At 46.3% G+C, this 51,566-nt stretch carries 39 protein-coding genes (1 of these 39 running past the window's edge); 29 read left to right on the forward strand and 10 right to left on the reverse strand.

From position 1 onward, the window contains the following. The 3 genes from EDM21_RS16925 to bshB2 all read left to right on the forward strand — a co-directional run. Window positions 1-1,297, forward strand: the final stretch of a protein-coding gene (locus EDM21_RS16925; RefSeq protein ID WP_338044004.1) for a PAS domain S-box protein. It extends 1,829 nt beyond the left edge of the window; 1,297 of the gene's 3,126 nt are visible here — the last part of the coding sequence; its start codon lies off the left edge, out of view; the stop codon is at window positions 1,295-1,297. A gap of 222 nt (window positions 1,298-1,519) precedes the next feature. Further along, window positions 1,520-1,867 carry a YojF family protein gene (locus EDM21_RS16930; RefSeq protein ID WP_157337347.1) on the forward strand — a complete coding sequence of 116 codons (348 nt, stop codon included), beginning with the start codon at window positions 1,520-1,522 and terminating at the stop codon, window positions 1,865-1,867. A gap of 21 nt (window positions 1,868-1,888) precedes the next feature. Further along, the gene (gene bshB2, locus EDM21_RS16935; protein WP_157337349.1) at window positions 1,889-2,539 is read left to right on the forward strand and encodes a bacillithiol biosynthesis deacetylase BshB2; all 651 of its coding nucleotides are present in this window, start codon (window positions 1,889-1,891) and stop codon (window positions 2,537-2,539) included. Window positions 2,540-2,786: 247 nt separating this feature from the next. On the opposite strand, the gene EDM21_RS16940 is transcribed toward bshB2, so the two are convergent. Then, entirely contained in the window at window positions 2,787-3,203 is a 417-nt protein-coding gene (locus EDM21_RS16940; RefSeq protein ID WP_157337351.1) for a GNAT family N-acetyltransferase, read from the reverse strand. Window positions 3,204-3,382: 179 nt separating this feature from the next. Between EDM21_RS16940 and EDM21_RS16945 the strand changes: the two genes are divergently transcribed. The 5 genes from EDM21_RS16945 to EDM21_RS16965 all read left to right on the forward strand — a co-directional run bounded on the left by EDM21_RS16945 (window position 3,383) and on the right by EDM21_RS16965 (window position 8,481). Then, window positions 3,383-3,898 (forward strand): SF0329 family protein, encoded by a 516-nt coding sequence (locus tag EDM21_RS16945; RefSeq protein ID WP_157337353.1) that lies wholly within the window; start codon window positions 3,383-3,385, stop codon window positions 3,896-3,898. A gap of 241 nt (window positions 3,899-4,139) precedes the next feature. Next, entirely contained in the window at window positions 4,140-5,093 is a 954-nt protein-coding gene (locus tag EDM21_RS16950; RefSeq protein ID WP_157337355.1) for a sugar-binding transcriptional regulator, read from the forward strand. Window positions 5,094-5,123: 30 nt separating this feature from the next. Further along, window positions 5,124-6,416, forward strand: a complete 1,293-nt coding sequence (gene trpB, locus EDM21_RS16955) for a tryptophan synthase subunit beta (RefSeq protein ID WP_235918241.1) — start codon at window positions 5,124-5,126, stop codon at window positions 6,414-6,416. Continuing rightward, complete coding sequence (gene trpA / locus EDM21_RS16960; protein WP_235918242.1) at window positions 6,352-7,182, forward strand: tryptophan synthase subunit alpha; 831 nt, start codon at window positions 6,352-6,354, stop codon at window positions 7,180-7,182. Before trpB ends, trpA begins: the two co-directional genes overlap by 65 nt. Before the next feature lie 369 nt (window positions 7,183-7,551). Further along, window positions 7,552-8,481: a macrolide 2'-phosphotransferase gene (locus EDM21_RS16965; RefSeq protein ID WP_157337357.1), complete on the forward strand. Its 930-nt coding sequence runs from the start codon at window positions 7,552-7,554 to the stop codon at window positions 8,479-8,481. 165 nt (window positions 8,482-8,646) lie between these two features. Here EDM21_RS16965 and EDM21_RS16970 read toward each other — a convergent pair whose 3' ends face one another. Further along, window positions 8,647-9,411 carry an MBL fold metallo-hydrolase gene (locus tag EDM21_RS16970; protein WP_157337359.1) on the reverse strand — a complete coding sequence of 255 codons (765 nt, stop codon included), beginning with the start codon at window positions 9,409-9,411 and terminating at the stop codon, window positions 8,647-8,649. A 298-nt stretch (window positions 9,412-9,709) separates the two neighbouring features. On the opposite strand from EDM21_RS16970, the gene EDM21_RS16975 reads away from it, so the two are divergent. From EDM21_RS16975 to EDM21_RS17005, 7 genes are all read left to right on the forward strand, one after another. After that, window positions 9,710-10,141 carry a GNAT family N-acetyltransferase gene (locus tag EDM21_RS16975; protein ID WP_157337361.1) on the forward strand — a complete coding sequence of 144 codons (432 nt, stop codon included), beginning with the start codon at window positions 9,710-9,712 and terminating at the stop codon, window positions 10,139-10,141. Between the two features lie 23 nt (window positions 10,142-10,164). Further along, complete coding sequence (locus tag EDM21_RS16980; protein WP_157337363.1) at window positions 10,165-10,770, forward strand: DUF4241 domain-containing protein; 606 nt, start codon at window positions 10,165-10,167, stop codon at window positions 10,768-10,770. A 37-nt stretch (window positions 10,771-10,807) separates the two neighbouring features. Then, window positions 10,808-11,335, forward strand: a complete 528-nt coding sequence (locus tag EDM21_RS16985) for a GNAT family N-acetyltransferase (RefSeq protein ID WP_157337364.1) — start codon at window positions 10,808-10,810, stop codon at window positions 11,333-11,335. 17 nt (window positions 11,336-11,352) lie between these two features. Beyond that, the gene (locus tag EDM21_RS16990) at window positions 11,353-11,775 is read left to right on the forward strand and encodes a GNAT family N-acetyltransferase (protein ID WP_157337366.1); all 423 of its coding nucleotides are present in this window, start codon (window positions 11,353-11,355) and stop codon (window positions 11,773-11,775) included. Window positions 11,776-11,933: 158 nt separating this feature from the next. Further along, window positions 11,934-13,289 (forward strand): dihydrolipoyl dehydrogenase family protein, encoded by a 1,356-nt coding sequence (locus EDM21_RS16995; RefSeq protein WP_157337368.1) that lies wholly within the window; start codon window positions 11,934-11,936, stop codon window positions 13,287-13,289. A gap of 262 nt (window positions 13,290-13,551) precedes the next feature. Beyond that, the gene (locus EDM21_RS17000) at window positions 13,552-13,845 is read left to right on the forward strand and encodes a hypothetical protein (protein ID WP_068774879.1); all 294 of its coding nucleotides are present in this window, start codon (window positions 13,552-13,554) and stop codon (window positions 13,843-13,845) included. Between the two features lie 217 nt (window positions 13,846-14,062). Continuing rightward, on the forward strand, window positions 14,063-15,619 hold the full coding sequence (locus tag EDM21_RS17005) for an ABC-F family ATP-binding cassette domain-containing protein (RefSeq protein WP_157337369.1): 1,557 nt from the start codon (window positions 14,063-14,065) through the stop codon (window positions 15,617-15,619). Between the two features lie 111 nt (window positions 15,620-15,730). Here the strand turns inward: EDM21_RS17005 and EDM21_RS17010 are convergent, their stop codons facing one another. Both EDM21_RS17010 and EDM21_RS17015 read right to left on the reverse strand, forming a co-directional pair. After that, entirely contained in the window at window positions 15,731-16,123 is a 393-nt protein-coding gene (locus EDM21_RS17010) for an SET domain-containing protein (protein ID WP_068774881.1), read from the reverse strand. A gap of 126 nt (window positions 16,124-16,249) precedes the next feature. Further along, complete coding sequence (locus EDM21_RS17015; RefSeq protein WP_157337371.1) at window positions 16,250-17,233, reverse strand: glycine-rich domain-containing protein; 984 nt, start codon at window positions 17,231-17,233, stop codon at window positions 16,250-16,252. Window positions 17,234-17,532: 299 nt separating this feature from the next. On the opposite strand from EDM21_RS17015, the gene EDM21_RS17020 reads away from it, so the two are divergent. The 14 genes from EDM21_RS17020 (at window position 17,533) to EDM21_RS17085 (ending at window position 46,064) form a co-directional block, all read left to right on the forward strand. Continuing rightward, window positions 17,533-18,318 (forward strand): helix-turn-helix domain-containing protein, encoded by a 786-nt coding sequence (locus EDM21_RS17020; protein ID WP_157337373.1) that lies wholly within the window; start codon window positions 17,533-17,535, stop codon window positions 18,316-18,318. A 107-nt stretch (window positions 18,319-18,425) separates the two neighbouring features. Beyond that, window positions 18,426-18,836 carry a VOC family protein gene (locus EDM21_RS17025; RefSeq protein WP_157337375.1) on the forward strand — a complete coding sequence of 137 codons (411 nt, stop codon included), beginning with the start codon at window positions 18,426-18,428 and terminating at the stop codon, window positions 18,834-18,836. 249 nt (window positions 18,837-19,085) lie between these two features. After that, window positions 19,086-19,838 carry a delta-lactam-biosynthetic de-N-acetylase gene (gene pdaA / locus EDM21_RS17030; RefSeq protein WP_157337446.1) on the forward strand — a complete coding sequence of 251 codons (753 nt, stop codon included), beginning with the start codon at window positions 19,086-19,088 and terminating at the stop codon, window positions 19,836-19,838. 221 nt (window positions 19,839-20,059) lie between these two features. Next, window positions 20,060-24,583, forward strand: a complete 4,524-nt coding sequence (locus EDM21_RS17035; protein ID WP_157337378.1) for a non-ribosomal peptide synthetase — start codon at window positions 20,060-20,062, stop codon at window positions 24,581-24,583. A 28-nt stretch (window positions 24,584-24,611) separates the two neighbouring features. Beyond that, window positions 24,612-25,862: a macrolide family glycosyltransferase gene (locus EDM21_RS17040; protein ID WP_157337380.1), complete on the forward strand. Its 1,251-nt coding sequence runs from the start codon at window positions 24,612-24,614 to the stop codon at window positions 25,860-25,862. Continuing rightward, window positions 25,849-28,959 (forward strand): cyclic peptide export ABC transporter, encoded by a 3,111-nt coding sequence (locus tag EDM21_RS17045; RefSeq protein WP_157337382.1) that lies wholly within the window; start codon window positions 25,849-25,851, stop codon window positions 28,957-28,959. Before EDM21_RS17040 ends, EDM21_RS17045 begins: the two co-directional genes overlap by 14 nt. 53 nt (window positions 28,960-29,012) lie before the next feature. Then, complete coding sequence (locus EDM21_RS17050; protein ID WP_157337384.1) at window positions 29,013-32,762, forward strand: non-ribosomal peptide synthetase; 3,750 nt, start codon at window positions 29,013-29,015, stop codon at window positions 32,760-32,762. A 13-nt stretch (window positions 32,763-32,775) separates the two neighbouring features. Next, complete coding sequence (gene fabD / locus EDM21_RS17055) at window positions 32,776-34,059, forward strand: ACP S-malonyltransferase (protein ID WP_157337386.1); 1,284 nt, start codon at window positions 32,776-32,778, stop codon at window positions 34,057-34,059. A gap of 37 nt (window positions 34,060-34,096) precedes the next feature. Continuing rightward, window positions 34,097-38,002, forward strand: a complete 3,906-nt coding sequence (locus tag EDM21_RS17060; RefSeq protein WP_157337388.1) for a type I polyketide synthase — start codon at window positions 34,097-34,099, stop codon at window positions 38,000-38,002. After that, window positions 37,995-41,432 (forward strand): beta-ketoacyl synthase N-terminal-like domain-containing protein, encoded by a 3,438-nt coding sequence (locus EDM21_RS17065; protein WP_166542066.1) that lies wholly within the window; start codon window positions 37,995-37,997, stop codon window positions 41,430-41,432. The genes EDM21_RS17060 and EDM21_RS17065 overlap by 8 nt, the downstream gene beginning before the upstream one ends. A gap of 11 nt (window positions 41,433-41,443) precedes the next feature. Next, window positions 41,444-41,707: an acyl carrier protein gene (locus tag EDM21_RS17070; protein ID WP_157337392.1), complete on the forward strand. Its 264-nt coding sequence runs from the start codon at window positions 41,444-41,446 to the stop codon at window positions 41,705-41,707. Between the two features lie 30 nt (window positions 41,708-41,737). Continuing rightward, window positions 41,738-42,880 (forward strand): radical SAM/SPASM domain-containing protein, encoded by a 1,143-nt coding sequence (locus EDM21_RS17075; protein WP_157337393.1) that lies wholly within the window; start codon window positions 41,738-41,740, stop codon window positions 42,878-42,880. A gap of 30 nt (window positions 42,881-42,910) precedes the next feature. Next, window positions 42,911-44,020: a hypothetical protein gene (locus tag EDM21_RS17080; protein WP_157337395.1), complete on the forward strand. Its 1,110-nt coding sequence runs from the start codon at window positions 42,911-42,913 to the stop codon at window positions 44,018-44,020. Between the two features lie 325 nt (window positions 44,021-44,345). Next, window positions 44,346-46,064 carry a proline--tRNA ligase gene (locus EDM21_RS17085; RefSeq protein ID WP_157337397.1) on the forward strand — a complete coding sequence of 573 codons (1,719 nt, stop codon included), beginning with the start codon at window positions 44,346-44,348 and terminating at the stop codon, window positions 46,062-46,064. Window positions 46,065-46,192: 128 nt separating this feature from the next. On the opposite strand, the gene EDM21_RS17090 is transcribed toward EDM21_RS17085, so the two are convergent. From EDM21_RS17090 to EDM21_RS17115, 6 genes are all read right to left on the reverse strand, one after another. Further along, window positions 46,193-46,507: a DMT family transporter gene (locus tag EDM21_RS17090; RefSeq protein ID WP_157337399.1), complete on the reverse strand. Its 315-nt coding sequence runs from the start codon at window positions 46,505-46,507 to the stop codon at window positions 46,193-46,195. Then, the gene (locus tag EDM21_RS17095) at window positions 46,507-47,226 is read right to left on the reverse strand and encodes a DMT family transporter (RefSeq protein ID WP_235918243.1); all 720 of its coding nucleotides are present in this window, start codon (window positions 47,224-47,226) and stop codon (window positions 46,507-46,509) included. Before EDM21_RS17095 ends, EDM21_RS17090 begins: the two co-directional genes overlap by 1 nt. Next, window positions 47,226-48,002, reverse strand: a complete 777-nt coding sequence (locus EDM21_RS17100) for a MerR family transcriptional regulator (RefSeq protein ID WP_157337401.1) — start codon at window positions 48,000-48,002, stop codon at window positions 47,226-47,228. The genes EDM21_RS17095 and EDM21_RS17100 overlap by 1 nt, the downstream gene beginning before the upstream one ends. A gap of 248 nt (window positions 48,003-48,250) precedes the next feature. Beyond that, window positions 48,251-49,702, reverse strand: coding sequence for an esterase-like activity of phytase family protein (locus EDM21_RS17105; protein ID WP_157337403.1), 1,452 nt, complete (start codon window positions 49,700-49,702; stop codon window positions 48,251-48,253). Between the two features lie 213 nt (window positions 49,703-49,915). Continuing rightward, window positions 49,916-50,236, reverse strand: a complete 321-nt coding sequence (locus tag EDM21_RS17110; protein ID WP_157337405.1) for a hypothetical protein — start codon at window positions 50,234-50,236, stop codon at window positions 49,916-49,918. 340 nt (window positions 50,237-50,576) lie between these two features. Further along, a complete protein-coding gene (locus EDM21_RS17115; protein WP_157337407.1) occupies window positions 50,577-51,134 on the reverse strand; it encodes a hypothetical protein in 558 nt (185 codons plus the stop codon). Window positions 51,135-51,566: the final 432 nt, after the last annotated feature.

Raw genomic sequence — 51,566 nt, forward strand, 5'->3', positions numbered from 1 at the left:
GGCAACGCCTCTTTTCGACAAAGGGGATAGAAAAGGGGTCGTGGTCGTCTTCCACGATGTGACCAACGAGAAAGAAATTATACGGGCCAAGGAAGCCGCAGAACAGGCTGACCGGGCCAAATCTGAATTTCTAGCAATTATGAGCCATGAGCTGAGGACACCTATGAATGGAATCATGGGTATGACCGGTCTGCTGATGGAAACGGATTTGACGGAGGAGCAGCATAGCTATGCCGATATCATTCGGATCAGCAGTGATGCCCTGCTGCATATTTTGAATGAAATTTTAGATTTCAGCAAAATCGAGGCAGGCAAAATGGATCTCACCCTGAAACCGGTCGATGTCCGGTCTACTATAGAACATGTGCTGGATTTATTCACAACCAAAGCCAAGGAAAAAAATATCAGTCTGTCTGCAGAAGTATCCGCGGATCTTCCTGTATATGTAGTAACAGATGAATCGAGGCTGCGCCAGATTCTGATCAATCTGATAAGCAATGCGGTAAAATTTACGGAGAAGGGGAGCATAACCGTAGTTGTAGAGCGAGTGGGGGACCGGAAGCAGGATATGCTTCTGCAGTTTGCGGTCAAGGATACGGGAATAGGTGTCCCTGACAATAAGAAGGCGTTGTTATTTCAGTCTTTCTCGCAGCTGCACCCTGCCATTAACCGTAAATATGGAGGAACGGGTCTGGGGCTGTCTATCAGCAAAAAAATCGTCGAATTAATGGGCGGTGAAATCGGGATGGAGAGTCAGGAGGGAATTGGATCGAATTTTCATTTCTTTTTACCCGTACAATCTCCTGGAAGTACTTCTAATCTTAGCTTGGATGAAACTCTGCCCCCTGTATATGCAGAGCAGAGCGATAGTGCGATTACTTTTCTTAACCAAGCACCGCTGAACGTTCTGATCGTCGATGATAACCAGGTGAACCGCCAGCTTCTGCATACGATTCTAGCCAAAATGGGGCTGGATGCAGATAGTGCTTGCAATGGACTTGAGGCGGTGGAGGCGGTTACTACCGGTTCCTATGATTTGGTATTCATGGATGTCCAAATGCCGGTTATGGACGGTTTTGAAGCGGCGGAAGCTATCAATCAGCGGTTAGACGAGGCGAAGCGGCCCGTTATTGTAGCTGTAACCGCTTTTGCCAGAGAAGAAGACAGAGCGGCTTGTCTAAACAGAGGGATGCAGGACTTTATCAGCAAACCCGTGCATGTCGCGGAAGTGGAACGTGTGCTGCGGACATGGGTGAATCCTGCACAGCAGGTAACCAAAGAAAGCGGGCCGGAATAAAATAGCAGCGAGCTGGAAACCTAAAGACGGGTTTCTAAGCGAATGGGAACGGGCCTCGGTTAGTGGAGGCTCGTTTTCATTTGCAGGAAAGCCGAAAGTCGGAGAGAGCAGAACTTTTGTCGCGGGATTATTCTGGAGTTTGTGAACTGAACGAGGATCGACTATAATAAAATAGATTAGACGCTTACGTTTAGTAATTGTGATACAATTGGAGGAGAGCTTATGCAGCTTATAGATCAGGCCGGAGTTCAGCACATTCTTGATCGGCTCAAGGGCCAGGACTTATATATTCACCTGGAAATGACGAATGGTGCGTATGCTGCGCATATGGATAAATCGAGGCATACGGCATCTACTTTTATAAAGAATGCAGAGATCCGATACAACGAAGGGTCCATTGCGGGAAAAGGCCCTTACCGGGTCGGATTGAAGCTGGAACAGGGCGGCTGGGTCTACTCGGAAGGACTTACACACTGGGAAGATTCGGAGACGGAGAGACTCGTTATGGCAGGGCATGACAAAGAAGGCAGACTTGTCGTTGCACTCCAGCTGAGCCGGGAACCATTTTAATAGAAAAGAAGGTGTACGCACATGGAACGACATATACTTGTAATACTGCCCCACCCCGATGATGAGGCATTCAGCAGCTCGGGTACTTTGGCATCTCATATCCACAAGGGGACGCCCGTAACATACGCTTGCCTGACTCTTGGAGAGATGGGGCGTAATATGGGCAGCCCATTGTTTGCCAACCGGGTTACTCTGCCGACGATCCGCCGGGTAGAGCTCGAGGAATCCTGCCGTGCTATAGGCATTGAGGATCTTCGCATGCTGGGCTTTCATGACAAAACCATTGAGTTCGATCAGACGCGGTTGACGCAGAAAGTCGAAGAGCTCCTGGAGGAACTAAAACCTTCACTTGTCATCACCTTCTATCCGGGTTACAGCGTACATCCGGACCATGATGCGACTGGAGCAGCTGTAATTAGGGCTATCGGGAAGCTGCCCGCGGCGGATCGCCCCGTTATTCACTGCATTGCTTTCTCCAAAGGCTGCGAGAATGAGATCGGCAAGCCGGATATTATTAATGATGTTAAAGAGTATACGGAGCACAAAATCCGCTCGGTGCAGGCTCATAAATCCCAATTCTCACTCGGTCAGATGGTAACCGGCAAATCGGTCGATGATCCTGCAGTGCGTCAGCGGCTGGGGACGGAACAGTTCTGGACTTACCGGATGTAAAAGGTTGCCGTATAAAGAATATTTGCAAAGAAACAGTTCTGGCATAGCCCGAGCTGTTTTTTTGTATTTTAATATGTCGAGGGAGATGCCTAAATAAAGGAATTGGAAAAAGATCAGCGAATAGTGGGAGAGGGTCGATTGGCTAAATTACTTTTTCCTGAACTGAAGGGAGAACCTGTGAGAAAATATGTAGAAATAGGGTATAGAAATACCTTGAAATCCATTTTAGGATTCTCGGTCGTATAAGTCAGCCCAAATCTCGGTTCAACCAGTACATTCCAGGAGCAACGGAACTACGCTGCATAAACCCGAATTTTTTGTAAAATTCAGCCTTTCCTTGTGCACAACACAGTTGTACGGAGACTATATGATGATTTTTACATTGGAGCAGCAGAGCTTTGAGTACGGAGCTTCCTATTCCTTGCTTCTGATAACCGGGGTGAACAATGAGATCACAGATAAAGGATTGAAAAACGCCATCTGAAAGAACTCGGCCGAAACCGACTAAATCTTGATGATGATAAGCTGACACGGTAAACCAACTAGTTGATACCGCTTCATAAATTTTACTCTCACTTAGTTGAATAATTCCGTCCCAACCCGTCGTTTGAAACAATTGATAGAGCTCGGTTTTATGGGGAAGATGAGGAACGAATGTAATCATAACCAACACCTGCTTCTAAGAAATTTTAATTAGTTAATAATACATATTTGTGTATAAATATTCAATATCTTCAGAAGGGGGGATTAGTAATCTCAAGTACTAAACCTGTATTTTATTAAAAGTGATTGTATGTCGATATGATTACTAAACGCTGTTCGTGAAGGTTGGGTGCATATTCTATGCAGTGGAGTAAAATGAAAATGCGGATGGAGTCCCGATTATGTGACTCATTAAAAGGGAGAATTCAGTATAACAGCACTCGTTATCGGGGTAGTCATGATCAAGTAGGGAGAGCCTGGATAACTTTTGATCATGTAATTCTGCATGATTTTTGTACGACGAAAAGAAGTTATAAGTATAATTCTTCAGCTAATTCCATACAGAAGGAAAATCATTGTCTTGACTGGAACGATCCTCTTCAACAAAAAGGGTATTATCAAGCTTATAAACTTGCAGATGAAGAGTTGCGCAGTCAGGGTTATTATAATCAGTATCAATTTTACGATGCTATTGAGGAATTTCTGAATTTGCCAATAAACAGAGCCGTAACTTCTGAGAATGCTCTGATAAGATCGTTTGCTTATGTAGATAAACGGGTTGGAAAAAGAACTTTGTTAAGCATAAAAGAAGATAAAGATAGGAGGGTCATGAAGTTTCTTACAATAAGAAAGAAGGCGGAGGGCATTCATTTTTAAAGCAAAAATTTCGGGGGATCCTTCGCTTGGAACTTTTTCCGATTAGGATAGCGATTGGATTATCATCATATTGCTTAAGCTTCTCCTCTTCTATAAGAATAGGTGGAAGCTTATTTTATTTTTCATTGAAAAGCTAAGAAGATAGTTGAAACGCACAGGTAAATGTTGTATATTCAATTCAAGAACATAAGTGTAACTAATGTACATATGTACATATCTAAATAGGAGGATCGTGAACTGTATGCCAGAAAAGAATCGGGATCGCCTCCGTTTGTTGGTCAAACTCTGCCAGCTTTATTATGAAGACGGGCTGAATCAATTGGACATTGCCAAGCGTCTGGGGATTTCCAGGCCGCATGTTAGCCGGATGTTAACTGCAGCCAAGAATGAAGGCATTGTGCGCATTTCGATTCAAAATCCGTTTTCTGCAGAGCAGGAACTTGAGAAATTAATTATTAAGAAATTCGGCATCCAGGATGCACTGGTCGTCGATTCATCCGACACTCATGCTTCCCGGCTGCATACTTTACTAGGTCGTGCGAGCGCTCCCTTGTTAGAATCCGTGTTGAAAGACGGCGATATCGTAGGGGTTATGGCAGGACGGACGATAAGGCATGTTGCCGAGGAATTGGATTATTTCCCAGTGGACGGACTACATTTTGTTCCCCTGGTAGGGGGTTGGGGGTCCGATGGTGAATCGTGTCATGCGAACTCCAACGCTACAGCGTTCGCCAACAAATTAAAAGCAAAATATTCGATTATTCACGCACCCGCAGTGGTAGCCAGTGAGGAAACAGGGCTGCTTTTACGTGAAGAACCGGAGATTGCCAAGGTTCTAAAGCTGGCCCGGAACTGCCGTGTAGCGATTGTCAGTATTGGTGAAATGAGTGAACAAGCAACCATGGTGACCTCCGGAAGTTTCAGGCCGGATGAAGTCATGGATTTGCAAGAACGAGGCGCGGTTGCCAATTTATGCGCTTCCTTTTTGGATCGGGATGGACAGGAAATTTCTTTTCCCGGGAGCAACAGGATGATCGGCATGACAACACGGGAACTTCGCGGTATACCGGCGGTTATAGGGATCGCAGGCGGTACCGGGAAAATCGAGGCCGTGACAGCAGCTTTACGCGGCAAATGGGTCGATATTCTGGTAACCGATACGGTTGTGGCGCGCGAGATCGTTTCATCCTCATAGATCAAACAATGGAGAAGGAGAGGCGTTTATATGTCAGACAAGAATGAGGCAGTGCAGTCTATCCCTGCCGCAGCCCGTACGATGGCAACGGAGAATGGCTACTACGGGGATTACGGCGGTATGTTTATACCCGAAATATTAGTTCCTGCTTTTGAAGAGATCAAGGAGCAGTTCCAAGCGATTCAGCAGGATGATTCATTCTGGCAGCAATATTGTACGCTGCTGGCAGGTTATTCCGGGCGGCCTACGCCGCTCACTTATGCGGATAGGCTGACCGAGTATTTTGGCCGTGCGCAAATTTATATTAAGCGTGAAGATCTCAATCATACGGGAGCCCACAAATTGAATAATGCGCTGGGCCAAGCCCTGCTTGCCAAGAAGATGGGCAAAACGAGGGTTATTGCAGAGACCGGAGCAGGACAGCACGGGGTGGCTACCGCTACGGCTGCGGCCAAGTTGGGGCTATCGGCGACGATTTATATGGGACGCGAGGATATGGAGCGGCAATATGCGAACGTCTTTTGGATGAAAAGATTAGGGGCTGAGGTCGTAGCGGTCGATTACGGTTCTCAGACCTTAAAAGATGCGATAAATGAAACGCTGAGAGATTGGGTGTCCAGCTTTGAAACCACTCACTACATTCTGGGAACGGCTTCGGGCGCGCATCCCTTTCCTGCGATTGTGTCGTATTTTCAGTCCGTGATCGGGATTGAAGCCAGGGAGCAGATCTTGCGTGCGGCTGACCGGCTGCCGGCTCGTGTTTATGCTTGTGTGGGCGGTGGCTCCAATGCACTAGGCGTCTTCCAGGCCTTCTATACGGATGAAGATGTGACACTAATTGGTGTCGAGGCCGGCGGACAGGGAAAAGAATCCGGCAGGCACGCTTCACGCATTGCGTATGGAGAAGGAAAGCCGGGCGTAGCTCAAGGCTATAAAACTCTTTTCCTGCAAAATAACGACGGGCAGATGAACGATACATTCAGCATCGCGGCCGGTTTGGATTACGTGGGTGTGTCGCCGATATTGGCTGATTTGGCCCAGCGCGGCAGGGTTCAGTTCTCAGCTGCGACTGATACTGAGGTGATTGAAGCGCTGAAGATCGTTATGAAAACCGAAGGACTCATTCCTGCGTTGGAATCCACACATGCATTTGCGGGAGCTTTTCAAGACATTGCCGAATCCTCCAAAACGGATATTATCATGATTAATATGTCTGGACGCGGCGACAAAGATATCTTTAATATAGCGGAGGGATTGAATGATGAGGAATGGAAAGCCTTTATCCATCGAAAAAACAGACAATTTGAAACTCAGTCTCGCTGACCGGGTTATTAAAAAACGGTCCCAGAATCCGTTGCAGATGATGACGCATCAGATTCTTGGTTATCCCGACTTTGATACTAATTACGAGATGATTCGTTTGTTTCATGAAAATGGCGTTGAACTTGTGGAGCTTCAGCTGCCTTTCTCTGAGCCTATCGCCGATGGCCCGGTATTCTTACAAGCTAATCAAGCTTCTCTCATAAACGGAACCACAACCCAGCAGTGCATGAATTTTGCCAGGCGAGTGGCTTCGGAATTTCCCGATATGATCTTCTTGTTTATGACCTACTACAATGTTATCTTTCAATACGGAATAGACCGATTTGTCAAAGAATGTGCGGATATCGGCATTGAAGGCCTGATTGTACCGGATGCTTATCCGGAGGAGAGCAGTCCGTTCATGGAGGCTTGCAGCAAGTACAAGGTAGCCCCGATTCAGATCGCGACACCGTATACGACTGACAGCCGGCTTGCTTATTTATCAGAACAAACGCAAGGCTTTATATACTGTGCTGCACGCAAAGGAGTAACCGGGGCGAAAACTTCATTCGGTACGGAGACGGAGGGATTTCTGAACCGCGTTCGTAATGCCTCTACAATACCGATTGCAGTCGGATTTGGCATCCAGAGCGGCGAGGATTTACAATTCCTGCAAGGAAAATGCGATATTGCTATCATCGGAACACAACTGCTCAAAGTGCTGGAGCAAGAGGGGCTGAGCGGCGTCAGCCAGTATTTAAAATTTATGTCTGCTTTCAAGGGATAAGCGTAACGTATGCGGGAGCCGTTTTGAGGTTGCAGGCCTAAACCGGCCATGCTAGAATAGTAGTACTTGAAGAGAACGGAGGGTTACGTGTGATAGATTATTCCCGATTGAGAAAGTCATGCAGCTAATTGCCGCTTGCTTAAGCTCTGTCTGTGCAGAGTAATCGGGTTTGGTATGTCTATCCACGGATACCCCTAATGATTCATAGGCTTATAAGTAAAGAGCTTGCCCGGATAATACGGAAGCTTTCGTTTACTTTTATTCGCTTATGATACGATTTATGGGACGGTCCTTTTCCGATTACGAGAACACAGGCAGCAGCATGTCTGTGTTTTTTAATTTGTTTTTAGAAGAGGAGTGTGTGGGTCAATGACAAATTTTCCCTCGAACGGACATCAAACGACGATACAAGCCATGTTAGCCTCAGCTAATGTGCATGGACTGAAACTAAGCCCCGAGAATGTAGAACTGAACGAATCGGGGATGGATTTCCTCGTCGTATTCGCTGCGGATGCCGCTGGTACCGTTTGGGTGCTGCGCAAGCCAAGACGCGCCGATGTATGGGAACGTGCAGAAAACGAGCACAAGGTCCTGAAGTTAGTGAGGCAGTATGTGCCGATTGAGGTGCCGGACTGGCGTATTTTCACTCCGGAGCTTATCGCTTATCTGCTTGTAAAAGGGAATCCTGTAGCGACTGTCGATCCGGCGGGCGGCGGTTATTCCTGGTTGTACGAACAGCATTCGCTGAACCATATTTTCTTCGATTCGCTTGCGGAAGCTTTATCGGGTCTGCATGGCGTTGATCATAAAACTGCTGTTGAAGCGGGCATTCGTATCAAGACTCCTCAGGAAGCCCGACAGGCTTTTGCCGACAATATTGCAGAGGTCAAGAGCGAGTTTACAATTCCGGCTAAGCTGTATGAGCGGTGGACGGCATGGTTGTCAACAGATTCCTATTGGCCCGGGCACTCGGTGCTGAACCACGGTGATCTGCATCCTCCCCATATCCTTGTGGATGAGACCCATCGTGTAACGGGATTTCTGGATTGGACGGAGGCGGAAATCGCCGATCCGGGTAAAGACTTTGTCATTTACTTTGCTTTGTTTGGCGAGGAAGGGCTGCGCGACTTGTTAGAACGCTACGAGAAAGCAGGGGGGAAAGTATGGCCGCGTATGCACGAGCATATTGCGGAGCAGTGGGCTGCTTATCCGGCGATTGTAGCTAAGTTTGCTCTTGTTACCGGAACAGAAAGCAATATGGAGATGGCAAGAGGTATGCTGGCTAACTGGAATGTATAAGGCTGTTTTGCTGATGCTCAGCGGAATGGTAAGCGTTAGTGGTTAATTCATAAGTAACATGCAAACAGGCTCAATGTGGCCTGCACCCTCTTACTAGAGTTAACTGGCAATGAAGGTGCGGGTCATTTAAGCCTGTTTATGATTATGAAGGACGATAGAAGACAACTAGGTGCCTGAGTCAGCTGATTTTTCTGCTAATTCCGCTATACGTTTATTGCAATCCCGATCATACAGGCCTCCATGGAAACAAATCACCTGACGGATATCGTAGTTCAAGAATTGCTGTATGGATGTGTTAGCTAATTCGAAGTCATGACAATATAGAGGGTCCGGGGCAGCTAATTCACCCTGATCCACGATTAGAGCGTCAGCGGCAATAAGAGTTCTGCTCGGCTTGTGATACAGACTAAGATGCCCGGGAGTGTGTCCGGGTGTGTGGATGATAATAATCCCGCCGCAGACCGGAAGCTCCTCCTCGTTAGCGACGGTTGTATGTACATGAGCTTTGGGGGGATTCTCAAGGGTATGTTTGAATGCTGACTTCCACTCATCCGGAACTCCTTCCGGCAAAGAGTTTACGGCTTCGGCTATCGCATCGGGAGTTAGTTTTAACAGCCTTTGGTCCCCTTGTATATAAGGTTGATCCATTGCGCTTGCGATGACTTCGACGTCTGGAAATTGTTCTGTAATAGCAGGTAAACTGCCGATATGGTCCAAATCCTGATGCGAAATGATGACTTTGCTCAGTCTCTCCATGGATAAACCCGTGCTTGCTATTGCATGAGAGAGTAGAGGAAATTGTCCGGGGTAGGCCGTATCTACTAATACCAGCTCGTTGCGGTCCCACATAATCGTGGGGTGAATCGTTTCGGTTCTACCCATGACTTCCGCAGTAATGCTAAGCATTCTAATTCCTTGCTCCTGGGGCATGACAGGTCCTCCTCTAGGTAACTTACATCTCGTGATAAGGTTTCTTGAATTCACAAGATTATAGTACCAAATAACCGGAGGATATCAATATGGGAAAACCTATATTATAACATAAAAATAAATTTTTGTAAATAGAGTATTCGTGAACATTATATGTATTTTTCAAAAGAATGATAAGGGAATTAAGAATAATTCCCAAAAATATAGTGCTATAATAATGAATTAGAAGTAAAGTCTTAACTCAACGAAAGGGCTAGTACGGCTGATACATAAATTATTTCATCTATGGGGACTTGGTATGATTCGAATTCGTCCGTATGACCGAAAAGATCTGAATGAAATGACCGCTTTGATGACCGATCTGGGCTCGCCTACATCAGTAGAAGACATGCAGAAGCGAATGGAATTAATAGAATTGAATCCGTATTTTTATACATTTGTAGCGGTCCTGGACGATAAAGTAGTCGGAATGATCGGAGTGCGCCTTAATCTTACCTATACGAGTAATCTGCTTAAAACTCAAATCGCCTCTCTCGTAACGAAAAAGGAATACCAGGGGCAGGGCATTGGGCGAGCGCTCCTTGATTTTATTGAGGATTGGGCGCAACAACAAGGGTCGAAATTTATATATCTGATAAGTGGAACATCGGAAGAGCGACATAACGCCCATACATTTTATAAAAAAAGAGGTTTTGATATCACGGGATATAGATTCGTCAAGAAATTCTGAGACTAAGGGAGGGCGTAACAGATATGACAAAATTATTAGATCAATTATCCGATTCTGCTGATGGAGTGCTCCGTTCTGAAATAATTGATCACTTAAAAATTACTTCGGGTAAAGTGGTTGCCTGCGACCCGCTGCTTGCTCAAGCCAGCCCGTTTGGAAAGACGATTCAGCCGGGCACCTATCCGGTTGCTATATGGCGGCATACCGCAGAAGAACGGATCGCCGTTGCCGAACTGAAGTTATCCGATTCGAAGCCGGTTCGCTGGGAAATGGCTGTAAAGCCAGGTCAGAACTTAAGCGAGTTGGAGGAAGGAAGCCTATACGGTTATCCTGTGGATACGGGGCTGGGCTGCTTCGCGGATGAGGAAGCGATTCTTAAGCTGGACGAACTAGAAGCTACATTAATGCGGGAGCTCGGGGAAGAATTTATCAGCCTCTACGATAACCTGATTGATGATGTGTTGACTGAGCATGACGACGACTGGGGTTCCCTTATCGTTGATGAGGACTCTGCGCTCAATGTAATTATGTTTAGATCCGGATACGGTGACGGGTATTATGCTTCTTACTGGGGAATCGATGGCGATGGGCAAATTGTATCGCTGGTGACTGATTTTAATATATTGTAAGAATTCCGTATGGCGCGGACTAGTAAGGAGAAAACAGATGATTACCTATCAATTCATGACGGTAGATCAAGCCTGCAAACTTAAAGAAATTGATCGCTCGGAAGCGATTGATCTTATTTACGAAATGCGTGATGGCAAGCTCAGCACCATAGAAGCTAACCACGAGTGCCCAAGCTGGACTCATGATATGTTGATCGAGCTTGAAAATAGATTTCGCTTTGAGCTGGAACATGGCGGTATGGCTGTAGGAGCATTTGACGGAGACACGCTGGTAGGGTTTGGTGTACTCGCTCATAAATTCCGGGGCGCTAAACAAGATCAGCTTCAAGTGGATTTAATGTATGTATCAAGGAAATATAGAAGACAGGGAATCGGGACCCGAATTATGAAGGAGATCAGTACGGAAGCGCAGAAAAAAGGTGCGAAGTATCTTTATATCTCTTCTACAGAAACCCGATCAGCTGTTTCATTTTATAGAAGTAATGGAAGTGAAATCACAGATACGGTGGATGAGGAGCTTTTTGTCAAAGAACCACTTGATATTCATATGATTAAGAAGCTATAGCTACTGCGAGGGATTAGATGAAGCTGATGGTTAGATCCGGTAGGATCGAAGAGGTAGAGATCATAGCAAGTAGAGATCCGGGTGTTCAGAGAAGAATACTGGAATGGAAGCTGAATAACGGGGAAATTATAGTGGCCGAGAATCATACAGGAGTAGTCGGTTACTTGAGATTAGAGTATCTATGGTCCAAATATCCCTATATAGGTCTTATTAAGGTTGACAATGAGCTGCGCAATCAAGGAATTGGGAGAGCTCTGTTAGGTTTTGCAGAAGAAGAATTTCGCGGTAAAGGAATTGACGTTCTCTATAGCTCGTCTCAAGTAAATGAAGCAGAGCCTCAGGAGTGGCACCGGAGAATGGGGTTTCAGGAGTGCGGGATTATTAACGGGATTAATGAAGGGGGAATCGGAGAAGTATTTTTTGCTAAGCGTCTCCTTTAGAAGGTCTGAGACCCTATTAGAGTCATCCGGAACCACTGGGAAACCAGTGGTTTTTCTTATGGGCGGAGCAAATGGAAATTCGTCCAAGTTTGGCAGTCTGCTCTGCAGGTTAATTTATATAGATATTCATGAAAGATTTCATGTAAGGAGTGGACACGATGACAACTGAACACAATTATGATCTTATTGTAATCGGTACAGGTTCCGGAGCATCCTCCGCGGCCTCTATGTGTAATAAAGCAGGCTGGAAAGTAGCTATGGTCGACTCCCGTCCCTTTGGAGGGACTTGTGCACTTAGAGGATGTGATCCCAAAAAAGTATTAGTCGGAGCAGCCGAAATTATAGAACGGGCCCAGCGGATGAAAGGAAAAGGGATCAGCGGAGAATTTTCGATTAATTGGCCGGATTTGATGGCATTTAAACGGACTTTTACGGAGCAAATGCCTGAAAGCAGTGAAAAGAGGTTTAAGGAACAAGGGATCCATACGTTTCACGGCAAAGCTTCTTTTGTCAGTGAAGACCGGATTCAAGTTGGTGAGAATATCCTCCATGGCCGCAAGTTCTTAATTGCAGCCGGGGCCAAGCCCGCTCCTCTTCCGATCGATGGCGCCGAACATTTGACCTATAGTGACGGCTTCATGGAACTGGATGACCTGCCGAAGAAGCTCGTATTTATCGGCGGCGGTTATATTTCATTTGAATTCGCGCACATTGCAGCAAGAGCGGGCGCTGAAGTGCATATCATTCATAGAAGCGAGAGACCTCTTGCCGGCTTTGATCCCGAACTGGTTGATGTACTCCTTCAAAAATCGGAGGAAATCGCTATCCGTCTCCATTTGAATACGGATGTGAAATCGGTCGAGAAGAAAGGCTCCGGCTATCTTGTCAAAGGGATTCGTAACGGGCAGACGGAGCAATGGGAATGCGGCTTAGTTGTTCATGGAGCCGGGAGGATTCCGGATCTGGACGGTTTGGATCTCGATAAGGGGAAGGTCGAGCGGGATAAAAAAGGAGTTGTGGTCAACGAGTACCTTCAAAGTACCTCTAATCCCAACGTTTATGCTGCCGGAGATGCCGCATCGACGGACGGTCTTCCTCTAACCCCTGTGGCGAGTATGGAATCACAGGCCGCAGGGAAGAACCTGTTGAACGGCAATGAGGAGGTACCGGATTATAAGGTAATGCCTACTGTTGTGTTCACCATTCCCAAGCTGGCTTCTGTCGGACTATCCGAGCACCAAGCTAAAGAACTCGGGCGTCCGGTTACCATTAACAAAATGGACACTTCCGAATGGTACACATATAGACGGACGAATGAGAAGCATACGATGGCAAAAGTGATTATCGATAAAGAGAGCGGGAAGATACTAGGTGCACATTTAATCAGTGATGAAGCGGATGAGCTGATTAACCATTTTGCCGCGGCTATTCAGTTTAATTTAACGGTTCAAGATCTTAAGAAAATGAAAACCGCTTACCCTACTCCGGTTTCCGATTTGGGCTACATGCTGTAACCAGGAAACTAAGGAATAACGGCTCTGCCCGCATAGAATGCGGACAGAGCTTTTTTTACAGGCAGAACGGCAAAAAGGAGTCATGACAAATTTCCTTCATTTTATGAATGAAGCGATTTCACAGAACAAGCCTCTGTATTTAGAGTTGAATTTCGAATTGGGTTGTGAGTAGAATAAGGGTATTAAATACAGATCCAATTATCCGCAGCATGTCTCCATCCTTTGCAAGTCAAGTTCATCACGATGAGAGGGGCACTTTGAAATGGAATGGAACTTTTTATTTCGTGTAGATCATCTGAATCAGAAGGGGGAAGAAAGAAACTTAAAGGGATTGGTATTCACAGAAGGTAAAAATCCCCCGTCCGTTAACGATATTCAGTCTTTCCTGAAGGAATGCGGCTTCAACGTTAAAGTGAAGGATATGAACCAACTGATTTTTATTGACGACAACCCGCAAGACCCTGTACAAATCCGTATCGTGAAAATGGGCAATGAGCAAGCGGAGCACCATGATGCGGAACTGCGCTATTTATTGGAGCAATTCCGGCGCACCTAGCGAAATTTTGCAATCGTGCCAGATACACATCTATTCAGGATAAGCCAGTATTTTCCCGAGCGGATAAATACTGGCTTTTATTAGGATGAGAACAGCGCCGCATACCGCCGAACATTTTGATTGATTTGTGTTATAATTTTGTTTCTCACGTTGAGTTGTTCCCCCTGTAACGCTTATAATAAAACGAGTAAAAAGTATAAAAGAAAAGGTGTCATTCATGAGCATATTAAATGTAGAAAGACTGAGCCACGGCTTTGGAGACCGCGCTATCTTCAATGACGTATCCTTCCGCCTGCTCAAAGGCGAGCATATCGGACTGATTGGCGCTAACGGAGAAGGCAAGTCCACCTTCATGAACATCATTACGGGCAAACTTCAGCCGGATGACGGCAAGATCGAGTGGTCCAAACGTATGCGCGTCGGGTATCTGGACCAGCATGCGGTGCTGAGCAAAGGCATGACCATCCGCGATGTCCTCAGAGGAGCCTTCCAATACTTGTTCGATATGGAACAAGAGATGAACGATATGTACGCCAAAATGGGCGATGTAACTCCGGAGGAGCTTGAGCAGCTGCTGGAGGATGTCGGCACGATTCAAGATACGTTAACGAATCAAGACTTCTATATGATCGATGCCAAGATCGAAGAAACCGCACGCGGCCTCGGTCTCACCGATATCGGTCTGGATAAGGATGTTAACGATCTTAGCGGCGGACAGCGGACAAAGGTGCTGCTGGCGAAGCTGCTGCTTGAGAAGCCCGACATTCTGCTCCTCGATGAGCCGACGAACTACCTGGATGAACAGCATATCGAGTGGCTGAGACGCTACCTCCAGGAGTACGAGAATGCGTTCATTCTCATCTCACACGATATTCCTTTCCTTAATAGCGTGATCAACCTGATTTATCATATGGAAAATCAGGAGCTGAACCGCTATGTCGGCGATTATGACTATTTCCAGCAGGTTCATGAAATGAAGAAACAGCAGCTGGAATCGGCTTTTAAGCGCCAGCAGCAGGAAATTGCGGATCTGAAAGACTTCGTAGCAAGGAACAAAGCAAGTGTTGCCACGCGCAACATGGCCATGTCCAGACAGAAGAAGCTCGACAAGATGGATGTGATTGAGCTTGCTAAGGAAAAGCCGAAGCCTCAGTTCAATTTCAAAGATGCCAGAACTTCCGGCAAGATGATTTTTGAGGCAAAGGATCTCGTGATCGGTTATGAAGAGCCGTTATCCAGAGCCCTTAACCTGCGCATGGAGCGGGGGCAGAAAATCGCGCTTGTGGGTGCTAACGGCATTGGTAAGACGACTTTGCTCAAGAGTATCCTGGGTGAGATCAAGGCTTTGTCCGGTTCCGTACAGCTCGGGGAGAATTTGAGCATCGGTTATTTTGAACAGGAAATGAAAGAGGCCAATTATAATACATGCATCGAAGAAGTGTGGAAAGAGTTCCCGTCCTATTCACAGTTTGAAGTGCGCGCGGCATTAGCCAAATGCGGGTTGACGACTAAGCATATCGAGAGCAAAATCGCTGTACTCAGCGGCGGTGAGAAGGCGAAAGTCCGTCTGTGCAAACTGATCAACAACGAAACGAATCTGCTCGTGCTTGATGAGCCGACCAACCACTTGGATGTAGATGCCAAAGACGAGCTCAAACGTGCTCTTAAAGCATACAAGGGCAGTATCCTACTGATTTCTCACGAACCCGATTTTTATCGCGATGTCGTTACAGAAACATGGAACTGCGAATCCTGGACAACGAAAGTATTCTAATGAAGTTCTGCAAGCCTGTCTGGCCTAACCGGCTGGATGGGCTTTTTGTTAACGAAAAAAGCACGACTACCTTGTCCTTGCGGGACATTGGCAGTCATGCTTACCAAGTTCTTATTTGGTTTCTTCATAATCTTCGTAGAACCATAAGGGATCGTCGCAATCCTCTTCGCCATTGTAGTTGATAAGAATCTCATCACCTGCGGCTATATCCGTGTATGCAAAAAAGTCTACGGTATGGTTGTCGAAATTAAGATCATAAGTGGCGTTAGGGGTGTAGGAGTGATTAAACAACATCCCGTAACCTAACAACAGGGCCGTATGGTTAGCTCCATATTCGAACATGTAATCTGCGAGCAAAGTCTTTTCTATATGAACATGCTGTTCATTCGGGTAGGGAATGACAGGCGCTTCATGAATCAGCTCCCCTTTGGCAATATCCCGTGTTGCAAAAACCCCTCGGTTGAACTCGCCATCGCTAAGCTTGGATGCCTTTATTTCAATCATGTTTGTCTCCTATGCGTTCATTAGTTTTATAAGTCTGTGTTCCATTAAAGGATACCGGTCAAAATAATTATTATATCTTACCGTTATTATTTTGGCAAGAAGAGGTCCGATTATACAACTGCTGGTCTAGTCTCCGCCGCCGCATCCACTTCCGCAGCTGCTGCTGCACGAAGACCCGCTGCAACTGTTCGACGAACAGCTTGACTTGTCGTAATCGTCACCACCTGAACTGCAGGATGAAGCTGCTGTACAATTTGAAGCGCCGTCTTTGCGATTCGGACTTTCGGCGGGGGCCATTTGTTCCGCAAAGTTTGTAGGATTATGAATGGAGAAAAACACGGCGGAAGCAAGCAGTATTTCCGTATGGTTGTCATTCATTTTTGTTTTTTTATCGGAAAATTGTTGAACGGATAAGTTTGTCCTATACTTTAAAGAACTTCTTAGGAAATCAATCAGTTTACGTGCCTCAGGTAAATGCTCGTAAGTCCGGGCATTAAATCTGCTTTGCGGCTGGAGCATTAGGTTGTCATTTCGATATAAATGCAATTCTTCCCGGGGAAGGGGGTTCCTGAAGAAGACTCCCCAGATCGCCTCACTGTAGGGATTCCATCCAAACATTTCGACATAGACAAGATCGAACCAGGCCCGTTCATCGGGCTGTGGTTTGGATGGTTCACCGCTGGGTGAATGATGCAGCATTTGTCCGAGAAACTTAGTCGAAAACCGCTGGTACTCCTGCGTGTACATCAACATCTCATGCCAGATTTCATCGACGGCGCTGCTGAACATGGGGACCTGCTTCAGGACTGCGCACATCATAAAAAAACGCTTCAGTTCCAGCCAGCGCCATTCGTGCTCGCGTTCCGAAATGCCAGAGTGTTCACTCAGTACCCGATTTTTGATAGCATTGGCCCAGTCCATAGGAATAGCGTCTTCGAGCTTGATGGCTAATTCGTAAGAAGCATTCCCGGGTTCGGCAAGAGCCGGGACAGGAGGAGCATTGCGCAAACGATGGGGTAATAATTTACGTTTTTTACGCTTGAAGATGTTCTTAAGGACTATAATTCCGGCAATACCAATCAGGATGAAGAAAATAACTCCGAAACTCATTTAGGATTCCCCTTTTACGAAAAGATGCAAAATTAAGCGGTGTACCGTGATCTGTAAGAATATTATATGTTAACATTATATGGAACGCCCCGCAAGAAAGGAATAGTCAGTTCTTTAATGAAGGAGCCGATTAAATCGGGATTCAAACGGGTGACTTTGTACGATTTTAAAGATGTTATGGTTTTCACTTCATGAAAATTATGGTAATATAAATGGGAACGTTTGATCTGGTTTTGAGGACGCCGTATGGAATGCCAATGTTTGATTCGTGAGGTGCTCACTTGAAAGGTGAAGGGATAATGACCGATCTGCATACAGAAATAGACGAGGTGATCGCCTATATTCATCGGCATATAGATGAACCGCTTCCACTCAACAGATTAGCCCGTTTCGCCGCTTACAGCCCATACCACTTTGCCCGTATTTTCAAAGAGAAGATCGGGCTAACCCCACACTATTACATATCGTCACTCCGCCTGCAAAAAGCAAAAGACTTATTGCTACGCACAAATTTAACTATACGTGATATCGGACTTGAAATCGGTCAGCAAAGCCTGGGGACATTCACGACCCGATTTACGGAAAGGGTAGGCGTAACGCCTTCACTTTTCCGGAACTCCGTACAACAAGCGGACAGTCATTTACGCTGCCTGCAAAGTCTTTCGGATTGGACAACATCTGACTGTCAGATAAATCCGAATGCTAGAATTGAAGGTACCGTACAGGCGACCGTCCCGTTTGAAGGCTTTATTCTAATCGGCTTATTCGCCAAACCCATTCCAGAGGGAGTTCCGCTTCATGGAACCTTGCTCTCGTCTTTAGGTGAATTCAGTTTTACCGACGTTAAACCCGGAACTTATTATTTGATGGCTACATCGGTCTCCTGGGAGATGGAAGCCGTTGATTTTCTTCTTCCCTACCGGACACTGCGTACCCGTTCCAAAGAGCCCATCACGGTGACTGCGCATGCTCCGGTTGCCCATCAGGAAGTGACGCTTCACGTTCCGCGATTAGACGATCCTCCTATCCTGATCTCGCTGCCTCTGCTGATGAATAATTTTCTTAATAAAATTAAACAAAAATAAGCAGGGGCGTGGATCGCATTCATTTCAATCAGCAATCGAAGCGAACCGCTCTTTCATGAGCAAGTTAGGATCAAAGTGTAATAAGGATACGAGAGGATGGATAAAACATGGCTAAGTTTTTTAATTATATTTTTTCGGAGAATGCTGTGGTTCAAGCGGAATTTTATACACGAGCACTCGGGGGCGAGATCTTATCGGTCATGACTCACGGACAGCTTCCGGGGGCGAAAGAAGAACTGAAAGACAAAGTGCTTAACTTAAGTTTTGTGGCGGCGGGAGTTAACTTTTTAATATGCGATAGCATAGGGGAACCGGTAGTTCAAGGGAACGCGATAAACCTGTGCCTGGAGTATAGGACGGAAAGCGAAGCCCATGAAGCTTTTGACAAGTTATCGGAAGACGGGAACGTCCAGCATCCGCTGCAGCCGGCATTCTGGGGATCTTTATTCGGTCAGGTTGAGGATAAATTTGGTGTAAAATGGATGGTTACCACTGAGGCAGCCGAGAACTCTCAATAGACATAACGGTTGACGGATCCCCGACATCGACCAGCAGTTATGCAGATTTCTGGGCCATAGCCTACTAAGCCGTTTACGACCGGTATGTAATACACCCTGGACGGATGAGCCATCACAGATTTTCTGTGATGGTTTTTTGGTGAGGAGTAGAATGTTATCACGTCTTTGGAGGCATATTACCAGTAAAATCAATACTTGTTGATTGAAGGAGGAATTTGTGTGAAACGCTTGGTGACGTTTTTGGCTGTAATGATGTTGACCGTATCCCTGTTTTCTATGACGGCTGGGGCATCACAAAGAGATCAGCCTCATCATTTCGGATTCAAGAAGAGTAAAAAGGGGGAGCTGCCTTCTATTAATGAAGAAGGATTTAAGGAGCTCCTCCAGAAACACGAAGCGATCTTCCTAGGCGATACCAGGCAAAAAGAACTCTATCTTACCTTTGACAACGGTTATGAGAATGGTTATACGGTCAAAGTATTGGATATTCTTAAGGAAAAAAAGGTTCCAGCCGCTTTTTTTATCACGGGGCATTACGTCGAAGACCAGCCGGAGCTAGTGAAGCGGATGGTGAATGAAGGGCACATTATAGGGAATCATTCCTGGAGTCATCCGGATATGACCCGGATTTCTGACGAGAAAATAAAAACGGAGTTAGAGAAATTGAAGGAACAGGTGACAAGTTTAACGGGTCAGAAAACCATGAATTATATGAGACCACCTAGAGGGATATTTAGTGAACGGATGTTGTCGGTCAGCAAAGACCTCGGCTATATCAATGTCTATTGGTCAGTTGCGTATAAAGATTGGGATGTTAAAGATCAAAAAGGCGGGGACTACGCCTATGAGAAAGTGACCGCTCAACTTCATCCCGGTGCTGTCATTCTGCTCCATTCCGTATCGAAGGATAACACGGAAGCTCTGGGTAAAATTATTGATTATGCACACAAGCATGGATATGAATTCAAAAGTCTGGATAAATTATCCTTCAAAAGTTATTAAATTAAAAGTAATAAATTCCCTCTATTTTAACGGCCATTTGCGGCAGCAAGTGGCTATTTTTTATTGAATAATAGGGGGATGATACAAATAATATCTTAATATAATTTTGTTGACTCTTTAATGTAACATTTGGTATCTTTATATTACAATTGCACAATTCTACTAAATATTACATTTTGTCGATAATAATGGATGCTGAATCACGATGGAGGTCATAAGAAATGCTAGTCTCGGCAGCGTCTTTATCTAATTCTTCAGTTAAACATCCTTTAAGCCATCCCCAGAAACGAATTTGGTATATTGAGAATATTTACCCGAATTCCTCCTTATACAACATCGGTGGACCTGTACGAATCAAGGATACAGTCGATTTCGGTTTGCTGGAGGAAGCTATCCAGAGTTTCATCCGAAGACACGACAGCATAAGAATCCAGGTTACCGGAGATCATGGTGAAGCTCATCAATATGTAGTCCCATACGAGGACAAGAGATTAGATTTTCACGATTTTTCCAATTGTGAGGATCCTGTTGGAGCGTTTCAGAATTGGGTAAATCTTGAAGCCTCCAAGCCGATCCGTTTGGGTATTGATCCTTTGTATTATTTTGGAATGTTTCGAATATCCGAGCGTGACAACGGTTATTTGGTCAAATGTCATCATATCATTGCCGATGGTTGGTCCAATCACATCTTGACGGATCAAATAGCCGAAGAATATTGGAAGCTTCTGGCGGGAGATACGGCAACGATTGCTGAATCTGCCCCTTCTTATTTTGATTATCTAGTTCTTGAACAGAAATATTTACAATCAGACAGGTTTGTTAAGAACAAACTATTCTGGAATGACAAGTTCAACGTTCTGCCGGAAGGATTAATGTACAGCACTTCGGATCGTACAGACGGCAGAAGGAAAACCTTCGAATTAGATCCACTTCTTTCTTCAAGAATCCGTACTTTTGCGAGTTCATTCAATATCTCGTTGAATACCTTTTTTGTTTTCATTTACTTCCTTTATATCCAAAAAACCACGCAGCAAAGTGATTTAGTTATAGGAACACCCGTATTAAACCGGTCGGGCAGAAAAGAAAAAAGCATTTTCGGCATGTTCACAAGTACGATGCCATTTCGGTTCAAGCTTGATGATTGTGCAACGGTTGCAGATACATTAACCCGGATTCAAAAAGAACTGATGGAATGTTATTTTCATCAACGTTATCCCTATGATCTTCTCATTAAGGATCTTGAGCTGAAAAAACTAGGCTACAACAATTTGTTTGAAACTTGTGTCAATTACTACAATACCAAGCTGTCATCGAATATGAACGGTACATCCATTGAAAATGTAGAGTTTTATAACGGGCATCAATTATTCTCACTTCAGCTGGTCATCAAAGATTGGTCGGAGTCTGGCGGCCTGACACTGGATTTAGATTACAAGATCAATGACTACACGGAAGAGCAGATTGAAGATATGGGTTCACGGCTGCAAATTCTGATCGATCAGATCCTAGAAGATTCGGAAGCTCGCTTGAGTACAATCGGCATTGTGTCTGCGGCAGAGATGAGCCAGCAGATTGTTACGTTTAACGCGACGCAAACGAATTATCCCAAAGATAAAACAATTTATCGGTTGTTTGAGGAACAAGTCGAACGTACACCGGATCGAGTTGCGATCCGTTTCGAACAAGATCAATTGACTTACGCAGAGCTTAATGAGAAGGCCAATCAGCTTGCGCGTCACTTGATAAGCAGAGCTGTTACAAAGGAAACGATAGTTGGTTTATGGACACATCATTCTATAGAAACCGTCGCAGCCATCCTAGGCATACTAAAGGCGGGTGCAGCCTATCTGCCTATTGATCCCTCTTATCCGAAGGAACGAATTCAGTATATGCTGGAGAACTCGGGTGCCGGTCTGGTACTCACCAACGTGGATATGGGCGGCGATTTGGACGTTGCCTTGGAAATCGTCCATTTGAATGATCCGGCTCTCTACATGGCAGAGGCTTCTAACCTGGCGGTTACAAATAATCAGAACGATCTTGTTTATGTGATTTATACATCGGGTTCGACAGGCAAACCCAAAGGAACGATGATCGAGCATCAAGGTCTAACGAATTATATTTGGTGGGCGAAGCTTACGTACGTGTCCGAGGACACGGAAATATTCCCGCTCTACACATCTTTAGCTTTTGATCTCACCGTTACGTCCGTCTTTACGCCGTTGATTAGCGGGGGAACGATACTCGTTTACCGGGATTACGGGGATGAATTTGTCCTGCATCGTATTATGAGGGAGAACGAGGCAACCATAATCAAGCTTACTCCTGCACATTTGACTTTACTGAAAGAGATGGATAATCGCAGCTCATCCGTTCAGCGCTTTATCGTGGGCGGTGAAGACCTCAAAGTCAGTTTGGCCCAAAGTATAACGGATAGTTTTGACGGAAAAATTGAGATCTATAACGAATACGGTCCTACTGAAACTGTGGTCGGCTGCATGATTCATAAATATGAGAGTGAACAGGATCATAGAGCTTCCGTGCCTATCGGCATACCTGCGGATAATGTCATGATCTATATTCTTGATCCCGGACTTAATCCCGTACCTGTCGGTACAATAGGCGAGATGTACATATCAGGGGACGGAGTTGCAAGAGGATATTTGAATCGTGACGATCTGACAGCAGAGAGATTCATAGACAATCCTTTTGAAGCAGGCAGAAGAATGTACCGGACGGGAGATCTGGCGAAACGGCTTCCAACAGGCAGAATAGAATACTGTGGGCGGGTCGATCATCAAGTCAAGATACGGGGATACCGGATCGAACTTGCTGAGATTGAGAAGCATCTGCTGCAGCACGAAGCCGTACAAGATGCGGTAGTCATTGACCGCGAGCATGAGAATCAAACCAAATATCTTTGTGCCTACATGGTACTGAATTTCGATATTCCAATTGAAAATTTAAGAAATCATTTAATGCGTGCAATGCCCGAATACATGGTGCCGTCTTTTTTCGTAGAAATGGACGAGATTCCGTTGAATGTGAACGGCAAAGTGAATCGGAGCCAGCTTCCCGAACCCGATATAATCAGCGGGGCTGCTGCTGAATTTATTTCCAGCCGCACTGAACAGGAAGAACTTTTGGTGCGCGCACTTGAAGAAATTCTTCAGATAGACCGAATTGGGATGACGAACAATTTTTATCATCTTGGTGGAGATTCCATCAAAGCGATCCAGGTTGCTTCAAAGCTGAATAGTGCAGGCTGCACAATCAAAGTGAAGGATATCCTCTCTAATCCGATTATCGAGAACATGGCGAGATTCCTGGAAACCCGGGTCAAGGATCGTACACTGCAGCAGCAGAAATGTGAGGGTATCGTAGAGAATACGCCCATTTCATCCTGGTTTTTTAAGCAAAATTTTAATTCGCCTGAACATTATCATCAATCGGTGCTTCTGAATCTGAAACAAGAGATTGATGCCTCTGAGTTAGAACATATTCTTCGGGCACTTATTCAGCACCATGATGCGTTAAGAATGAATGTTGATGCAGAGAAGGGGCAAATGTTTTACAACAATCAATTGGATGACCTTGCCCTGATTAAGGTCAATGTATTCCGTCTCTCAGGTTACCCGGTTCAAGAGCAGGCTGAACGTATAGCTCAATTGGGACAATCGCTTAAGGCAGATATGCGTTTAGAAGACGACAGGTTAATCAAAGCCTGCATCTTCGATCTTGGAAGCAGCGGCCAAAAGCTGCTGATAGCCGCTCATCATTTGGTAGTTGACGGCATATCTTGGCGTATTCTTCTTGAAGATCTGGCGAATATGTTGACTAGCACGCGTAATGGAGCAGAAGCTTCTCTGCCTTTAAAAACAGATTCCATACAAAGCTGGGCCCGGTTCTTACAAACCTATCAGCAAGAAGCCTTTAAGGAGCAGAGCTACTGGCAGACGGTCGTCTGTGATTTGGCAACGATTCCCGTGGATGCTGATTGTGACGAAGATACGCTGGCAAGCGCCCATACGCTGACGCACCATTTCTCAGTCGCAGAAACCAGTCAACTGCTCCTTCAGGCACATCACGCATACGGAACAGAACCCAAAGATTTAATGATTGCGGCGCTTGCGGGAACAATTTATGACTATTTTAAGCTGGATCAAGCGGTGATTGAACTTGAAGGTCACGGGCGTGAGGAATTAGACGAATTAATTGATATCTCTAGAACCGTTGGCTGGTTTACGAGCATGTATCCCGTTAAATTGAGCAGAAATTGTGATGAACTGCCCGCCTTAATCAAATCTGTTAAAGAGCAGCTTCGCAGGATACCGAATAATGGCATCGGTTTCGGCATACTCCGGCACATATCCGGTGTTTTCACTGATTACGGCAAGCATAAACTTGTCCGCTTTAATTACTTAGGAGACTTTGACGCTGTAATGAACAACAGTTGGTTTTCGTACTCGAACGAGGATAGCGGAGCAGATTCATCTCCCGATAACCAGATGACTTCTCTTCTCGATCTGAATGCGCTCGTAGTAAATCGCCAGCTGAGCTTGACTGTAGCCTATAGCCGCAATCGCTTCAAAGATGAAACAGTAGAGGGGTTCTTGTTAGCCTATGTTAAGAGGTTACAAGCGATCCTTCAGCACTGCTGTGAGAAAGAAGATACCGAATATACACCATCAGATTTTGAAACCATAGAACTTTCTCAAGATGAATTGGACAGCCTTTTGTTTTAAATGACGAAATGAATGCTGGGGGGACCTGATGGCTAAAGTCATATTTTTCGGTGTTGACTTGCATGGACATGTTAATCCGACACTCGGATTAATTCATAAGTTGATCGAACGCGGAGAAGAAGTTGTCTACTACTGCAGCGATGCGTTTCAAGACAAAATTGAACAAACCGGCGCGACTTTTCGAAGTTACAAAGGACTGCTTGGATTTGGAACAAATGATGGATCGGGTATCGATACCTTTATGGTCTTTGCTGATTTTATCGTGAACAAAAGTCATATCATTGTAGAAGCTCTTCAAGAAGAAGTTAAACAGTGGCAGCCGGACTATATCATTCATGATGCCTTTTCCCTGTGGGGGAAGCAATTTGCCGAAAGAATGGACATTCCGGGCATTTCGGTCTTTGCGAATTTTCCATTTATCGATGAAATGGCAGATCTTGATCCGGATTTTTTTATGGAATATGTACTTAGAGCTGCGGACGATCCTATTTATAAAAAATACAAAGGGCAGCATGACATGTACAGGAAGCTGCTCGATAAGTTATCTAGAATGATTTCTATCAAGCACGGACTGCAGAATGTTAATGTCATTAACGATATATTTTGCAGTAAGGAAGCTTTGAATATTCTATTTACTTCCCGGGAATTTCAGATCTATGCCGATGCTTTCGATGAAAGTCATTTGTTTGCCGGGTATTCTTTATATTCACGCAAAGAATCAGTTGAATTTCCTTACGAACAGCTGGATGGCAGGCCGTTAATTTATATCGCTTTCGGTACGATATACAACGAACTGGAAGAAATTTATAAAACCTGTTTAGAAGCATTCGCAAGCAAGGAGCATCAGGTTATCTTGTCTGCGGGCAATAAAATCAATCTGAAGGAATTAGGCGAAATTCCCGATAATTTTATCGTTCGGCCGTATGTCCCGCAGCTCGAAATTCTGAAACGTACGGATGTATTCATTAGCCACGGCGGTGCCAACAGCATTTACGAAGGGTTATGCAATCATGTTCCTTTGGTTGTTATGCCTCAAGTATTTGATGAATATATGGGAGCGTTAATGGTTGAGAAGGCGGGAGCGGGAATCTATCTCCGTCAGGCAGAAGTAAGCGCAGCCGACCTTAAAGAAGCAGTCGAACAGGTGCTGACGACACCGTCCTATCGTGATAATTGCTGCAGGATTCAGCAATCGTTTGAAGCGACGGGCGGTTTGGACTATGCGGTTGATGGAATTTTAAAATTTGTTAAGCAGAGGGTTGCTCATGAGACGTTATAGTTGGTATTTCTTGTTATTTGCCATGGTCATTAATCTTCTACTACCGCTGAGCCCGGCGATTGCTGCTGGTGAAGAGATTACAGCGAAAGAAAAAGAAATTGAGAGTTATATCGAGAAAAATTGGAAGAAGTCAGATATACCCGGCTTATCTGTTGTCATTGTAGACGGCAGTGAAACGGTTTATCAGAAAAGTTTCGGTTATGCGGATGTAAAGAACGATGTGCCGGTCACACCGGAGACATTGTTTGAGCTCGGGTCGACAAGTAAAGCATTTACGGCTCTGGCCGTGCTGCAGCTTGAAGAGAAAGGGCTTCTGAATTTGAATGATCCTGTAACTAAATATCTTCCTTGGTTCACGATGAATTTTGAGAAACAGCCTGCTGAGATTACATTAAACCAGTTTCTTCATCATACCAGCGGGGTTCCTTTCAAAACCATCGGCGATATTCCAATCGCTGAAGGTGAAGAGGCACTCGAAGATACGGTTAGAGTCTTGACCGGGCAGGAACTGGATCATAAACCCGGTGAAAAATACTTGTATGCAACGATTAACTACGATGTGCTCGGTCTGATCATTCAGAAAGTTTCGGGCCAGACATACGAACAATATGTAAAAGAAAACGTACTGAAGCCCTTGGGTCTGAATCAGACCTTCGTCTTCAGGGAAGAAGCTCCTCAAGAGCTTATGTCCAAAGGCTACAAGTTCAATCTGTTAAGGCCTGCTGTCTATGATGCACCTATGTATAGAGGCAATACGCCTGCAGGCTATTACATTACAAATGCGGTAGATATGGCCAAATGGCTGAAAATTCAGCTGGGGCCAAGTTCGGCGGCACCTTCAATGGCTTCTTTAATAGGGAAATCCCATGAACCTGATCGATCAGTAGCTCCGGATTTTGACGGAGGCTCTTATGCGGCAGGCTGGAGTATTTATCAGAGTGGAACAGGCCAGGTCTCGCATGCAGGGGCTAACCCTAACTTTTCTTCCCATATTGTGCTTCGTCCACAGGACAACATGGGTGTCGCTGTCTTGACCAATCTTAACTCCCCATACACGCAAACGATTGCGCAGGGGATTATGAATCTCATCCATGACAAGAAATTGCCTGAGCCAATTAGTGACATGTATAAGAGCATCGACAATACCGCTTCGGCTGTTCTTTTTATTACAATACCTGTCATGCTGCTTATTCTATGGTTTACCGGGAATGTGGTTAGACAGATGATCAGGAAAGAACGTGTTTTCCAAGGCAGTGTCTTCTCGGTAGGTTTAAGCCTGTTCATCTTCAGCTGTTTTATGGCAGCTTTCATTTACTGCCTCTACCGGATACCAGACGTTATTTATTGGGAACTGAACTGGGATTTCGTTAAAGTCTGGGCACCGCAAACCCTGATCTTAGCCGTTCTTTCCTTGATCGTGACCGTATTTTGTTTCAGTCTTTACTTCATTCTTACCAATTTGTTCCCAAGGTCCGACGACAGATCGTTATTTGTTCTTACGCTGCTGAGCATAGCGAGCGGTTTCGGAAATGCTGTCGTCATTTTTATCGTAAACGAGACGTTAAACCGGGATATCGAGACATTCCAAAGCGGGCTGCTGCTCTATTTTGTACTCGGGATTGCCGTGTATGTATTTGGTCAGAGGCTGGTAAGGACGAAGCTTGTCCGGGTTGCCAACAATATGGTGTACGATAAGAGAACCGAATTGCTGGAGAAGATTCTTGACACCTCTTACGAGAAAATAGAGGGATTAGAAGACGGGACCATTCAAGCCTCACTGAACAATGATACGGAAACGATAAGTGATTTTTCTAATATTGTGATTACGGGTGCTACCAGCTTCGTTACGCTCATTTGCTGCTTTGTCTATATGGGAATTATTAGTTTTTACGGTATGCTGATCGCGATTCTCGTAATTGCCCTGGCGGCCGGCCTTCACTATGTTATCGGTCTTCAAGCCAACAAGCTCTGGGAGCAGACGCGGGATATTCAAAATATCTTTTTTAAATTTATTAATGATCTCCTGAAAGGGTTTAAAGAACTCAGCATGCACCGCGGCAAACGGCAAGATTTTCAGGAAGATATGCAAGACAGCTGCAATACTTACCGGGATAAACGGATTCAAGGCGATTTGAAATTTGCCAATGTCAACGTTTTCGGTGAGTTATTGTTTACTTTCGTTATTGGAGCCGTTGCATTTCTGTTTCCGCTTCTCTTTAGTGAATTAAAGGTCGATGCACTTCGGAGCTATGTGTTTATCTTGCTGTATATGACCGGTCCCGTTCACGGGATTCTAGGTACGATTCCGAATATATTCAGAGTTCGGATCAGTTGGAACCGGCTCCAGACCCTTTCCAAAGAGCTTGATTCGTTGAGAGACCAGCAGCAGGCGGCGGCAGAGATACGGCCGATTGCTTCCAAATCTATAGAGCTCGAGCTGAAGTCCGTTCAGTATCATTACAGCACCAAAGATGGAGAGAGTTTTGCGGTAGGGCCTTTCAACTATGCTTTCCGTACCGGAGAAATCATCTTCATTACAGGCGGTAACGGCAGCGGTAAATCCACCCTGGCTAAACTGATTACCGGACTCTATGTTCCGGCTCAGGGAGAAATTCTCATCAATGGTGAGAAGATTAGCGCCGCACAGTTAGGCCAGCAGTATTCCGCCATATTCAGTGATTTTCATTTATTCGAGAAAATGTATGGAATCGACTACAAGTCTAAACAGAACGATATTGAGCATTTTCTGAAGGTGCTGCACTTAGAGGATAAGGTTCAAATCCAAGACGGTGTTTTCCAGTCCATCAAGCTTTCGACAGGACAGCGAAAGAGACTTGCACTTCTTGTCAGTTATCTGGAGGACCGTCCGGTCTATCTCTTTGATGAGTGGGCTGCGGATCAGGACCCGGAATATCGTGCATTCTTCTATTATACGCTGCTGCCTGAATTGAAAAATCGGGGAAAATGTGTCATTGCCATTACGCATGATGATCGCTTCTTCCATTTGGCGGATCGTGTGATCAAGATGGAGATGGGAAAAATGGTACAAAGTGATTCACAGCCTCCGGCGCAAGACATGCACTATGCAACCATTTAGCCGCTAACCTGCCGACTGCTGCAATCAGAAACGGATAAAAGGACGGGAGAAGCATGAGGCAAGAACAATCACATAAAATTGACAAATCAAATGTCGAGGATATCTTGGCTTTAACCCCAACGCAGGAAGGAATGCTGTTTCACCACGTGAGCAGTCAAGACAAAGGGTATTACGTCCAGCAGCTTTCGGTGACAATTGCCGGCGACTTGTGTTCGCGTACATTTCAAAAAGCATGGGATACCGTGATTCACAATAATGAAATGCTGAGAACGGTGTATCGCTGGGTCAAACTTGAACGTCCCGTTCAAATTGTGTTGAAAAGCCATGAAATTATGGTCGTCGAGCATGATTTTTCGCACTGCACTCCGGAAGAGAGCAAGAAACTTGCACAAGCGATCAAAGACAAAGGTAGGCAGCTGTTACCCGATCTGGAAAGGGAGCCTTTCCGAATTACCTTGTGTAAGCTGGGTTCTTCGACTTGTGACATGATTTTAACCTGGCATCATATTTTGTTCGATGGATGGAGCAACGGGATTCTGCTGAAAGAATTCTTAGATGCTTATCGGGCGTTGGCATCCGGCAATGATCCCATTGTTCCTGAGAAGTCCAAATTCAAACAGTTTATTAAATGGCAAAGTACGCAAGATAAAGCCCCGCAGGAGTTATTCTGGAAAGAATACCTGCACGGTCTGGAAGAACGGACATCATTGCCTGAGTCCCAAGAAAACAGGAACTTATCGGACCCGTCAGCTGCGGGCAAATTTATTTCCGTTTTAACGGAGTCTGAGACCGAAGATATATCCCGTTTTGTAAGCCGTCACGAGCTTACACTAGCATCCTTGATCTACACGACGTGGGGAGTCCTGCTCAGTAAATACAACCAATCGGATGATGTAATGTTCGGCACTACTGTTTCGGGTAGAGTTCCCCATATCCAAGCTATTGAGAATATGGTCGGAATGTTCATTAATACGATCCCTCTGCGATTTCAATCCGAACCGGATGGGAGGGTCCAAGATGTTCTAAGGAATGTCAACGGGCAGCTGCAAAAGCGGGAGGAATTCGAGAACACGCCGCTGCAGGATATAGGAAGTTATAGCGGTCTCGGTAATCACGAACCTCTGTTTAATTCGATTGTGGTGCTGGAGAATTATCCGCTTGACAGCAGCATCCAAGGTGATGAAGCTCTGAAGCTGATGCATTACCAAATGCATGAAACAACGCATTACGGGTTGACATTAGGCGTTCAGACGTCCGGGCCGCTGGAATTGGATTTCTCCTATGACCCGGCACTGTTCTCTAGCTGTACGGTGGAGAGGATGGCGGGACATTTCAAGAGAATCTTGAAACAAATGATCAGTCAGTCCGACATGCGGCTGCGTGATATTGTGGTCCTGACACCTGAGGAGCAGAATCAGATCTTAACTGAATTTAATTCATCCCCCGCATCTGCACCTTCCGAATTGATGCACAGATTGTTTGAAAGACAGGCCGAACTAACGCCTGATCAAACGGCTGTTACCTTTAACGGAGCAAGCTGCACTTACCGGGAGATTAACGAGCGGTCCAACCGGCTTGCAAGATATTTAAGACATCAAGGCGTACAGCCTGATCAACTTGTAGCCATTGTTATGGAACGATCCGACGCCTTTATAGTTGCTGTGCTGGCCGTTATGAAAGCAGGCGGCGCCTATGTTCCTATTGATCATGAATACTCGCAAGGAAGAATCGAGTATATCCTGCAGGATAGTCAAGCCGAAGTCTTGCTTATTCAGGCAGGTTTGGCCGATGCTGTCTCGTTTGAAGGCCGGATTATACTTGCAGATAGTGAAGAAATCAATACCTGTAATCCCGCTAATCTGGAAAACCTGAATTCGCCGGAGCATGCGGCCTATATTATTTACACATCCGGCTCAACCGGCAATCCCAAAGGAGTTGTCGTTGAGCACCGCAACCTGCTGGCTTACGTACAAGCGTTTCAACGAGAATTCCGGTTGAGCAGTCGTGATGTGTTTTTGCAGCAGGCGTCCTGTTCGTTTGATGTATTCATTGAAGAGGTATACCCGGTTCTGGCTGCCGGAGGCGGCATAGTCATTGCCACTAGAATGGATGTCATGGACATTCGCAGACTGAATCAATTGATGCAGGCTCATCAAGTCACGATGGTCTCTTGTTCTCCGCTTTTGCTGAATGAGCTGAACAAACAACCGGGTATGAATAGCGTCCATACCTATATCAGTGGCGGCGATATTCTGAAACCTGAATATACATCGGAGCTTATCAAGCGGGCAAAGATCTACAATACGTATGGCCCAACCGAAGCAACCGTCTGCGCTACTTATTATAGATGCACCAGCTCGCTAGCCAAGAATATACCCATCGGCAGGCCGATTTTCAATTATCAGGTTTATATTCTGGACGTGAACGATAATCTGCTGCCGATTGGAATACCCGGGGAAATCTGCATAGGCGGTAACGGAGTGGCTCGCGGATATTTGAACCAGCCGGATCTGACCGCTCGGAAATTTGCAGCGAGTCCCTACCTTCCAGGCGGCCGGATGTACCGGACGGGCGATGTCGGGAAATGGCTGCCCGATGGTAATATCCAGTTTGCCGGAAGAAATGACGAACAAATCAAAATCCGCGGATTTCGGATCGAACCGGGTGAAGTCGAGCATGGTCTTCAGACACATGCTGAGATAGAAGAGGCCGTCGTACTGCCGGTGGATGATGCCAATGGGTCGAAATGTCTTGCGGCTTATATGAAAACGAGCAGAGAGCTAGCCGCCAGTGAAGTGCGAAACTACCTGTCTGAGCGTCTGCCGCATTACATGATTCCTTCCTTGTTCTACCGGATCGATGCTATTCCGAAGACGATGAATGGAAAAGTAGATAAAAAGGTATTGATGCAGTGCAATCATCCATTAGACAACGGGTGGGAAGAAGAGAGCACTGCAAACGATACAGAAGATAAAATTCGCAGCGTCTGGAAGGACGTTCTAAAAGTGAACAACGTCGGGCTTCACGACAACTTTTTTGATATCGGCGGCAACTCGATTCTTCTTATGCAAATGCATGCCAAACTGGAAAAGGAATACAGTTGGGGGACTCAAATTGTAGATCTTTTCTCCCATACATCGATACACAAGCTTGCCCAGTGGATTGATCAGAAAGATCGGAAGCTGAATGAGTCAGTATTCGTCCAGTACCAGGCGCTGCCTGAGAGTTACTTTGAGCGGAACATGCAGGCAAGCGGAGCAGGCGTCATGCGTTTTCATCTGCCGCTGGCTATCCGGGAGAAGCTCCGCCTAATCGCCCGAGATAACCGGGTAGAAGAATTCGATTTGCTTTTGGCGATGATGATCTATCTTTTGTCTGAATTAAACGGGGAGAAGACAGCCATTGTCCAATGTCTTCAAACTAACGGGGAAAAGGTGGTACCTCTCCAGATAGATTTAGCTGAAATGAACAATTTTGAGCAATTGTTTACGGTTGTTCATAAGAAAAGAATTCATGAGATTGAACAGACATACGCCCTGAAAGATACGGGTATGATCCATTTGTCCAAAGAGAAACATGCGATTTTACCGTTTGTATCTAATAATTCAGACGTATCCGTGGATGCCGCCTTCCTTGAGATTTACGATATAGCGCTAAGCTTTGATGAAGACCCCAATGAGCAGCCGCTAGCCGTTACCTGCAAATTCAATGACAAGAGGATCAAAAAGGAAGCCATGAATATGTTCATCAAAGGTTATCTTGATCTGATTCAGCAACTGACCAAAAGTCATGTAATGTCATGAGAGGAGAAGGGTCATGAGAAAGCTGGTACATGTTTTTCCAGGGCAAGGTTCCCAGTATGTTGGTATGGGCAAAGAATGGTACAACAGCTTCCCCGAGGCAAGAGCTGTTTTCGAAGAGGCCAATGACATTCTTACATTTGATTTAAAGAAGCTTATTTTTGAAGGAAATCAGGATAATCTTACTTTAACCGAGAATGCACAGCCTGCTTTATTAACGGTTAGTGTTGCGGCTTACCGGGTGTATATGCAGGAAGTAGGAGTAGAGCCTGCTTATTCTGCGGGCCACAGTCTGGGTGAATTCTCGGCGTTAACTTGTGCGGGCGTAATTACGTTCCCGGATGCTCTTCGCATTGTACGGCAAAGAGGGCTGTATATGCAGGAAGCTGCTGCTGAAGGTACGGGATCGATGTGCGCTGTCATTGGCATCAGCAAAGAAAGGATTGAAGAAGAATGCAGTTCGGCATCTGCATGGAATCGGGATCAAATGGTTGTAGTATCCAACTATAATTCTCCTGAGCAAATTGTTATCTCCGGACATCGGGAGGCCGTGGCAAGAGCGGCTGCACGCTTGGAAGAACAAGGGGCACGGGTATCCTTTCTTAAAGTCAGCGCTCCATTTCACAGTCCATTAATGAAAACGGCAGCTGTCAAATTCGGAGAAGAGTTACAGAACTATTCATATCATGCGTTCAAGTGGCCTGTTATCTCCAATGTCACCGGCATGCCATACGATAGCCCGGAACAGGTTATCGCTAACTTAACCGCTCAGATGACTGCCCCCGTTAAATGGGATCGATCCATGCATTATGTGCATCAGAAAGGCGTATCGGTCGCGATCGAACTCGGAGCGAGGAACATTCTCACTAATTTAATGAAGCTGAACGTCCAATCGGTGGCTTGTTATCCGCTCGACAAACCCGGACAGCTGGATATAATCCGCGAAGATATGGCTGCGGAAATCGTTGAACAGCGGCGCAAGGACAAAGTGAATAATGTCGTGACTAAGTGTCTTACGACTGCCGTCTGCACCCGCAATCGCAACTGGGATCAAACTGAATACGAACGTGGAGTTCTTGAGCCGTACCGTAAAATTCAACTTCTCCAAGAACAATTGGATGTCCAGGCTGAGACAGGAAGTCCTACGCTCAGTCAAATGAAAGAAGCTCTCGATCTATTGAAGCTTATTCTGGACACCAAGAAGGTTCCGGCAACCGAGCAAAAGGAAAGATTTCAAGTCATTCTGAAAGATACCCGTACGATCTCCTTATTCCCTGAATTTGCTCATATTGGCGCTTAAAACGAAGGTTAAGCTATTACATCGGGAGGTGGACTGAATGGACTTTCGCTCGATTAAGTTAGGCGATATGACTTTGGGAGATTCGAATGACTTCAGTGAGATAGCTATAGAAGAAATCTCCGAGCAAGATATTGCGATTATCGGTATTTCACTTAAGCTGCCTCTAGCCGAGACTCCAGAGGAATTCTGGCATAATTTGAGAACGGGCCTTGATTGCGTAAGAGACATTCCGTCTGTACGGAAGCAGGATGCAGACCGTTATTTGGAGTTCGTCGGGCTGGACCCTGATCAGATCACTTATGGTGAAGCGGCTTATCTCGATGAGATCGACAAGTTTGATTACACATTCTTTAAGTTGTCTCCCAAAGAGGCCAGCTTGCTGGATCCGAACCAGAGATTGTTCCTGCAGACGGCTTGGAACGCGATTGAGGATGCGGGATATGGCGGTTCTAAGCTCGAAGGAAGCCGAACGGGAGTTTACTTGGGATATGGCTCCGATTCGGATTATAAGAAGATGATTCATGAAGTGGAACCCGAATCCGTTTCACTCTCTATGCCCGGGAATGTGCGGCCGATCATCGCCAGCCGGTTGTCTTATTTGATGGACCTGAATGGTCCGAGTATGGTGGTGGATACGACTTGTTCTTCTTCGCTTGTGGCGGTGCATTTGGCCTGCCAGGCCATACGCAACGGAGAGTGCGATTTGGCTTTGGCCGGCGGGATACAAGTCCACCTCATACCGGTCCGGGAATTTGAGGTAGGAATCGAGTCGTCAACCTCCCGTGCAAGGACGTTCGACGATGACTCCGATGGTACAGGAACAGGCGAAGGTGTCGTTGCGATGCTGCTGAAGCCTCTGTCAAAGGCACAGGAGGACCGTGATCACGTCTATGCTGTTATCAAATCCAGCGCAGTCAATCAGGATGGCAGTTCCGTTGGCATTACGGCTCCGAATGCGAAAGCGCAGGAGGCTGTCATTGTAGAAGCGTGGAAAAGAGCGGGCATTGATCCCAGAACGATATCTTATATAGAAGCACACGGAACGGGGACCAAGCTGGGAGATCCGATTGAAATCGAGGGAATTCAGAGAGCTTTCCGCAGATACACGGACGACAAGCAATTTTGTGCTGTCGGTTCCGTTAAAAGCAATATCGGCCATTTAGATAATACAGCCGGTATAGCCGGGATGCTGAAGGCCGTCTTGTCTCTTAAGCACAAGGAACTCGTCCCTACGCTGCATTTTGAGAAGCCGAACAGTAAAATCGCATTCGAAGAGTCGCCTATTTATGTGAACAACCGGCTGGAGAAATGGGAGAGCGAAGCGGATCCGAGAAGGTGCGGAGTCAGTTCCTTTGGATTAAGCGGCACGAATTGTCATCTTGTGCTGGAGGAAGCGCCTGCAGGGAATCCCGCGCAATTTGCCGGAGTGGCTGCAAGACCTGAGCTGTTCGTACTCTCCGCCAAAACGGAATCCGCACTGCAAAGCCTCATCCACAGCTATATAACGTTTCTGAAAAATCATCCGTCTCTTGCTCTCGGCGATCTCTGTTATACCGTCTGCACAGGACGAGGTCACTATCCTTACCGGTTAGCTTTTGCTGTGGAAGACGTCCAGGAATTGATTCGTTTGCTGGAAGAAAGCCCACACGCCGGACTGCAGGAACAAGCGGAATTTTTACCAGGGAATCGCTTTGTCGATGCAGACCGGGTGAATGATAATGTCAGACGTGTATCGGACGCAAACCGGCAAAAGGAAATGAATATAACAGCAGAAGCCGAACTGTTTAAGTTTTTGGATTCAGGAAAACAGAACGCAGCTGTCCTGCGCGAACTTTGCAGCCTTTACATTCAAGGAGCGGCCATAGAGTGGGACCGGTTGTACAGGCAGGAGAAGAGAAAACGGATCAGTCTTCCGACGTATCCTTTTGATAAACACCGGTGCTGGCTGGATCTTCCTGAACTTATGAGTGAAGACAACGAGGCGGATGCCGATAATTTGTATCACCAAACGATCTGGATGAAGCAGCCGCTCCAGGATCTTATCCCTGCGCACAAGCCAGGGCGCTATCTGATCTTCAACGACCATAACGGAATCAGCTCCGGGCTGGTGCAGAAACTAAGAGCAGCGGGCTCGCAAGTCTTTGAAGTCGGGCTGGGTGACGGTTATGAGAAGCGCAGCGATTCCTCCTTCGTCATCGGTGGGAAACAGGCGGATTACGAACGATTGCTCGAGGACCTTAGCGGCAAACCGATTGACCGGATTGTTCATCTTCTTTCCTTATCTTCACCGGATGGCGGAAATTCGCGGAATGATTTGGAGCATCGTTTGAATCACAGTGTGTACAGCATGTTTTTCCTCGTGCAAGCCTTAATTCAAATTCGGGCTTCAGAGCAAGTCGACATAGTGATCGTCACAGAAAGGGCAGATGAAGTTATTTCGGAGCAGGATAAAGTGATTCCTGAGCATTCCGCTTTAATCGGCTTAGGTAAGGTCGTCCGGTGGGAATCTCCCAATCTTAAAGTCCGCAGTATAGATGTCGATCCTACTGAAGATGTTGCAGAGACGATCTGGACAGAACTGCACTGCGGTACCAAGGAATACAAAATCGCTTATCGCCATGGTGTACGGTATGTCGAAAGAATCGATACGCTGCATATGGAAACTGTTGAATCAAGCCCGGTTGTTTTAAAGTCCGATGGAGTCTATCTCATTACCGGGGGCTTGGGCGGAATCGGACTGCATATCGCCAGACATCTGGCGTCGCAGGAGAAGGTTCATCTCGCGATGATAAACCGGACCGGTCTGCCGCCTAGGTCTGAGTGGGACGGGCTTTTACGCGGCAGCAATAGCAACAGCAAGCAAAGCAGAGCTCTGCGCGCAGTCCTGGAAATCGAACGGATGGGCTCGCAGGTGGATATCATTCAGGCGGACACAGCCAATGAAGCGCAAATGCGGGCTGCCCTCGATCTACTGCGAGATAAACACGGGCACATCCGAGGTGTCATCCATGCAGCCGGTATCGGCGAAGGGAATCTTCTGGGGAATCTGACCGAGGATGAATTCAGACAAATCATTGCTTCAAAAATACAGGGAACCTGGCTGCTGGACCGATTGACTGAACAAGATCAGCTGGAATTTTTCGTGATGTTCGCCTCTGCTATTACTCTAATGGGCGGCATGGGCTCCGGGCCTTATACGGCAGGCAATGCCTATTTGGAAGGTTTCGCGTCTTACAGAGCAGGCCTGGGTAAACGGACGCTCACAATAAGCTGGCCGGCCTGGAACAACACAGGATTGGCTGAAGGGGAACCGGTACAGGAAGAGAAGGAATTGTTCCATGTTCTTCCCGTAAAGCAGGGAGTAAAGGCATTCCACCGCTCGCTGAATCATAAGATCACACATATATTCGCAGGATTACTCAATCACCAAAGCGATCTTTATGCGTTAGGAGAAATGCTGCCGTTCCGGCTGGCGCCTTCCCTTCAACCGGATGGGAAGACAGCGCCAAAAGCAGCGGCAGCGGGAAAATTAAAAGAGAACATCGCGATTCGCCTGAAAGGGAAGGCAGACAGCCGATATACGGAAGCCGAGCAGAAAGTAGCTCAAGCCTGGAAACAAGTGCTTGGTTACGATGAACTGGATGTCCAGGCGAATTTTTTCGAAATCGGAGGAGACTCCATTCTCATTACGAAAGTCCATGCCCTCATCGAAGAGCAGTTTCCGGGCAGGACAACGATAGCTGATTTGTTCTCCTATCCGACTATTGCGAAGATGGCGGAGCATCTTAGTGATGCCGCTTTGCCGGAGGAAAGCGCCTTGCCTTCCTCGGAAAATGCATTCAAACAAGAGATGTTGAGAATATTCGATCATCTCGGTAATCAAGATCTCTCGATTGATGAAGCTCTGGACAAATACCACTGCCTGGAGGTGGCGAATGGATAAGATAGCACGATTGATCTTAGAGAATGTTGCTTCCGGCAAGTTGGATAAAGAAACCGGGGTCGAGCTGCTATGGACCCTCAAGCAGCAAGAGAAGAAGAAGGCAGGGGATATCGCCATCATCGGTCTTTCCATGAGAATGCCGGATGCGGACAACCTGGAACAGTATTGGGATCATATCAAGAATAAGCGTGATTCGATAAGGCAATTTCCCGCCGCAAGGCAGCGGGACTCGAAGAGGTTTATAACTAACTTCACCGGTTTGCAGGAGGAAGATATTCAGTACAGTTACGGAGGCTATCTGAATGAAGTAGACGGATTCGATTACGGATTCTTCCAGTTATCGCCGAAGGAAGCATCTTTGATGGACCCCAACCAGAGGCTGTTTCTGCAAACCGCCTGGGAAGCTATTGAAGATGCCGGATATGGAGGGAAGCGGCTCACAGGCAGCCGGACCGGAGTTTATCTGGGATATGCCGACTGGCCGGTATATGGGCAATACATCACCAAAAACCAGCCGTCGCATGTCGATATGGCCAGTGTAGGGAATACACCTTCCATTATCGCAAGCCGGATCTCGTACCTGCTTGATTTGAAAGGCCCTGCCTTTCTGGTGGATACGGCCTGCTCATCTTCTCTGGTCGCGGTGCATCTGGCCTGTACGGCTTTGAAAAACAATGAATGCGACATGGCCATCGCAGGCGGGGTCAAAGTCTGCCTGATGCCGGTCGATGGTGTTTTTGAAATGGGCATCGAGTCATCCAACCACCGGACGAGCACGTTCGATGACAGCTCAGACGGTACAGTGTGGGGTGAGGGTACCGTGGCCCTGCTGCTCAAACCGCTGGATCAAGCAATGAGGGATCACGATCCGATTCACGCGGTGATTAAAGGCAGCGCGATCAACCAGGACGGAACTTCCGTGGGAATTACGGCTCCGAGTGCAGCCTCCCAGGAAAAGCTGCTGATCCAAGCATGGGAGGCTGCCGGTATTGATCCGGAAACGATCACCTATATTGAGGCGCATGGAACCGGTACAAGGTTGGGTGACCCGATTGAAGTGGACGGGATTCGCAGAGCTTTTCGGCATTATACGGATAAAAAGCAGTTTTGCGCTCTGGGTTCAGTGAAAACGAATGTCGGCCATCTGGATGCGGCTTCGGGTGTCGCCGGACTTGCTAAAGCTATTGCGGCACTCAAGAATAAACAATTGCCCCCGACGATCCACTTCACGAAACCAAACCGGAATATTCCGTTTGAGCACTCACCGGTTTATGTCAGCGATAGAGCGGAAGAATGGAATACGGACGGGTTTCCGAGAAGATGCGGAGTCAGTTCCTTTGGCTTCAGCGGGACGAATTGCCATGTGATTCTGGAAGAAGCGCCGATTGTAGAAAGCCAAGCGGAAGCATCAGTCGCCGGTGAAGAAATTGTGGCGCTGTCGGCCAAAAGCAAAGCTGCGCTTGAAGAGTTAATCCGTATGTATCTGAAAGATCTTCCGGATAACCAGGCAAGCTTACACGATATTTGCTATACCGCCAATACGGGAAGAGGCCACTACTGCTTCAGACTGGCGGTAATAGCCCGGAGCAAAGAAGAGTTGATTCGACAACTTCAGAGAGCCGCCGATGAAGGCTTGGAGAAGTGTAATTCGTATGGAATGCCTTATGGAGAGCATCGTCTGGTAAACGCGCAGCGGGATGACAGAATGGCCGGAGAGCTGACTGCGGATGAGCTGCGAAGATACACCGGGGAAGCCGGTGAACTGACCTCGCGATTCATGGAGCAGCCTCCGATAAGGAGTCAATTAGATCAGTTAGGCAGGTACTATGTGCAGGGCGCGGATGTGAACTGGGAGCTTGTTTACAGCAGCGGTATCGGCAAAAAAGCACGCCTCCCGTATTATCCGTTTCAGAATAAGAGGTGTTGGATCGAGTTCGGACAAGATGTTGCTGCAGAAGCGCTTCCTCTGAGTCCCGCCAGGAAAGAGGACGGTCAGAACCGAGCAGATGCAGCAGAATCCGCTCCGCAGATCCTTCTAAAAGGAAGGCAGGATGAACGGTATTCCCCGATGGAGAAGAAGCTGGCTCTTGTATGGGGACAACTGCTGGGAATTCAAGAAATAGATATTTACGATGATTTTTTTGAACTGGGCGGCAATTCGATCTTAGCCATCAAGATGGAGGTTGACTTGGAAGGAGCCGGCATAGCGTTTAATTCGAACGATATGTACGCTTACCGCACAATTAAAGAAGCTGCCGCACACCTGATGGGGTTAGGGACGGGACTGGATTCACAAGTTGAAATTAAGCCGGATCCGGTTACTGCGACTAATGAGACTGAACAGCTTGCCGGCAATAGTCGGGATGTGGCTGCGTCTGATCCACTCCCGTCAGCCGTTAAAATTTTGCCGGATATGGAGCCGTTTAATGATATTTTCTACCGGAATTGTCTGTATAACTCCATGTTTCCCGTCGTTCGGCATTTTAACCGGAGCGTTCTGCCTTTCTTGCTCAACGATATGATTCTATTTACGGGTGAGCAGGGCGGGGATCAGATGCGGTATACAGTCGAGTACGTATCTGTTCATGCTATTGAGGAAGTATTCGCACAGCTGATGCTTCAAGTGGATACGAGGTCGGATAACACAGATATTCGCAAAGAAATTATCGCAAGCGTATCTCAGGGCAAACCGGTTGTCGTATGGGTGGATTCTTATTACGAATCCATACGGAAAGACGCTTATCTTACACAGCATTTGGATCACACCTTGCTGGTATACGGTTATGACGAGGAAGAGCAGCTTTTTCATATTATTGAACATGATCGGCGGGAGAACCTGTCGTATAAGAAATGTACGCTCTCCTTCGGGGATATGGAGAAAGCTTGTCAAGGGTTTACGGATCATTATCTGCATCAGGATCACAGTGCGACTCACTATGTCTTCGATACGATGATACCTGAAGAATCAGCCGGTAACGAGTTGACTGTTAACGCAGCGCCGGCCTTATTGAGCCGTTTTGCTCAGAACATGCTGTCCAACCGGAATAAGCTGAGTGAGAGCTTGAACGTGCTTAAGCGGTTTGGGGACGACTTTCAGTACATCATTTCATCCGAAGATTTAATGAAAGAACATATACAACATCTTGTTGATTTCGTTAATCAGGTTATCAATACAAAACATGTGGAAAACTACCGCTTGTCCCTGCTGTTCCCTGATGAAGATGAAGTTCTGCTGCTTCTTCAACGGCTTTTGAGTAAATGGGATCTCGTCAGAAAAGGAATTGTCAGGTATATGTATCTTCCGGTCTACCAGCTCCAATCGCTTCAAGCGATCCATGAGAAAGTACGCGAGCTCGCTGAAGACGAGGCCGAATTTACCACACATTTGCTCTCAAAGCTTGAACCATATAGAGAGAAAACCACTGTATAGGAGGAATAATAATGACTATCGAAACAAAAGACGAATTGAAGGAAAGAATCATTAACCTGCTTAAAGAGAATCTCGGTAATGCTGAAGAACTGGATCAACTGGGTCCGGATGATGATTTGTCGGTCCTGGGGGTAAACTCCATGACGTTTATTAAACTCGTGATTGCAACCGAAATGGAGTTTGGCGTGACTTGGAAGGATGAGGATCTCGATTTCCGGAATTTTATGACGGTGAACACGATTATGAATTACATTTCCAGTTCCAGCAACGAATAATCCAATTCAGGAAAGCGGGGAACACCCACAATGTTAACTAAAGCAGGAAGTGGCGTTTCACTTTTAGATCATGTGCAAGATTTGAAGCCGGAAATTAAACAATTGACTCTGTTTCCTTCCGAGCTGTGTAATTACCGCTGCAGCTTTTGCCACATTTGGGGCGAAACCGGATGGGCCCTCAAGGAGCCTCAGCGCGCTATCCGTGAGCAGCTCGATATTAATGTGCTGAAGAGCTTTCTGGATGATGTGACAGCTGTTAATAAAAATCTCGGCGTTATTATTACGGGCGGAGAACCGATGCTGTACAAGCATTTTACAGAGCTGGTCGAACATCTGCGCAGCAAAAAAGCGAACATCTATCTATTGACGAACGGCTCGCTGATTAAGAACAAAGTTCAATTTATTATGGAGAATATTGTAGCCTTAAACATTTCGATTGACGGGCCGGAGGAATTCCACGATTCTATTCGCGGTAAAGGCAGCTTCAAGACGATCTGTGAAAATATCGACGCACTAATTGAAGAGAAGCGCAAACGCAACAAAATGTTCCCTTTTATCAACATCACGATGGTGCTTTCCAAATACAATTACCGGAGCATTAAAGATTTCATGGGAGCTTTGCGTGAACGTTTTAAAGATGCGAATGTCGTCCTTCATGACTCGAAGAACCCTTGGATGAAACGCAGAGACCTCTCGGTTAACTTCGCACCGCTGCTGTTCACATCACAGGAAAGAGGCCTCGCCTATGCAGCGCAGATGAAAGAACATCTGGATTGCGACGTATCCCCGGCATGGCAGGGCTTTGTGGAAGAAACAATCGATACCGACTTCGATACGGCGATTTTGAAGAGCGATCTGGAAGAGATCTGGCAGTCGGAAGGAATCGATACTTCCAGTTTTGTCGATATTCATGATTATTACACAGACATTGACAATGTATTTGGCCGTACAAAATGCGTAGCTCCTTGGCATGAAATGGTTATTCGTCGTAACGGCGAAGTTTATCCATGTGTAGATTTCCCCGATTATAAATATGGGAATATTTATGAGAATTCTTTCCAGGAAATGTGGGAAGGCGAACGTGCAGTCAAGTTCAGAAACTACTTGAAAACAAGCAATTTGATGGTATGCAACCGGTGTACGAGAATGTTTGCCGACAAGGAATCGTTCTAGGAAGCAGGATGGACGCTAGGAGGAATAGCAATGGTACAGCCGGGCACTGACGCTTCTGAAACGAACAGCTCCATTCAGGAGCAAATATTGCCTCTTACGGCACCGCAAGTATACGGATTTCTGGGACATGCTTACGTTCTTGGCATTCTTCAAAATTACGAGGAATGCAAGCCGTGGATATATAACAATTACATTCAGCTGTATATTTCACAGCACTATATCGATATCAAGGAGTATAGGCTGGACTTTAATCCGGATCTGCTGATTATTTTCGGCAATGTGCCCTGGCTGGAATACAACCGGACGGATAAAGGCACATTGGCCCGGTTAGGGGTAGACATTCACGCTTTTCTTAAAGACCACATCGATCGGGGTTTTTACTTTTTCTCTTATGTGAATGACTTTTATATTCCGAATTCAATCAGTTATCAAGAGTATCATTTTACGCATGATATTCTTGTGTACGGTTATAATCTTGATAAACGCACGTACAATATTGCGATTTTCGATGATAACCGGCTATTTTCAATGCGCGAGATCAGTTATGAGGTCTTCGAACAGGCCTACTTCAGTGACACCAGGCAAGATTATATCAGCTTGATGCGCAAAGTCTCCCCGGATGAATACGACAGTTTCAAATATGACATGAAGCTTGGTAAATATGATCTGGATCTGGAGCTCATGGTCGATATGATGGCGGATTATCTGCACGGCGTCAATACGGGGGACAGACTCAAATTGTATTTGAATCCGGAGCCCGGGTTCTACGGCATGAACGTGTATAAAGCCTTGAAAGATTATTTCTCCTTGCTGCTCCAGGATCAAATTAATCTGGATGTGCGGCAGATGCATATTTTGTGGGAGCATAAGAAAATGATGATTGCAAGAATCCGGTATCTGCAAGAACTGGGGTATTTGGGCGAGGAAGTTACCTCGTTGGAAGCATTTATCAAGATTGAGAAGGAAGTCTTCACACTCCGTAATATGCTGCTGAAATTTTTTGTGAGCCGCAACACCACAATTATTGAGAATATTATAAAAGCGCTGGATGGAATTCATGATGCGGAGAAAGAAGCCATACAGGATTTGATTAACCAAATCTGCAGGGATAATCATTTGAATCATGCTGCCTCTTTCTAAATAGAGCTTGACTGCCGAAGCGAATTCATGTAAGGTAATGGAAATTATCATATTCAGGAATTGCTAGGACCAAGGTCAACGAGTTCTATAATCGCCGTACAGAGAAGAAACCCATGGGCTGAAAGGTTTCTCGCAGCGAGTGAACGATTTCCCGCCTTGAGAGCTGTAGCGGAGTCAGCATCCGTTACCGGCATCTGCCGTTATCAGAATGAGGATCGCCTGCGTTAGTAAGCTGCGGTCAAATTAGGGTGGTACCACGACACATTCGTCCCTGACGGATGTGTCTTTTTGTTATTGTGCTCCATAAATAAAGGAGGCTGAACGAATGCGACAAAGTCAATTATTCCTATCCACGATGCGGGAATCGCCTGCCGATGCTGAAGTGATTAGCCATCAGCTCATGCTGCGCGCTGGTTTGATCCGGCAGCTGGCTGCCGGGGTGTATACGTACCTGCCGCTCGGAAGAAGAGTGCTGCAGAAAGTCGAGCATATCATAAGGGAAGAAATGGAGCGGGCCGGTGCCCAAGAACTGCTGATGCCCGCCATGCAGCCCGCCGAACTGTGGCAAGAGTCGGGACGTTATTCCGTGTATGGCCCCGAGTTAATACGGCTGCATGACCGGCATGAACGAGAGTTTGCACTAGGTCCTACTCACGAAGAAGTCATCACATCTCTGGTCAGAGATGAGATCAATTCTTACCGCAGGCTGCCTGTTACCCTGTATCAGATTCAAACGAAATTCCGTGATGAACGGCGCCCTCGTTTCGGCTTGCTGCGGAGCCGGGAGTTTCTGATGAAAGACGCCTATTCCTTCGATACCGACTGGGAAGGGCTCGATCAATCCTACTGGAACATGTACCGTGCGTATAACCGGATATTCGCCCGCTGTGGTCTTAATTTCCGGGCGGTCGAAGCGGATTCCGGTGCAATAGGGGGCGAAGGCGGAACCCATGAGTTCATGGCACTGGCTGACATTGGCGAGGACGCAATCGCAGTTTGCAGCCAGTGTGACTATGCTGCGAATCTTGAGAAAGCGCAGGCAGCTGTCCCTGCGTTCATAGAAGCTGACCAACGGGCGGATGCCGGCACAGCAGAGAAGTTTCACACGCCAAATCTTCGTACGATTGATCAACTTGTTCAAGCCCTGCATATCGATCCTGCTGCGATTATCAAAACGCTTATTTTTATTGCGGACAATAAAGCCGTTGCCGTAGCAGTTCGAGGGGATCGTGATATCAATGAAATTAAGGTTAAGAATTATTTGGGTGTGGAGAACCTTGCAATAGCCGATCCGGCAGCAGCAGCAAGATTAACCGGAGCAGCTCCAGGTTCCATCGGACCTCTTGGTTTAACGGTACCGGTCTTGATAGATGAGGAAGTGGCCCGTATGACGGATGGGGTAGCCGGCGCCAACGAACAGGATTACCATTACCGGCATGTTTATCCGGCCCGAGATCTCGAACTTAAGCACGTAGGGGACTTCCGCAATATAGTTGAAGGTGATTCATGTTCGCGTTGTGAGAAAGGAAGGCTGAATATTTACCGGGGGATCGAGATCGGTCATGTGTTTAAGCTGGGGACGAAATACAGCGCAAGATTAGGGGCCACTTTCTTAAATCCGGACGGGCAAGTACAAACAATGCTAATGGGATGCTACGGCATTGGAGTTTCACGGATACTCTCTGCGGTGATTGAACAGAATCATGATGAGCATGGAATCCTATGGCCAGCTGCCGTTGCCCCTTATTGTGTCCATTTAATTCCGATTTCTGTGAAAAGCGGCTTTCAAATGCAGACGGCGATGGAATTGTACAGCGAGCTTCTTGCTCAAGGGTTTGAAGTGCTGATCGACGACAGGGATGAACGTCCGGGCGTGAAATTCAAAGACTCCGATTTAATGGGGCTGCCTGTGAGAATCATAATCGGTCGAGATGCTGAGCAGGGTATGGTGGAATTGGTTGAACGGAAGATGAATAAGAAGGAACTCATAGATAAGGACGCAGTGTTAAAAAGGGTACGCGAGTTCGTAGAAAGCGAAGTGTGAGAACTCCCGCCGGACCGCAAGTTATACGAAGGTCATTAAGCCGACCTGCAGAAAACGGGTCGGCTTGGTTATTCAGGTGAATACTCAATTCCGGTCTAAGGCAGCCAGGCGGATGAGGAGATGTGAACCTAACCGAGTAATTTCAACCCCGTTACGCAGCAGACTACACCTGCTATACAAAATAAGCGAAGCGGACTTTTGGACTCCTTGTAGAGGAGTATCCCAATAATTGCCGCACCGACCGTACCGATTCCCGTCCATACTGCATAGGCGGTAGACAAGTCAATGGATTTCATAGCTTCAGACAGTAAAGTGAAGCTGATGATGAAACCCCCGATCAGGATCAGATTATTGGACAGATTATTGTTCTCTGACACACGCTTAATCCCAATCACTCCGATAATCTCCATCATTCCGGCAAAAATTAATAACCCCCACGCCATCAGCTAGTCTCCTTTCTGCCGCTTGTCAGTTTCAACAGGATGATAAATACCAGCAGGAGCAGAATGATTCCGACTTTCAAGGGACGGATATAACCTTCCATCACCGCTTCCATAATGACCAGACCTACCGTTCCAATACCGGTAAACACACCGTATACAGTGCCGATCGGTATAACTTTAACAGCCCGGATCAATAAATCAAAGCTAAGTAATAAAGCGGCAAGAACGAAGATAGAAGGGACATAATCGTACTTGAAGCTGGACGCCCATACAATTTCCAGTCCTCCGCCTGCAAGAACGTAGGTCCAGCCCCGCCGGGTACTGATAGGCGGCTTTTCCGGTTTTTTGACGAGTACAGCAGCAGGCGGCACCTCCTGTATACGCTCCACTCCGGACACGTTATTTTCTTGTACGTGTTTATTTGTCGTCTTGACTTTATTTTTTCTGCCGGGGAATAGGAGGTATGACAAATCGATCACACCATGAATAAGAAGAACCGTCTTCCACACCTGGCTCATTTTGTTAACCGGATCATTCAAATAGATGTCAACTCCTCGGTTCCAAAAATGTCTGGATAGATGGTCCAGATAAGAACCGTTGGTTAAGTCAGAGGCAGGTACCACCCCAACGATGAATACAAGCAGTACATGGGCCAAGGCAAAGATCAGCAAATGGTATATGAAACTGAATCCGATTCCTCGGGACTTAACTGTTTCCATCAGCTGCTACCTCCTTCCTCTGTAAACTGGAGATAATAATCTACAATTTTATCTACATAAGCCATCATTTCTACATCCATTCCATAGAGCCGAGGCTGTTCTCCCGCAGCAGGTCGCATCGTCTCCCAGTACTTTTCCGTTAACGCCTCATCACCTTGGAATAACTGATCCGCGAGGTTCAGAATTTCTTTAGCGAGCTCTTGCGATCGGGCAGAGTCCTCCGGCTCATGGACATGCTCCCGGATTTTCTTGAGGAGCCGGGTCCATTCTTGGATCAGGGGATCATCCAGGTCATCGGAGGGGAGCTTTGCGATCTCCTCGGGCGTAAAGAACTGAGCGCGCCATTTATTTTTATTCTCGGGCTCTATAGTCTGGATTTCCTTAATAAAGTACAGCATTTCTTCGAGCCGGACCTCGTCATTCACTTCTATGGAGTACAGAGAACCTTGCAGAAGCTGTTCGATTCGAAAAAGCCTGCGCTGCTCATCCCGGAGCGAGCCGATTTGGGAAATGATCGCTTCTTTCCAGATGTCCTCTCGGGTCTCACTTGTGGAATTCCGGTTATTCTGATTGAAAATATCCTTTATGGCGGACAAAGAGAAACCCATTTCTTTTAAAACGAATATTTCCTGAAGCTTCAAAATATCAGAGCTGTCATAGATCCGGTAACCGGAATCGGGTTGTCTGGCCGGATGCAGCAGGCCCAGCCGTTCATAGTAATGCAGCGTTTTAATGGTAACGCCTGTTTTGGCTGACAGTTCACCTACAAGGTACATCTTTCTCCTCCTAAGTAATTCTTTTCTATCTCTAGATTAAATCCTCCCCTATAGGGGAGGGTCAAGGTATATTTTTACTAAGCGGAAGACAGAGGAGTCAGGCCGCATTTTGTATCGGGTCGTGTGACTCTGAAAAGAATGCACGAGTCCCGGAATCCGCAAGACTGTGTACTTAATCATTTGCCTATGGTATTGCAAAAACCCGGCGGGACCGATTGGTCTGGCCGGGTTAGTCAGGTTGCGGGTAATTATTGGAGGGTATACGGCAGTTTAAACGTCCATAGCTCTGTTCCGTTCTCCGGGGAAGTGCTGCCTACGCCAAAATCATTATCGTTGACAATGACAAGTTTATTGCCGTCAACCAAAGATAATCCTTCTACTTTCTCATAAGGGTATTTAAAAGCGACCAGATCCAGGATAGTCTGTTTGGCTGGAGGCAGAATATGATGTTTTTCCAAATCCTGAATGGTCATTTGCTCCAGCGTTTTTCCAGCTTGGCTGTCGTCATATTTTCCCAGGATATTCGTCGCATTAGAGAGATCTATCGAAAAAATACTTTTCAGCTCTGACTTATCGCCTGCGTTTTTGTCGCGCTCGTCAACGAGGAGTGTGTTCTCATTCACGACTACAAGGTCGGAAATCACAATGTCGGCTTGCTTTAATCCCTTGTAGGATTTGGCATCTTCCGTCATATAAACGTATTCAGCGACGGGCTCCAGTGTAGTCAGATCAAACTTGATGAGACGCAGCTGCCGTGAGTTATCGGTTTCCTTGCCGGGGCTGCGGAGCGGGCTCTGCATCGCCATGAACATGTACTTGCCATCCGGTGTAATCCCTACCGCTTCCGCACCGCGGTTCTGGCGAAGCTTATTGTAGACCGCCGGCAGCGTTTCACGTGCCGGTACGAGCGGAGCCTCCACCTGATCCGCCCAGCCCTTCGGTACGATACGTTCCATCACTGTCCCGTCACGTTTCACATGGACGAGGGAAGGACCGTACTCATCGGAAAGCCAGAACGTGTCGTCCTTCGGATTGTAAGCGATCCCTTCGATATCAAGACCATAGGGATCGTAGGCAAGCTCTTGCTTTAGAGCAGCATCATAAGGGACTTCGTCCCGTCCTTTGATATTCGGAAGACCGGTAATGCCTGCATCGCCCGTTAACGGATTTGTACCGTTCACCTTCAGCGGTATCTCTTCGAGGATGTTGACTTGCCCGTCTTTCAATTCAATTTTATAGATCGTCGGTGTATAATCGACCAGCGGAAAAGTACGTACAGTCGATCCATTCACTTCAATTTCACCGTTTGGACCGCGGTCTGCGGTTGAATAGAAGATATGATCCGGGTCGCCGGGCAAATGGGTGAGAGAGGAACCGATGCCTATCTTGATTCCTTCTGCCAAGTCAGGTGCCGCAAGCGTATATTTGCCGGTAAGTTCGGGCTTGTCCGTCAGGGATACGCGGCTGCGGAACGGGTCCCAATCCACGTATTTGCCCAGTGCTTCACTAAGCGCTCTCACCGGGAGGAACAGATGTCCGTCAATGTTGACCCCAGGAGTGGAGGGGGAAACTGTTTTACCGTTATTCGTGTACGTGATTGCCTCTGCAGTCGTCCCAGTCACACCCGCCGCAAAGACATTCGCCGTTCCTCCCACAAGCGTTAGTGCTGCTGAAGCGGTAATAAGCCATTTTTTCTTCATCCTGTCTGCTTCCCCTCTTTAGTAAAATTCTATTCCTATGTATGTTACTATCCTTGACTATAGCAAGGGTTTGTTAACGTTAAGTAAGGGGCATGAGAAGATTATGTAAAGATGTGCACCAACTAATTAAGGATAGATGAGGACAAAAAAAAGTAAGCCGTAAAGGCTTACTTTTGGTCATCCGAGTCCAAGACCTATATCCAGGCAAGCGGATTATTTGAAATAGTATTGCAAATTACTGATGGACAGCTGGGGTCCGCCTATGGAGATTGTATAAGTACCACTCGGCAGGTTAGGTATGGATGCATGTATCGTTCCGGTGCCGCCGTAGCTTCCAAATGCTCTTGAGTAGACAACTTGACTGTTCTGGTTGGTTACCCATATATCTGCTGTTGATCCTTGGAAAGATGCGGTAATTACGAGTTCTCCCTGGCCGCTGATCTGAGCGTTGCTGACTGCAGAAGCGGAGGTGATCGGAAGTATAGCAAATAGGGCCAGGCAAATAAATAAAATCCCGAGTGTTCTTCTTTTCATTCATCTCATCCTTTATTGGTTATTTTGTGGAGCGAAGCCCTTTCGGCAGAAGCTGGCACAACCACCTCCTCACAAGCTTGTGTAAAAAGAAACGCCTATTCAATCGTTCTAAGATGCATGCCATCTGAACTATAAATTTACATTTATACCATCATATTATAGGTTTCTTCCCTATTCTTCTATGATGACAAGCAACGATTATTTATATAAACCAACTTTTTTTAGATTTTGATTCCGTATATTTGAGCCGTTGTATTTTTATGTCATGTTTATAAATTTTAGATTTCGTTTGTGCGAAGAGAGCGAGGCTTCTGCGTTTGCCGACTTCTGAGTAGCCGGGTTATTTTTTCACCATGATATACTGTCGTTCCTTCCACTCAAATTCATCTCCGAGCTCAAAAGTATTCAGGTCCAGCGTGAAATCAAGTGACCTATCCGGGGGCTCTGAGAATCTGTCCATTCCATGCGCCCAGGCGGCATAGAGTTCAACAAATCCTCCTGTACCCAGATTATTGTGAATATAAGAGAAAAGCTGTGTTAAACATTTTCTACCGGTCAGATAGGCAGTGGGCGAGTGTTTGCGGGATTGCTTGCTGATACAAAAAGACCCTCCGTCCGGATCAATCTGGTAAACAAACGGATGCTGAAAATACGCTGCTGTATGCTGGCTTTGTAACGGTCCGCTCACATAGAGTCCGGCAGCATCCTCTTCCGTTTCATATACATCGGTCTCTTCTTCATACAAATGTGACAGGTCCACTATGGAATGAATGGGGGTTACGTCCTTTTGAGGCGGACCTAATTTGAGAGCATCTATGAGCTTCATAGTCGTTTTCTTCATTCCGAAGGAGCCGGTAGGGAGTTCATGATCAGCAGCGATATAGTAGTAAAGTGTCATACGATATCAGGCCTCCTTAAATATTTCAATTATTTACCAGTAGGGTATATCCAGCTTAAGCTAGGAACACATGAATATCAAGGCAGGAAGGCTTGCAATAACCAATCTGTACCGTACGGTTAAATCCATTTACTTACAATCGACATTGACACTTCTCCTTAAAGAAGCATAACAGGGGAAGCGGGTATTAAAGAAAGCTCGTTATGCGGGTCACGGACTTCCGCTGGAACAACCGGAAGAGGTGAACCGGCGAATCATTGCTTTTCTCGGACAACGAAAAAGATGATCCCTATGAATAAGGATCATCTCAGATTGCAGACAAACTCCTTTGTTCCGAATGGAACTCAGGAGTTTGTCTTGTTTGGAGAAATAAAAAACTCAAAAATGCAGTAAGTTTCTGTTTTGAGCCACCGGTTCTCCAAAGCCAGGTGG

The sequence above is a fragment of the Paenibacillus lutrae genome, assembly GCF_009757775.1.
Lineage (GTDB): Bacteria > Bacillota > Bacilli > Paenibacillales > NBRC-103111 > Paenibacillus_F > Paenibacillus_F lutrae.

Coding starts and splice junctions, on each gene's coding strand:
- EDM21_RS16930 (WP_157337347.1), top strand. CDS start 1,520: ATGCAGCTTATAGATCAGGCCGGAGTTCAGCACATTCTTGATCGGCTC.
- bshB2 (WP_157337349.1), top strand. CDS start 1,889: ATGGAACGACATATACTTGTAATACTGCCCCACCCCGATGATGAGGCA.
- EDM21_RS16940 (WP_157337351.1), bottom strand. CDS start 3,203: ATGATTACATTCGTTCCTCATCTTCCCCATAAAACCGAGCTCTATCAA.
- EDM21_RS16945 (WP_157337353.1), top strand. CDS start 3,383: ATGCAGTGGAGTAAAATGAAAATGCGGATGGAGTCCCGATTATGTGAC.
- EDM21_RS16950 (WP_157337355.1), top strand. CDS start 4,140: ATGCCAGAAAAGAATCGGGATCGCCTCCGTTTGTTGGTCAAACTCTGC.
- trpB (WP_235918241.1), top strand. CDS start 5,124: ATGTCAGACAAGAATGAGGCAGTGCAGTCTATCCCTGCCGCAGCCCGT.
- trpA (WP_235918242.1), top strand. CDS start 6,352: ATGATGAGGAATGGAAAGCCTTTATCCATCGAAAAAACAGACAATTTG.
- EDM21_RS16965 (WP_157337357.1), top strand. CDS start 7,552: ATGACAAATTTTCCCTCGAACGGACATCAAACGACGATACAAGCCATG.
- EDM21_RS16970 (WP_157337359.1), bottom strand. CDS start 9,411: ATGCCCCAGGAGCAAGGAATTAGAATGCTTAGCATTACTGCGGAAGTC.
- EDM21_RS16975 (WP_157337361.1), top strand. CDS start 9,710: ATGATTCGAATTCGTCCGTATGACCGAAAAGATCTGAATGAAATGACC.
- EDM21_RS16980 (WP_157337363.1), top strand. CDS start 10,165: ATGACAAAATTATTAGATCAATTATCCGATTCTGCTGATGGAGTGCTC.
- EDM21_RS16985 (WP_157337364.1), top strand. CDS start 10,808: ATGATTACCTATCAATTCATGACGGTAGATCAAGCCTGCAAACTTAAA.
- EDM21_RS16990 (WP_157337366.1), top strand. CDS start 11,353: ATGAAGCTGATGGTTAGATCCGGTAGGATCGAAGAGGTAGAGATCATA.
- EDM21_RS16995 (WP_157337368.1), top strand. CDS start 11,934: ATGACAACTGAACACAATTATGATCTTATTGTAATCGGTACAGGTTCC.
- EDM21_RS17000 (WP_068774879.1), top strand. CDS start 13,552: ATGGAATGGAACTTTTTATTTCGTGTAGATCATCTGAATCAGAAGGGG.
- EDM21_RS17005 (WP_157337369.1), top strand. CDS start 14,063: ATGAGCATATTAAATGTAGAAAGACTGAGCCACGGCTTTGGAGACCGC.
- EDM21_RS17010 (WP_068774881.1), bottom strand. CDS start 16,123: ATGATTGAAATAAAGGCATCCAAGCTTAGCGATGGCGAGTTCAACCGA.
- EDM21_RS17015 (WP_157337371.1), bottom strand. CDS start 17,233: ATGAGTTTCGGAGTTATTTTCTTCATCCTGATTGGTATTGCCGGAATT.
- EDM21_RS17020 (WP_157337373.1), top strand. CDS start 17,533: ATGACCGATCTGCATACAGAAATAGACGAGGTGATCGCCTATATTCAT.
- EDM21_RS17025 (WP_157337375.1), top strand. CDS start 18,426: ATGGCTAAGTTTTTTAATTATATTTTTTCGGAGAATGCTGTGGTTCAA.
- pdaA (WP_157337446.1), top strand. CDS start 19,086: ATGATGTTGACCGTATCCCTGTTTTCTATGACGGCTGGGGCATCACAA.
- EDM21_RS17035 (WP_157337378.1), top strand. CDS start 20,060: ATGCTAGTCTCGGCAGCGTCTTTATCTAATTCTTCAGTTAAACATCCT.
- EDM21_RS17040 (WP_157337380.1), top strand. CDS start 24,612: ATGGCTAAAGTCATATTTTTCGGTGTTGACTTGCATGGACATGTTAAT.
- EDM21_RS17045 (WP_157337382.1), top strand. CDS start 25,849: ATGAGACGTTATAGTTGGTATTTCTTGTTATTTGCCATGGTCATTAAT.
- EDM21_RS17050 (WP_157337384.1), top strand. CDS start 29,013: ATGAGGCAAGAACAATCACATAAAATTGACAAATCAAATGTCGAGGAT.
- fabD (WP_157337386.1), top strand. CDS start 32,776: ATGAGAAAGCTGGTACATGTTTTTCCAGGGCAAGGTTCCCAGTATGTT.
- EDM21_RS17060 (WP_157337388.1), top strand. CDS start 34,097: ATGGACTTTCGCTCGATTAAGTTAGGCGATATGACTTTGGGAGATTCG.
- EDM21_RS17065 (WP_166542066.1), top strand. CDS start 37,995: ATGGATAAGATAGCACGATTGATCTTAGAGAATGTTGCTTCCGGCAAG.
- EDM21_RS17070 (WP_157337392.1), top strand. CDS start 41,444: ATGACTATCGAAACAAAAGACGAATTGAAGGAAAGAATCATTAACCTG.
- EDM21_RS17075 (WP_157337393.1), top strand. CDS start 41,738: ATGTTAACTAAAGCAGGAAGTGGCGTTTCACTTTTAGATCATGTGCAA.
- EDM21_RS17080 (WP_157337395.1), top strand. CDS start 42,911: ATGGTACAGCCGGGCACTGACGCTTCTGAAACGAACAGCTCCATTCAG.
- EDM21_RS17085 (WP_157337397.1), top strand. CDS start 44,346: ATGCGACAAAGTCAATTATTCCTATCCACGATGCGGGAATCGCCTGCC.
- EDM21_RS17090 (WP_157337399.1), bottom strand. CDS start 46,507: ATGGCGTGGGGGTTATTAATTTTTGCCGGAATGATGGAGATTATCGGA.
- EDM21_RS17095 (WP_235918243.1), bottom strand. CDS start 47,226: ATGGAAACAGTTAAGTCCCGAGGAATCGGATTCAGTTTCATATACCAT.
- EDM21_RS17100 (WP_157337401.1), bottom strand. CDS start 48,002: ATGTACCTTGTAGGTGAACTGTCAGCCAAAACAGGCGTTACCATTAAA.
- EDM21_RS17105 (WP_157337403.1), bottom strand. CDS start 49,702: ATGAAGAAAAAATGGCTTATTACCGCTTCAGCAGCACTAACGCTTGTG.
- EDM21_RS17110 (WP_157337405.1), bottom strand. CDS start 50,236: ATGAAAAGAAGAACACTCGGGATTTTATTTATTTGCCTGGCCCTATTT.
- EDM21_RS17115 (WP_157337407.1), bottom strand. CDS start 51,134: ATGACACTTTACTACTATATCGCTGCTGATCATGAACTCCCTACCGGC.